Source organism: Anabaena sp. UHCC 0204 (assembly GCF_009711975.1).
Taxonomy (GTDB): domain Bacteria; phylum Cyanobacteriota; class Cyanobacteriia; order Cyanobacteriales; family Nostocaceae; genus Dolichospermum.
In genome coordinates this window covers 114,520-164,317 of the sequence record NZ_VIKW01000008.1, presented here as the reverse complement: position 1 = coordinate 164,317, position 49,798 = coordinate 114,520, and the positions used below count along the sequence as shown (strand labels likewise).

Annotated in this window: 37 protein-coding genes and 1 pseudogene (1 of these 38 cut by a window edge); 21 read left to right on the top strand and 17 right to left on the bottom strand. The window is 38.1% G+C overall.

The window, feature by feature from the left end:
* The first annotated feature begins 96 nt into the window (after positions 1 to 96).
* Positions 97 to 843, top strand: coding sequence for a creatininase family protein (locus FJR04_RS09055; protein WP_168493794.1), 747 nt, complete (start codon positions 97 to 99; stop codon positions 841 to 843).
* A gap of 155 nt (positions 844 to 998) precedes the next feature.
* The gene (locus FJR04_RS09050) at positions 999 to 2,588 is read left to right on the top strand and encodes a B12-binding domain-containing radical SAM protein (RefSeq protein ID WP_168493791.1); all 1,590 of its coding nucleotides are present in this window, start codon (positions 999 to 1,001) and stop codon (positions 2,586 to 2,588) included.
* Positions 2,589 to 2,660: 72 nt separating this feature from the next.
* On the opposite strand, the gene FJR04_RS09045 is transcribed toward FJR04_RS09050, so the two are convergent.
* The 3 genes from FJR04_RS09045 to mnmG all read right to left on the bottom strand — a co-directional run bounded on the left by FJR04_RS09045 (position 2,661) and on the right by mnmG (position 5,753).
* On the bottom strand, positions 2,661 to 3,041 hold the full coding sequence (locus FJR04_RS09045; protein ID WP_168493789.1) for a DUF423 domain-containing protein: 381 nt from the start codon (positions 3,039 to 3,041) through the stop codon (positions 2,661 to 2,663).
* A gap of 8 nt (positions 3,042 to 3,049) precedes the next feature.
* Positions 3,050 to 3,532, bottom strand: a complete 483-nt coding sequence (locus tag FJR04_RS09040) for a hypothetical protein (RefSeq protein ID WP_168493787.1) — start codon at positions 3,530 to 3,532, stop codon at positions 3,050 to 3,052.
* A gap of 283 nt (positions 3,533 to 3,815) precedes the next feature.
* Positions 3,816 to 5,753, bottom strand: a complete 1,938-nt coding sequence (mnmG, locus tag FJR04_RS09035) for a tRNA uridine-5-carboxymethylaminomethyl(34) synthesis enzyme MnmG (protein WP_168493785.1) — start codon at positions 5,751 to 5,753, stop codon at positions 3,816 to 3,818.
* Positions 5,754 to 5,927: 174 nt separating this feature from the next.
* On the opposite strand from mnmG, the gene FJR04_RS09030 reads away from it, so the two are divergent.
* Both FJR04_RS09030 and FJR04_RS09025 read left to right on the top strand, forming a co-directional pair.
* Entirely contained in the window at positions 5,928 to 6,695 is a 768-nt protein-coding gene (locus tag FJR04_RS09030; RefSeq protein ID WP_168493783.1) for an ATP-binding cassette domain-containing protein, read from the top strand.
* 25 nt (positions 6,696 to 6,720) lie between these two features.
* On the top strand, positions 6,721 to 8,247 hold the full coding sequence (locus FJR04_RS09025) for a glycine betaine ABC transporter substrate-binding protein (RefSeq protein ID WP_168493782.1): 1,527 nt from the start codon (positions 6,721 to 6,723) through the stop codon (positions 8,245 to 8,247).
* A gap of 36 nt (positions 8,248 to 8,283) precedes the next feature.
* On the opposite strand, the gene FJR04_RS09020 is transcribed toward FJR04_RS09025, so the two are convergent.
* The 9 genes from FJR04_RS09020 to ovoA all read right to left on the bottom strand — a co-directional run bounded on the left by FJR04_RS09020 (position 8,284) and on the right by ovoA (position 16,560).
* Positions 8,284 to 8,661, bottom strand: coding sequence for a HEPN domain-containing protein (locus FJR04_RS09020; protein ID WP_168493780.1), 378 nt, complete (start codon positions 8,659 to 8,661; stop codon positions 8,284 to 8,286).
* Complete coding sequence (locus FJR04_RS09015; RefSeq protein WP_168493778.1) at positions 8,658 to 8,981, bottom strand: nucleotidyltransferase domain-containing protein; 324 nt, start codon at positions 8,979 to 8,981, stop codon at positions 8,658 to 8,660. Before FJR04_RS09015 ends, FJR04_RS09020 begins: the two co-directional genes overlap by 4 nt.
* A 207-nt stretch (positions 8,982 to 9,188) precedes the next feature.
* A complete protein-coding gene (locus FJR04_RS09010; protein ID WP_174763518.1) occupies positions 9,189 to 9,365 on the bottom strand; it encodes a hypothetical protein in 177 nt (58 codons plus the stop codon).
* Between the two features lie 140 nt (positions 9,366 to 9,505).
* Positions 9,506 to 10,000, bottom strand: a complete 495-nt coding sequence (locus FJR04_RS09005; protein WP_168493776.1) for a DUF427 domain-containing protein — start codon at positions 9,998 to 10,000, stop codon at positions 9,506 to 9,508.
* 86 nt (positions 10,001 to 10,086) lie between these two features.
* Positions 10,087 to 10,968, bottom strand: coding sequence for a sterol desaturase family protein (locus FJR04_RS09000; protein WP_168493774.1), 882 nt, complete (start codon positions 10,966 to 10,968; stop codon positions 10,087 to 10,089).
* Between the two features lie 305 nt (positions 10,969 to 11,273).
* On the bottom strand, positions 11,274 to 12,857 hold the full coding sequence (locus FJR04_RS08995; RefSeq protein WP_168493772.1) for a mechanosensitive ion channel family protein: 1,584 nt from the start codon (positions 12,855 to 12,857) through the stop codon (positions 11,274 to 11,276).
* Positions 12,858 to 12,937: 80 nt separating this feature from the next.
* Positions 12,938 to 14,053, bottom strand: coding sequence for a mechanosensitive ion channel family protein (locus tag FJR04_RS08990; RefSeq protein WP_168493770.1), 1,116 nt, complete (start codon positions 14,051 to 14,053; stop codon positions 12,938 to 12,940).
* Between the two features lie 111 nt (positions 14,054 to 14,164).
* On the bottom strand, positions 14,165 to 15,142 hold the full coding sequence (egtD, locus tag FJR04_RS08985) for an L-histidine N(alpha)-methyltransferase (RefSeq protein WP_168493768.1): 978 nt from the start codon (positions 15,140 to 15,142) through the stop codon (positions 14,165 to 14,167).
* Positions 15,143 to 15,183: 41 nt separating this feature from the next.
* Positions 15,184 to 16,560, bottom strand: coding sequence for a 5-histidylcysteine sulfoxide synthase (ovoA, locus tag FJR04_RS08980; RefSeq protein ID WP_168493832.1), 1,377 nt, complete (start codon positions 16,558 to 16,560; stop codon positions 15,184 to 15,186).
* A gap of 623 nt (positions 16,561 to 17,183) precedes the next feature.
* On the opposite strand from ovoA, the gene psb28 reads away from it, so the two are divergent.
* The 9 genes from psb28 (at position 17,184) to FJR04_RS08935 (ending at position 31,105) form a co-directional block, all read left to right on the top strand.
* Positions 17,184 to 17,519 carry a photosystem II reaction center protein Psb28 gene (gene psb28 / locus FJR04_RS08975; RefSeq protein WP_168493830.1) on the top strand — a complete coding sequence of 112 codons (336 nt, stop codon included), beginning with the start codon at positions 17,184 to 17,186 and terminating at the stop codon, positions 17,517 to 17,519.
* Positions 17,520 to 17,582: 63 nt separating this feature from the next.
* Positions 17,583 to 18,098, top strand: a complete 516-nt coding sequence (locus FJR04_RS08970; protein ID WP_168493766.1) for a molybdenum cofactor biosynthesis protein B — start codon at positions 17,583 to 17,585, stop codon at positions 18,096 to 18,098.
* Positions 18,099 to 18,232: 134 nt separating this feature from the next.
* Positions 18,233 to 19,570, top strand: coding sequence for an ATP-binding protein (locus FJR04_RS08965; RefSeq protein ID WP_168493828.1), 1,338 nt, complete (start codon positions 18,233 to 18,235; stop codon positions 19,568 to 19,570).
* The gene (locus tag FJR04_RS08960) at positions 19,540 to 24,630 is read left to right on the top strand and encodes a hypothetical protein (RefSeq protein ID WP_168493764.1); all 5,091 of its coding nucleotides are present in this window, start codon (positions 19,540 to 19,542) and stop codon (positions 24,628 to 24,630) included. The genes FJR04_RS08965 and FJR04_RS08960 overlap by 31 nt, the downstream gene beginning before the upstream one ends.
* 390 nt (positions 24,631 to 25,020) lie before the next feature.
* On the top strand, positions 25,021 to 25,260 hold the full coding sequence (locus FJR04_RS08955; RefSeq protein WP_168493762.1) for a 2Fe-2S iron-sulfur cluster binding domain-containing protein: 240 nt from the start codon (positions 25,021 to 25,023) through the stop codon (positions 25,258 to 25,260).
* A 6-nt stretch (positions 25,261 to 25,266) separates the two neighbouring features.
* Positions 25,267 to 26,091, top strand: a complete 825-nt coding sequence (locus FJR04_RS08950; RefSeq protein ID WP_168493760.1) for a tryptophan-rich sensory protein — start codon at positions 25,267 to 25,269, stop codon at positions 26,089 to 26,091.
* A 608-nt stretch (positions 26,092 to 26,699) separates the two neighbouring features.
* Positions 26,700 to 29,012 carry an NACHT domain-containing NTPase gene (locus FJR04_RS08945; RefSeq protein ID WP_168493758.1) on the top strand — a complete coding sequence of 771 codons (2,313 nt, stop codon included), beginning with the start codon at positions 26,700 to 26,702 and terminating at the stop codon, positions 29,010 to 29,012.
* A 488-nt stretch (positions 29,013 to 29,500) separates the two neighbouring features.
* On the top strand, positions 29,501 to 29,965 hold the full coding sequence (locus FJR04_RS08940) for a two-component system response regulator (protein WP_168493756.1): 465 nt from the start codon (positions 29,501 to 29,503) through the stop codon (positions 29,963 to 29,965).
* A gap of 147 nt (positions 29,966 to 30,112) precedes the next feature.
* Complete coding sequence (locus FJR04_RS08935; RefSeq protein ID WP_168493754.1) at positions 30,113 to 31,105, top strand: PleD family two-component system response regulator; 993 nt, start codon at positions 30,113 to 30,115, stop codon at positions 31,103 to 31,105.
* Here the strand turns inward: FJR04_RS08935 and lnt are convergent.
* The gene (gene lnt / locus FJR04_RS08930) at positions 31,076 to 32,617 is read right to left on the bottom strand and encodes an apolipoprotein N-acyltransferase (RefSeq protein WP_168493752.1); all 1,542 of its coding nucleotides are present in this window, start codon (positions 32,615 to 32,617) and stop codon (positions 31,076 to 31,078) included. The two genes, FJR04_RS08935 and lnt, sit on opposite strands and share 30 nt — an antisense overlap.
* Before the next feature lie 105 nt (positions 32,618 to 32,722).
* Positions 32,723 to 35,401: a DNA gyrase subunit A gene (gene gyrA, locus FJR04_RS08925; protein ID WP_168493750.1), complete on the bottom strand. Its 2,679-nt coding sequence runs from the start codon at positions 35,399 to 35,401 to the stop codon at positions 32,723 to 32,725.
* Positions 35,402 to 35,834: 433 nt separating this feature from the next.
* On the opposite strand from gyrA, the pseudogene FJR04_RS08920 reads away from it, so the two are divergent.
* The 5 genes and pseudogenes from FJR04_RS08920 to FJR04_RS08900 form a co-directional block, all read left to right on the top strand.
* Positions 35,835 to 35,981, top strand: a pseudogene (locus tag FJR04_RS08920) (DUF2887 domain-containing protein); the annotation flags it as partial.
* Between the two features lie 258 nt (positions 35,982 to 36,239).
* Complete coding sequence (locus FJR04_RS08915; RefSeq protein ID WP_168493748.1) at positions 36,240 to 37,466, top strand: hypothetical protein; 1,227 nt, start codon at positions 36,240 to 36,242, stop codon at positions 37,464 to 37,466.
* A 134-nt stretch (positions 37,467 to 37,600) separates the two neighbouring features.
* Entirely contained in the window at positions 37,601 to 38,989 is a 1,389-nt protein-coding gene (locus FJR04_RS08910; RefSeq protein ID WP_217359272.1) for an HTTM domain-containing protein, read from the top strand.
* 337 nt (positions 38,990 to 39,326) lie between these two features.
* On the top strand, positions 39,327 to 39,869 hold the full coding sequence (locus FJR04_RS08905) for a late competence development ComFB family protein (protein ID WP_168493744.1): 543 nt from the start codon (positions 39,327 to 39,329) through the stop codon (positions 39,867 to 39,869).
* An 81-nt stretch (positions 39,870 to 39,950) separates the two neighbouring features.
* The gene (locus tag FJR04_RS08900; protein ID WP_254445239.1) at positions 39,951 to 41,642 is read left to right on the top strand and encodes an alpha/beta hydrolase; all 1,692 of its coding nucleotides are present in this window, start codon (positions 39,951 to 39,953) and stop codon (positions 41,640 to 41,642) included.
* Between the two features lie 189 nt (positions 41,643 to 41,831).
* Here the strand turns inward: FJR04_RS08900 and FJR04_RS08895 are convergent, their stop codons facing one another.
* Positions 41,832 to 42,911: a WD40 repeat domain-containing protein gene (locus tag FJR04_RS08895; RefSeq protein ID WP_217359270.1), complete on the bottom strand. Its 1,080-nt coding sequence runs from the start codon at positions 42,909 to 42,911 to the stop codon at positions 41,832 to 41,834.
* Positions 42,912 to 43,548: 637 nt separating this feature from the next.
* On the opposite strand from FJR04_RS08895, the gene FJR04_RS26545 reads away from it, so the two are divergent.
* Positions 43,549 to 45,375, top strand: coding sequence for a calcium-binding protein (locus FJR04_RS26545; RefSeq protein ID WP_168493742.1), 1,827 nt, complete (start codon positions 43,549 to 43,551; stop codon positions 45,373 to 45,375).
* A gap of 158 nt (positions 45,376 to 45,533) precedes the next feature.
* On the opposite strand, the gene murD is transcribed toward FJR04_RS26545, so the two are convergent.
* Both murD and glyS read right to left on the bottom strand, forming a co-directional pair.
* Complete coding sequence (murD, locus tag FJR04_RS08885; protein ID WP_168493740.1) at positions 45,534 to 46,895, bottom strand: UDP-N-acetylmuramoyl-L-alanine--D-glutamate ligase; 1,362 nt, start codon at positions 46,893 to 46,895, stop codon at positions 45,534 to 45,536.
* A gap of 80 nt (positions 46,896 to 46,975) precedes the next feature.
* Complete coding sequence (gene glyS, locus FJR04_RS08880) at positions 46,976 to 49,126, bottom strand: glycine--tRNA ligase subunit beta (RefSeq protein ID WP_168493738.1); 2,151 nt, start codon at positions 49,124 to 49,126, stop codon at positions 46,976 to 46,978.
* Between the two features lie 171 nt (positions 49,127 to 49,297).
* Between glyS and FJR04_RS08875 the strand changes: the two genes are divergently transcribed.
* Both FJR04_RS08875 and FJR04_RS08870 read left to right on the top strand, forming a co-directional pair.
* Positions 49,298 to 49,540: a ribbon-helix-helix domain-containing protein gene (locus tag FJR04_RS08875; protein WP_168493736.1), complete on the top strand. Its 243-nt coding sequence runs from the start codon at positions 49,298 to 49,300 to the stop codon at positions 49,538 to 49,540.
* Positions 49,522 to 49,798: the 5' portion of a type II toxin-antitoxin system PemK/MazF family toxin gene (locus tag FJR04_RS08870; RefSeq protein WP_371418126.1), read on the top strand. Its footprint extends 92 nt past the window's final position; 277 of the gene's 369 nt are visible here — the first part of the coding sequence; its start codon is at positions 49,522 to 49,524; its stop codon lies beyond the right edge, outside the window. The genes FJR04_RS08875 and FJR04_RS08870 overlap by 19 nt, the downstream gene beginning before the upstream one ends.

The window sequence follows — 49,798 nt, the reverse complement described above, 5'->3', positions numbered from 1 at the left end:
TATTAATGCTTCCAGCACGATCCGCGAACGCCCTTATACCAAATGCTTCGTCCCTACGAATCCTGTCTCCTGAAATCCTGAACTTCTAAAAATAAAATGCTCTTACATTTAAGCACTTGGACTGAAGTTGAAACTTATTTACAACAATCCCAAGGAATTATTGTACCAATTGGTTCAACAGAACAACATGGACCAACGGGATTAATCGGTACTGATGCAATTTGTGCAGAATCTATATCAAAGGGTGTTGGTGAAGCAACTCAAGCAATGGTAGCACCAACAATTAATGTTGGTATGGCATTACATCATACAGCTTTTCCCGGAACAATTAGTTTACGTCCTAGCACATTAATTTTAGTAGTTAAAGATTATTTAACTTGTTTAGTAAAAGCTGGTTTTACCAAGTTCTATTTTATTAATGGACATGGGGGAAATATTGCTACTCTCAAAGCTGCTTTTTCGGAAACTTATGCTCATTTAGAAGATTTACAAATTCCCAATTCCGCAAAAGTACAATGTCAAATTGCTAATTGGTTTATGGGTGGTTCAGTGTACAAACTTGCCAAAGAATTGTATGGTGATCAAGAAGGTTCTCATGCTACCCCTAGCGAAGTAGCTGTTACCCAATACATTTATCCAGAAGCAATTAAAAAAGCTCCTCTTTCTCCAGAAGTGGCTGGTGGACATAAAATTTATAGTGCTGTTGATTTTCGTTCCCGTTATCCAGATGGCCGCATGGGTTCAAATCCAGATTTAGCAACTCCAGAACATGGGAAGCAGTTTTATGATTTGTCTGTGGAGGAATTGAGTAAAGGATATTTGGATTTTGTCAAAGAGGAATAAATTTAGACTCCTGACTGGGCGCAGACCCTGCGCCCCTACTCCTAGTGGATCACTTATTATATAATTATACAGAATGGAATCTTGGCACATCCATAATGTATTTTCAGTCTTTGTTATAAACCTACAAACAAAATTCAGGGTTAGCAATTAAAATAATGAATGTTTTACTTATATATCCACTGTTTCCCAAAAGTTTTTGGTCTTTTGAAAAAACCCTAGCTTTGCTAGACAGAAAAGCCATGTTACCCCCTCTGGGCTTGGTGACAGTAGCAGCGATTTTACCTCAAGAATGGAATTTTAAGCTAGTAGATCGGAATATTCGTGATATCACGGAAGCAGAATGGGCTTGGGCTGATTTGGTAATTTTATCAGCAATGATAGTTCAAAAAGAAGATTTACTGGCACAAATTCAAGAAGCAAAACGTCGCGGTAAGCGGGTGGCTGTAGGTGGACCTTATCCCACAGCATTACCTAACGAAGTGACAGACGTGGGTGCAGATTATTTGATTTTGGATGAGGGAGAAATTACCTTACCATTATTTATAGAAGCAATTTCTCGCGGTGAGTCTTCAGGAATGTTTCGCTCTGGTGGGGAAAAGCCAGATGTCAGCACCACTCCTATTCCTCGCTTTGACTTGCTGGAATTTGATGCTTATGCGGAAATGTCGGTACAATTTTCCCGTGGCTGTCCCTTCCAGTGTGAATTCTGCGATATTATTGTTCTCTATGGTCGCAAACCCCGCACCAAAACACCAGCGCAACTCCTGGCTGAACTTGATTATCTTTACGAGTTAGGTTGGCGACGGAGTATTTTTATGGTAGATGATAACTTCATCGGCAATAAACGCAACGTTAAATTATTCTTGAAAGAACTAGAACCTTGGATGGTTGCACATCACTATCCTTTCTCCTTTGCGACAGAGGCTTCCGTTGATTTAGCCCAAGATCAAGAATTGATGGATGCAATGGTAAGGTGTAATTTCGGTTCTGTATTCTTGGGTATTGAAACCCCCGACGAAGAAAGTCTCGCTTTTACTCAAAAATTCCAAAATACACGAGATTCCCTCAGCGAAGCCGTATATAAAATTACGCGCTCAGGGTTACGAGTTATGGCAGGTTTTATTATTGGATTTGATGGTGAAAAAACAGGTGCTGGGGGAAGAATCGTTAAATTTGTTGAACAAACATCAATTCCCACTGCTTTATTTAGTATGCTGCAAGCCCTACCAGATACAGCATTGTGGCATAGATTAGCCAAGGAAAACCGACTCCGGAGTAAATCGGCGAATATCAATCAAACCACATTGATGAATTTTGTCCCCACTCGGCCTTTACCAGAAATTGCTAGTGAATATGTAGAAGCGTTTTGGGAACTTTACGAACCATCACGATTTTTAGATCGTGCTTATCGTCACTTCCGGATTTTGGGCGAAGCAACTTATCCGAAAAAGGGCAAAGGTGCGAAAAAACCCTTGAATTGGAAAGTATTGCGGGCTTTGTTGACTATTTGCTGGCGACAAGGTGCTTTACGTAGTACCCGTTGGCAATTCTGGCGTAATCTGTGGAATATGTACAAACATAATCCAGGTGGTATTAGTAGTTATTTAGCTGTTTGCGCTCAAATTGAGCATTTCTTAGAATATCGTCAGATTGTGCGGGATGAAATTGAGGCGCAAGTAGCTGAGTTTCTCAAAGCAGAAGCTGAGGTAAAGCTGGAAGAGGAAAAAGCGCAAGTTTTAGTTTAAGTGAAATAGTAGAGACGTTCCATGGAACGTCTCTATACGGGTTTCAGATTCCGGATATTTAATGTCTATGGATTAAAACTTGATCGTTGCACCAGCTATAGCTAAAGCAGCCCAACCAGCCATCAATGCTAATCCTCCGAGTGGGGCGATCGCTCCTAAAGATTTGATTCCTGTTAAGCTGATAGCATACAAGCTACCTGAAAAAATCACGACACCAATAATAAATAACCAACCACTCACTAAAAGTGTAGTTGGTGGATTTTCTAACCGAATCATGAGAATGGCAACTAACAACAGTGCGATCGCGTGGTACATTTGATAACGAGCGCCAGTATCAAATATTTCCAGGGAACGGGCGCTAATTTTTTCCCGCAAAGCATGAGCGCCAAAAGCACCACCAGCAACAGACAAACCGCCAAAAATGGCGGCTATAGTTAAAAAAATCTGTGTCATCAGACCTATTACACATCAAAATGATATGATACAGCCCCTTCTTCTGTTACTTGAAAATTCGCATTGAATTCTTTAGCTTTCTCATCTAAATATTTTTTAGCTTCTGCTGCTGGTAATTGAGATTGCATGGCAAAATTTAATAAAGTTACTCTTCCTTGATTTTGTTGTAACGTTTGATAAAATTGCGATCGCAATTGTTCGTTATTTTGTTGCTTTAATACTTGTTTATCTTTGCGATTTTGTTGGTACAAACTTAATGCTAACCAACTACCCAATATGGCGCTAGGAACACCAAAAATTATCCCCCCTACAATAGCATCTTTACTTGTCTGAGCCGGATTTGGAGATGAAAATATCTGTTCTCCCTCGACAGGATATACTTTCACCCCAGATTGTGCCGATTTATCTATGATTTCTGATACTGATATCGCCAAAAACATGAATCCGAGTGTTAGTAACCAACCAGCAGCCAATTTTTCAGCCGTCTTCATAGTTCCACTTCAGAATTAGACATTGCTTGTGATTTTAACCTCACTTGCAAAAAGCTTCCACTAATATTTGATTTTTGTATCCTTTCCGGGAGGTAAAGCCATCAAGATACGTAGTAACCTACCGTAAACTTGATTAATGGTGCGTTATGCGATCGCAATAGCTTTACGCACCTTACAAATACTTAGATTTTTTCAAAATTCACATATGCTATATGGGGTTTGCTGAATAATTGTTAAAAGCCACTCGATTAAGAGTGGTTTTTATTTTGAGTGAAGAGTTGGATTACCCTGAAATTACTGGAACTTGCGTGGAATTGGGATGAAGATTTTTGTTTTTAGCTATTTCCAAATATATCAATAAGGCATTGATATCTGCTGGGTTAACTCCGCCAATTCTCGCTGCTTGTCCAATAGTCAGGGGTTTAACTTTATTCAGCTTTTCTCTGGATTCTTTAGATAGAGTCTCAATGGCTGAATAGTCTAAATCACCAGGTAATTGGCGATTTGCTTGACGGGCAACTTGGTCAATTTGATTTTGCTGTCTTGCTAAATAACCAGCGTATTTGATGTCAATTTCTGCCCCATCTTTTTCCGCTTGCTTGAGGGTAGGGTTGCCGAGTCCGTGGCGTTCTAAGTCCACGTAATGGATACCCGAACGACGCAGTAAATCAGCCAGGGTAATAGAACCTCTAATTGCTTCTTGGGTATCGTGAGCGATCGCTTGTCCCACTGCCTCATGCTCTTTTATTCTAGTTGCCTGGAGGCGTTTTTTCTCCGCTGTAATTTGCTCTTGTTTTTGACTATACAAATCCCAGCGGCGATCGTCAATTAAACCTATTTCCCGTCCTAATGGTGTCATACGGATATCAGCATTATCAGATCGTAGTAATAACCGATACTCTGACCGACTGGTGAGCATTCGATAAGGTTCGCGTAAATCCTTCGTACACAGGTCATCAATCAACGTGCCAATATAACTTTGTTCACGAGGGAAAATAATCATTTCCTCACCCCGCACAAACCGCGCTGCATTGATTCCCGCCACTATCCCTTGAGCAGCAGCTTCTTCATAACCGGTCGTCCCGTTTACCTGTCCTGCACAAAATAAACCCGGTATTTTCTTAGTCATCAACGTAGGATAACACTGAGTTGCAGGTAAGTAATCATACTCTACTGCATAGGCAGGCCGCAACATTACACAATTTTCCAAACCAGTCAAACTTCGCAACATCAAAATTTGCAAAGTTTCCGGTAAACCAGTAGAAAAACCTTGAATATACAATTCCGGAATATCTCTTCCTTCCGGTTCAATAAAGATTTGGTGACTTTCTTTATCAGCAAAGCGGACAATTTTATCTTCAATACTCGGACAATAGCGAGGTCCTTTTGCTTCCACCCAACCACCGTACACAGGTGACAGGTGCAAATTTTCCCGAATTAAACGATGAGTTTCTGGAGTTGTCCGGGTCATGTGACAAGGCATTTGTTCCCGTTCTACCCACACTTCGGGGTCAAAACTAAACCAACGCACAGACTCATCTCCCGGTTGAATCTCCATTTTACTGTAATCCACAGAACGCTTATCAACCCGCGCTGGTGTCCCGGTTTTCAGTCTGCCGGTTTCAAATCCCAAACGGTTGAGAGTTTGTGTCAATCCTTCCGCTGCAAACTCTCCTGCGCGTCCTGCGGGCATTGATTTATTCCCCACCCAAATTTTCCCACCTAAAAATGTGCCAGTGGTGAGAATCACTGCTTTGCAATGAAAAGATACGCCAAAATAAGTTTCTAAACCAATAACTTGATCATCAGCGTCCAAAATCAAATCTGTAACCATACCTTCCCGAATTGTCAAATTCTCTTGATTTTCGACAATTCCCTTCATTACTGCCGCATATTCTCTTTTATCAGTTTGCGCCCGTAATGCCCATACTGCCGGGCCCCGTGAAGAATTGAGAATGCGTTTTTGCAGATATGTCCGGTCTGCTATCTTGCCAATTTCCCCACCTAAAGCATCTATTTCATGGGTTAATTGCGACTTGGCAGGTCCACCTACTGCGGGGTTACAGGGTTGCCACGCGATTTTATCTAAATTTAGGGTCAATAGCAAAGTTCGACAACCGAGACGGGCAGTAGCAAGTGCGGCTTCGCAACCGGAGTGACCTGCACCGACGACAATTACATCATAAGCATCTTGGAATTCAAGTGAATTGTGCATAGTCATAACCAATTAAGAATTAAAAATTAAAAGTTAAAAAAGCTAGTTACAGTCAGTATTCTAGCTTATATTGAAAGTAACTTTCAGTTTTTATTACCTTGGCTACAGTAATAGCCGGGAAAAATCATTATTTGTTCAACCTGATTCAGTGAAAAAATCCCCAATAATTCAAATATCAAAATGTCTTCAATATCAGAAATCGCCGTTGAATTTCAGGATGTCAGTTTGGAAATTAACTACCGTCCCTTATTATCTCATCTAAATCTTAGCATTTATCAAGGAGAAGCCTTAATTTTATTGGGGCGTAGTGGAAGTGGCAAAACCACAACTTTAAAATTAATTAATCATCTCCTTGTACCCACCCAAGGACAGGTTTTAGTAAGTTCCCGGCCGACGACTAACTGGGATGCTATTAAACTACGAAGACGGATTGGTTATGTCATCCAAGAAACAGGTTTGTTTCCTCATTTTACAGTTGGGGAAAATGTCGGACTTGTCCCATCTTTAGAAAAATGGTCACCACAGAAAATTGAGGCACGAATATATGAAATGTTAGACTTAGTGGGACTAGAACCTAAACAATTTGCTCAACGTTATCCCCATCAACTATCAGGAGGTCAGCGTCAAAGAGTGGGAGTTGCAAGGGCTTTAGCCGCAGATCCACCAATCTTATTAATGGATGAACCTTTTGGCGCACTTGATCCTATTACTCGTTTGGAATTACAACAACAGTTTCAACATTTGCAAAGACAATTAGGAAAAACCGTGATATTTGTCACCCATGATATTCAAGAGGCTTTCTTTTTAGCAACTAGAATTGGTTTAATGTATGCAGGTAATTTAGTATTTTTAGGAACGAGAAGAGAATTTATCCAATCTCAACATCCAGAAGCGAAAGCTTTTTTGGCTTGTTTAAATACTGCCAATAGTTGGGAAAACCTTAATTAAAATTAGAGAAACAAATACAGAAATTATGTTTTTATTTCAATATGCTTCAGAAATTATTCTTCGCAGTGGAGAACATTTAGTATTAGTCATAATAGCTATGACTGTAGCTATTTCCATTGGTCTTCCTGTGGGAATTTTCATCACTCGTCAACCAAAATTAGCTTCTCCTATTCTTGGTTTAGCAAACGCCATTCAAACTATCCCTAGTTTAGCCATCTTTGGTTTTTTAATTTCTGTTCCTTTTCTGGGAGGAATTGGTAAAACTCCCGCTATATTTGCTTTGACCCTTTACGCATTATTACCCATTATTCGTAATACTTTTATTGGCATTAATAGCATTAATCCCGCCATTAAAGAAGCTGGTGTAGGGATGGGAATGACAGATCAACAATTATTATTACAAGTAGAAATTCCTCTAGCTTTACCAGTTATTTTAGCAGGTGTGAGAGTTGCAACTGTGATATCTGTAGGAATTGCCACAATTGCTGCTGCTATTGGTGGTGGTGGTTTAGGAGTATTTATTTTTCGCGGTATTTCTACAGTTAATAATGAATTGATTTTAGCAGGTGCTGTCCCCGCTGCTTTTATTGCTTTGAGTGCAGATTTTGGTTTAGGATTATTAGAAAAAAATCTAACTAAACAAACAGAAAATAAAGGTAAGTTTAATCAACAAATAGGTATCATTCTAGGAATAATCGGTTTAATTATAGCCGGATTAATAGCATTTAACTATCAACAAAAACCAGCAACAATTATTATCGGTTCAAAAAATTTCACAGAACAAGTTATTTTAGGAGAAATTCTCGCTCAACAAATAGAAACTCACACAAAATTAAAAGTAGATCGTCGTTTTAATTTAGGTGGAACATTTATTGCTCATGAAGCAGTGAAAGTGGGTAAAATAGCAGGTTATGTAGAATATACAGGTACAGCATTTACAGCAGTTTTAAAAGAAAAAGTAATTACAGATCCTCAACTTGTTTATGAAAAAGTTAAAAAAGAATATCAAGATCAATATAAATTAACAGTTATGCCATCTTTAGGGTTTGAAAATACCTTTGCTATGATTATTCGTGGTGAAGATGCAACAAAATTGCAAATCAAAACTTTATCGGAAGCTGCTAAATATACTCCTCAAATGCAAGCAGGTTTTGGTTATGAATTTTTAGAACGTGCAGACGGTTTTCCAGGTTTATCTAAAACTTATGGCTTAAATTTTGCCAACATTAAACAAATGGAATTAGGATTAATGTATCAAGCTTTAAAGGAAAAACAAGTAGATTTTATCGCTGCAAACTCTACAGATGGCTTAATTCCAGTTTTAAACTTAGTTATTTTAGAAGATGATAAAAAATACTTTCCACCATATCAAGCTGTACCTATTTTTAATCAAGAAATTCTGCAAAAATATCCAGAACTTACAGATACCATTAATCAATTAGCTGGTAAAATTTCTACAACTGAAATACAAAAGATGAATTATCAAGTAGATAATCAATCTCAACCTGTTTCAGAAGTAGTGAGGGAGTGGTTAAAATCTCAAAAGTTATAATTTTCAGATGTTTGATTCTCAAAAATATAAACCTTTTTATAAAGTTTTTTCGGCAATTTCAATAAATTTTTTGCTTTGTTCAATCAAAATTCTCACATCTTCCTCACTCAACTGAAGGGTATCATCAATACTATAATCTCCTTGTGTCCTTTTATCTTGAGCATCAATCAAATAACGGTGAAACTCCAGGGGAACAATTCCTTTTTTAGCAACTTCTCTACCAAAACATGAAATCACAGCAGAATGACTTGAAAAAGTTAACTCTTGCTGCCACAAAAAGGCTTCAGCAATATAAAACATGGTATAGTAAGCTCTGGAAGCAGCAAAGTTATATAATTTATTTTCTGCTAGAATCTCGGAAGCTAGTAAGCTTTCTTTAGCTTTTTTTATAAATTTTTTCTCCTGAGATGTCATAGAAAAATGCCTTCTTTTTTGACATTATAATTAAAGGGAGTATTTTCATTTTCAAACTTTGCTGAAGAAATAAAGTGACGAGAAATAACAACATCGTTGTTTAGACAAATATTGGAGATTATCTGACTGGTTTTATCAATTTCATGATAGGGGTTAATCTCTGATTTCAGAACAACGAGAATATCAATATCAGAAAATTCTTTAGCGTCTTCCCTCGCTTGAGAACCATATAGAATAATTGCTTCCAGTTGGTTTTGATAAAGTTCTTGTAACGCTTGTTTAACTTCTTGTAATATGAGATCAAGCTGTGATTTTTTCATTGCTTAAATCATTCCTTTGGTTTCAGATGATTGGGTTTCGGTCTATAAATACTATTTTATCGCAACCCGTAATATAGCGATTCTTATCTAAGCGAGGTACACCGAAGAAAGAATTAACCGCAGATAGAAGATGATAAACGCAGATAAACGCAGATAAATTTGTACTTCAGCGGAAATGTAATAACCAGGAAGTCGGGTAGTTAGTTTTTACAACTGTTCCTTAATTTTATCAAATATCCAATTAGGTATAGCGTGTTCTGTTGCGTAAACGTAATTATATCTATCCTCTATTTTATCCCAATCAATTCTTGTATATGATAAAATTTCCTCCGTAAACATATCTAAAGCTTTACCTGTTAAACATTTCTCCAAACATCTTTTCATAAATAACCTACTTTCCTCAATTTCTATTTTTCGGAAAGTAGGAATTAAATCTATATCATCAAATAAATTGTATAGATTATTTCTAGATGATGTTCATGAATTGTCAAACTATCAATTTTGACAACTGAAATTTTCATTATTTACCATCCCCAAGTACCTGGTTCACCTTTAAAGGGTCCAACAATATCAGAAGTAATCCATCCCCCATAAAAACCACCAGATTGAGCTTTAACTAACTCATCATTCACATAACAAGCATCCATTAAACCAGGATAAAAACTATAGTATTCTTGGATGGATTGAAAATTAGGAGTAGGTTGAATATATCGCCAAGCAGCATTATTTACATATTTATCCCCCACAGAAACATCATAATATTCAGATATACCTTTCCATTCACACATAGTTTTTCTAGGTGTAGCTATTAAATATTCTAATTTAATATCTTCAGCAGGAATATAATAACCAGGAGGATGACTAGTTTCTAAAACTCTTTTTGCTTTATTAGTTTCTGCTAAAACGATATCATTGTAAATGATTTTTAGATGTTTGTCGGTATCTTCCAAAATCGCTGGACGGGGATAGTCCCAAACAGATTCTTGACCGGGTTGTGGGGGAATGGGATTTGGTCTCATTGTGAGTAAGTTCCTTTTCTGAAGTGGAAATTAGAATTTCCAATAAATTCTTATTAATCTAATTCTACAGTATATCTTTTACTTCGTTATATTTTAGATTCGTAATCATGATTATCAAAAGAATTATATTTATCTATACTACTAAATAATTTCATAGTTTTATACTCAATCAAACTTACAGGAAACATAATTCCCGGCTTCTTATTAATAGGATTTAGTGTATTAAATACTCTATCCCAAAAGCCATGAATGCCATAATTTCCATTGAAACCAGTGTGATGAAGGTCATGAAAATCTGAGGGAATAAAAAATATTGATAAAGAACTATGTCCTTCTAAATTATAAATATTACCTATCAAAGTCCATGCACAAAGTTGAGTTATATCATATCCAAAAATAAGGATAGGTAAAACATCTGTGATGGTAACAATAATATATTCCAGAAGGCTTTTATGTCCAGCTACAAAACTTGATGTATCTTGAAATTCATGATGTTTAAGATGAATTTTGAGAAATGATTTTGTATGAAATAATCTATGGGCTACATAAAAGCAGAAATCAGCCGCAACTATTCTCATCAAAAACCATCCAAAATTTAGAATTAAATTATTATCTCTATGAACTTCTGGAGCTAAATATAGTATGATTAATGCTGCTATTAAACTTTTAATTTCTCCTGTAATTATACCTTTTAAAGTAAAAGCAGGAAATGATTGCTTTTTGACTTTCTTAACTCTTGCAGTTAATTTTTTAGTTAAACTATCTTTACTTTTGATGAATTTTTCAATGAAAAACCCAATCACATAAAATGAGATAGAACCAATCAGCCAGTATAGTAATACCTGGGTGATAAAATTAAGTTCTATATTATTGAACAGAAAATAAAATACTTGCTGAACAATTGTACAACTAATAGCAATCTTAAAATAAAATTCTAACTCTAAACAGCAATTAAAGAACTTTTGCATTTTTATAACCCATGAAAATCATCTCAGTCAATGTCTAGAGATAAGATATAGCGTTTCTCGGTTGAGTGAGGTACAAGAACCCCACCCCCAACCCCCTCCCCGCAAGCGATGAGGGGGCTATGATATACCTCATGTGATTAGGAAACGCTATAATTCAAGATGTAAAGAAGTATCTTGATATTATTGTTATAGAGAATATCATTGTTGGTGAATTTAAGAGGCATCCTAAAAACAAAACTTAACTAATTGCCTAATTTGCCCACATTTGTGAAGAATGAGGATTCAATCACTCAGAGTATATCAAATTAATCTTCCTTACTTTCATTACCAGCAGGAAGGAGAATACCTTCCACCAATAGAGTATCCATAAACATTTTCCGCAGAATTCGCTGGATCTGAATATGTTTTCCTGGTTTTACCTTTGTCAAAGTTCGCAGCAACAAATTAGATTCACCCATACTTTCTACCCCATCTACTAGGGTGGGTTCAAGGACATCTGGATCATTTGTTTTTAACTGCTGTCCTATTTCTTCAATCACTTGATATATATGAGTTAAATTAGAATTGTAAGGTACATAAACTTCTACTACTGCAAATATGTACTGTTTGGAGTAATTGGTAATTGAGCCAATATCCCCATTACGAATAATTTGCAATTGACCATTGGGATGTCTAATACGGGTAGTTCTCAGTTCGATGGCTTCAACAGTACCTTCTACTGTTTTCTCTTCAGCTTTCCCAGCTTCAATATAGTCACCTACCAAATAGTAATTTTCAAAAAGAATAAAAAAGCCACAAACTATATCATTAATTAATGTTTGTGCGCCTAACCCCACAGCGATACCAACAATCCCAGCACCAGCTAGAATAGGAGTAGGATTAATATCAAGAATATAGAGAATGGAAATTGCAACACTGAAGTAAATTAAATATTGTAATAAACTACGAAACAAAGGAATCATAGTTAAGCGTCTACTTTTTTGGGTGTCAGTCAAATCCTGATCTTTGAAAAGCACCTCTTCTAGTAATAAGTAAATCACCTCAAACATCACACGACTTATGAAAATGATAGCGATGATTTTGATAATTTTTAAACCAAAAGTAGCCAGCTTGGCTATTAACTGCACCTGCTGAATTACTAATGTGACAGTGCAGACGTAAATCACAAATTCTAAACACCGTTTCAAAAAAGGAATCAGGTGTTGGAGACGATCATAAAATCTTAATAGATTATCAGGACTGGAGTATCTAACGCTCAGAACATCTAGAGTGTCAACAATGGCCGCAACTGCTTTGAGAATGAGTAATCCCACACTAATGATCAAATAAATCCGCAGTGCGATATATAGATATTCAGAAACTACTGCGGGTAATTTGAGAAATTGTGTACAAGCAATCAGAACCCATAACCAAATTCCACCTCTGATTCTTTGATTGAGTGCGGTAAAAAAAGCGTCAATACTTTCATCATCGGCGGTATTTTGATCTAAGTTCTTAGCGCGGTTACTAGCTATTTTTAACCAAGATTTGATAACTTTGAGAGCGAATATTGCTGCAATTACAACAACACTACTTTCAGCAATACCAATTCCTAATCTCATCCAAAATCCTGATGGAATCTTGCGAATCAGGGCTATTGTATATTGTTGGATGTCTTCACCTCGATAGATCAGATAACCATTAGCACCGACAATCAAAATGCTTAACACTAAGCAAGTAAGCAACAATAAACCAGTAATATTGCGGCGCAGAATTTTGATTTTTACATCGTCACCCTTCAATATTGATAATCTAACCAACAGCTTGAATAACTTACCTACAAGCCATCTTAATAGTAGAAAAACAATTATTAAAATGCCGACTTCAGCCAAAATAATTAATAGGTTCATAGTTAGGTGATTTTCGCATTTTCATGATACCCAAATACCCAAATCCTCAAAGAATTCGGGTATATCTATTCTGAACTTTTTTAATTGTTGCTGTTTTGCATCGGTTTATATTTTTCTGGTTCTGTTCTCAACTCTACATACAGAGAATCAATACCCTCTTGTTCTAAAAGTTCCAAGATGGCTAAATTTAAGTTTTTCTCAGCATCAAAGTAGAGATTATCATCATTAACAAATGCCATAAGTTCAATAACTCTGGCATTCTTTTCAATATTTTTGAAACGTACTGTACACTTAGGAGAAAAGCCAGGAATAGATGTTGGTATTTGTTGAATAGCATCACAAATTCTCCCGGTTTGCTTTGCGGAAATACCATCAATTTTGAGAATTAAATTCAGTCCCCACTTTAATTCTTCCCCTGGATTTTGTGACCAATTTTCGACAATTCCAGAAATCATGCGAGAATTGGGCATTTTTATAATTGAACCCCACTTAGCTATATGCAGTGTTGTGGTTCTAAATCCAATACTGAGAATCTGGACAAAACCATCTACTCCTGATATTCCCACCCAATCACCTTCTCGATACAGATTATCAGAGTAGATAATAATTGTACAAAACCAATCATAAACAATGTCTTTGAAGAGTAACCCTAACGTGATACCAGCACCACCAAGTAAACCCACAAGTGCTGCTGCTGATTGTCCTAAAAATATTTCACTGATTTTAATTGTTAATACAATAATTGCTATTGATTGAAAAATTTTCGGCATCAAAGGTCTGAGCAATTCATCAAGCTCAGTTTCTGTTTGTAGTACAACGTTAGCAATTAGTTGACCTAAGATTGAAGAACTGCGATAAACAACATAGGCAACGATAAAGAGAACTATTAAGTTTAAAATTCTACTAATTGTCTCACTTAATTGAGAACCTAATTCCTCTGTAAGAATTTCCTTAATCAGCCAAAATCCACCAATGAGAATTAGCCAATTTAAAGCTGGCTTAATAATAGCAATTAATTCATCATCAAGGGTAGTTTCTGTTTTCTTAGTAAAATTTTCAATGGTTTTAATGATCACTGCCAGAACAAATCTTCTTAATGTCTGTGTCAGCGTCAGAATGACAACTACAGCAGCAATTTTCGCAATGGGAAAATTAGAATAGTCAATACTTTTGAGCGCGTTCCAGATAGCTTCCATATTTACCCTGATAGATATTTGAGTTTGTTGATTTTATAACATGAGAAAATTATCAGCATTCAGAAATTTACAAATATTTTTAATTGTGGTTTCTGAATACTGACACAAAACTCATTTAAGTTGACAAAGAATCAATCCAAACCACCCTTTTTCATCTGTCCAAGTTTTCACAGTTTTTAATCCTTTACTTTGCAATTGTTTTTCCATAGTTGCTAAATCGAACTTACGGGAAATTTCTGTGAGAATACTTTCTCCCTCTTCAAAAGAAACCTTTAAATCCAATGCTTCTAAAGATACTAAATGATTTTTTTGACAATGGAGATACATTTCAATTTGATTATCTACCTGATTATAAATGGCTTGATGTTTAAACAAATTGATATCAAAATCACCTTGAAAACGCCAATTCAAATGAGAAAGCATATTCAAATTAAAAGCAGCAGTCACACCTTGACTATCGTTATAAGCTGCTTCTAAAATATCCTTGGGTTTTTGTAAATCTACACCTAGTAAAAAGTAATCTCCAGTTTGTAAAGTGCGAGAAACTTGATTTAAGAAAATATCACATTCTTCTGGGTTAAAATTCCCTAAAGAACTTCCCAAGAAAAACAACATTCTTGATTGTAAATAATTTGATTCTAGATGCACTAATGCTTGTTCATAAGTTCCTAATAACCCATGAATATCAATGTCAGGATATTTTTCTTGTAACTGTAAAACGCTGGTTTTGAGAATACCTCCACTGACATCAATAGGAAGATATCTACAAGAATCAGCTATTTTTTGATAAGCATCTAATAAAGCTTGAGTTTTAGTAGAACTCCCACTACCTAATTCTATTAATTCACAACAATTTGTGATTGTCGCAATTTCATCAGCATATTGTTGTAAAATCCAGGCTTCTGTGCGTGTGGGATAATATTCTGGTAACTCACAAATTTTTTCAAAAAGTTGAGAACCATGATCATCATAAAAATATTTGGGAGATAAAGTCTTGGGGTTTTTACTTAACCCCTTAATCACATCTTCCCCGTCGTCTCTCAATTCTTGATAATGATGATCTAAAACTGTTAAAGGTTGAGCAATCATTTCTAAATCCTCTCTGTGAATTTGCGTGATCAAAAAGATATTTAATCAAAACTTTCAGCAATTCTAAAACCAACGTGCTGATAAAAATAGGGACGAAACCAATTACGATAACAAGGTAACGCCATTGTACCATTTGTAGCCCAAGAACCACCGAGCATCATTTGATGTTTACCATCGAAAAAAGGTGCAGATTGGTCTTCATAAAGATGATGAGTTTGAAATCCTGGTAAGGGGTAAAATGTATCTCCTAACCATTCCCAAACATTACCACGCAAGTCAAAAATACCAGATTTATGATTTGCTGAAAACATCCCTACGGGAGAAGGTGAAATAAATTGTAAGTTGAGATTATAGTTATTGTCTAAATTATTTTGTTCAGAAAATTCTTCTGATATCTTTAGGGCTTGATTCCATTCAGCTTCTGTTATTAAACGCAGGTTTTTATTTTGTTGTTTACCTTTCCAAGCACAGTAAGCTGTTGCTTCATAATAGTTGACTTCTACAGGCCAATCTAAAGGTAAATCCATCTCATCAAATGTGGCTCGATAGCGATATTTTCCGTTATTTTCGAGTATCCAAAATTTTGGATGTTGGACATTATATAGTTGTTTCCAGTTCCAAGATTCAACATTCCAATAATCTGCATTTTCATAACCACTAGCTTTCACAAATTCTAAAAATTCGCCATTGGTGATTAAATGCTGACTTGCTAAAAAAGGTTTTACTTCAACTTCTAAACTACCATATTCACTATCCCAACCAAAAGTAAAATCATTTTCTTTTTTACCTAATTTAACTACACCACCGGGAATTTCTCTCATTTGATTATCAGGAACTTTCCCATTTGTAGGGGCATAATTCCAGTCTTGGGGACGCTTTAATTTATCAACAGGTAGTTGACGCAGTAGCATAGATGAGGTTTCAAAATGGATGCGACTGTGTTCTATTCCCATTAATAAAGCCCAAAGGGGATATTCTTGATTAATAGGCAGATTTAAGGGAGTATTTTCAAGAACTTTAGTAATTTCGGCTTTGGCTTTTTCTCGGTATTCCCAAACTTGAGAAATATCAGGCCAGATGATATCTTTTGTAGCAGTTTCTAGTTCTGCTGGTGTTTCTGGATCAACGCCAATTTCAAAGAGGATTTCATATTGGGGATTAATGCGATTTGCGAGTAAACCAACATGAATTAATTTGTTGATGTAAAAAACTGCGGAATGACCAAGATAAAAAATTAATTTATTTCTTAAAGGGTCAGGATTTAAGTAAAATGTGTCTTCATTAATTAAACTTTGGAACAGTGTTTCTTCTAAATTCCAAGAATTTTCAAAATAGTTAAGTAGAATTTGCTGATGACAATGATTAAGTCTAGGAATATCAGAAGATGGGATTTGATGATATTTGCTAATTGTTTTCATGGGGTTATCTAGAGTTCTACCAGCAAAGCGATTATTCAAGTTTTAATCTATATATTTTTAAATACCCTACATTGGTAATGGTTTTTCATATTTAACCAAAATTTAACTATTTTGGCATTTTAGCTAAAGAAAAGTTAAGATATAATTATTTATCTAACAATTACTTTCATTTTTCCCTGATCACAGAGTATTAAGTAGTCGGACAAAATTAAATTCACTCGTTGAGAGAGGGAACAGGGAACAGGGAACAGGGAACAGGGAACAGGGAACAGGGAACAGGGAACGGGGAACAGGGAACGGGGAACAGGGAAATTGGCACTTACACCCTTGACAACGGAAATACCGTGAGTGCAAGAACAGGGAACAGGGAACAGAAAAGAAAAGAAAAGAAAAGAAAGAATATTAAGATGTATTGAGTTTGTATGGCTTACGCCATGCTGTAATACTAAGGGATTATATTGATAAATATATTTATTAGCAGTATTAATACCGTAGCTTATAAACGGTGTTTGTATCAAAATTTTGAACTAGATTTAATTACCCTCACTAAAATGCCTGCGAGGAAATTGCTCTATGATGAGAGAATATTACAGAATGATCACAAAAATTTAAGTTTACTCATCATGGCGAAAATTCAGTTTGCTAGAGGTATTGACGAAACAGTAGTTCCAGATGTTCGATTGACGAGAGCGAAAAAAGGTGAAAGTGGTACAGCAACATTTGTTTTCACCAATCCGCAGATTTTGGCACAAGATGGAAAAGATGAAGTTACCGGAATGTACTTGATTGACGAAGAAGGGGAAATTGTTATTCGTGAAGTTCAAGGTAAATTTGTCAACGGTAAGCCAGAATCCTTAGAAGCAGTCTATGTGATGAAGTCGAATGATGAATGGGAACGCTTTATGCGGTTTATGAATCGCTACGCTGAGGATAATGGACTAGGATTGAGCAAATCTTAATTAATTAGCAGTCAGTGGTCATTGGTCATTGGTCATTGGTCATTGGCTCAAACGCAAAAACCTATGGAATTTCAACCACATCCAAATAAGCAGAAAATTTCTGTAAGTTGCGCGGTGATTACTGTTAGTGATACCCGTTCCCCTGACACAGATAAAAGTGGTCAATTAATTAAAGAGCTACTTTTAGCGGCTGATCATACAGTGGCATTGTATCAGATTATTAAAGATGAACCTAGAGAAATTCAAACCCAAATGGAAGTTTTGGGGAATGATGCTGAGATTCAGGCTGTAATTTTGAATGGGGGAACGGGAATTGCGCCCAGAGATACTACTTATGATGCTTTAGAAAAGTTATTAGAGAAGATTTTACCGGGATTTGGGGAATTATTTCGGTTTTTAAGTTATCAAGAAATTGGTTCACGAGCGATCGCCTCTCGTGCTGTAGCAGGTGTGTATCAAAATAAAATCATTTTTTCGCTTCCCGGTTCTAGTAACGCTGTGCGACTAGGTATGGAAAAGCTGATATTACCGGAGTTGGTACACTTAGTCAAACAGGTAAATTTCCCGAAAGAAGTCTGAAATATAGGTTTTTGAAGAAAAAAAAGAAAATTAGCCATTTTTCTATACCTAGTTATTGCGGATAAGTCTAATTCTGCACTGTAAAGAGAATATGACAGATTATGTCACTACCATTACAGCGTGAATTGATTTTTATGCTTCTTAACCTAGAAAGATTTTATCAAGCCTGTAATCCTTCCCGTCCGTTGATGATTGAAAATGTAGACGACCGGATGTATTATATTGATTTTGCTTCAGTTCGTGGTGGTAAAATCATTGAAGCTTTGCTGCGGACTATTACCAGAATTTCCCCGAATACACCAACTTGTCAATTATTTACAGGTCATTTAGGTTGTGGAAAATCCACAGAACTGTTACGGCTTAAAGCAGAATTAGAAGCCCAAAATTTTCATGTTGTCTATTTCGAGTCCACCCATGTTTTAGAAATGGTGGATATAGATATTACAGATATTTTATTAGCGATCGCTGGTCTAGTCAGTGAAAATTTGGAAGCGATGAAACTTCGTGTCCAACCTACTTACTTCACTAAATTATTTAGTGAGGTAGTAGATTTTTTGCAAACACCCATAGAATTGGGGTTAGAAGCCGAATTATCAGTAGGTATTGCCAAAATTACGGCTCAAACCAAAGAAAGTCCACAGTTACGCAGACGATTAAGAGACTATTTAGAACCACGAACAGAAAATATCCTCCAATCAATTAATAAAGAACTTTTAGATCGCGCCAATGTAGAACTCAAAGCTAGGGGTAAAAAAGGATTAGTAGTAATAGTAGATAACTTAGATAGAGTTGCTATTCGTCCCTTACCTTCTGGGCGATCGCTCCCCGAATACTTATTCATTGATCGCGGGGAACAACTACGCAAACTTAATTGCCATATAGTTTACACAATTCCCTTAGCCTTAACATTTTCTAATGATAGCGCCGAACTCCAACATCGTTTAGGTGGTGGAGTCGCACCCAAAGTATTACCAATGATTCCCGTCCGTCAACGGACTGGAGAAATTAACATAGAAGGACTCGGATTAATGCGACAAATGGTATTAGCAAGAGCATTTCCTGACATCTCATCAACAGATCGTCTCAACTTAATTACCCAACTATTTGATAATTCCGAAACCTTAGATCGTTTATGTCTCATTAGTGGTGGTCATGTCCGCGACTTATTAGGACTACTATTTGATTGTTTACGAGAACAAGATCCACCCTTTGATCGGAAATGCGTAGAACTAGTGATCCAACGACAAAGAGACTATCGTGCTAACGCCATTGATCTGGATGAGAGTGAATTAATCTTTCATGTGATCCAAGACCAGCGAGTTAAAGGCAACGTAGAGTACGATATTTTATTACGCAGTTTATTCGTATTTGAATATCGCGATCACCAAGGAGTTTGGTTTGCACTGAACCCCGTTTTAGCAGAAACAGAGAAATTTAAATTATGGTTAAAAGACAGCAAGCAGGTGACATAATCGCTGCAAATCAACAGTCTTTGCGTAGTTTAGAAAGAGCAATCACCTTTTCTAAAAATCAATTTTCAGTTATCTTACTGTGCTGTAACTACGAATTTTTGCGTCAGGTAATACTGGAACAACTAACAGCTATGGGCTGGGGAAATGAGAGTATCCAAAGTATTACCTTAGCCAAAAATACTACAAGTTTATATACCACAATTCAATCACAACTCATCATTAATCAACCCACTGGATTAATGATCATGGGGTTTGAGTCAGTTCATGGCATAGATGATCTCCTTCGTTCCATGAATCAAGTCCGCGATGAATTTCGCAAATGTTATCAAATCCCCATGATTTTGTGGGTAAATGATGAAGTCTTACAAAAAATCCTGCGGTTATCTCCAGATTTTGCTAGTTGGGCTGCTACACCAATTAGATTTGAAATGACTTCTATGGGGTTGCTAGAATTTTTGCAACAAGAAACCAATGATTTATTTACTAGAGTTTTACAAAGCAAGCATACTCAAAATAATTATGTCAACATAGAACAAATATGGATCAGTAGCGAACAACTCCATTATGCAATTAAAGAATTACATAATCGGGGGATGAGAATAGAAGCAGAATTAAATGCTAGTTTAAAGTTTATTTTTGGCATAGATGATTATGTCAGCGATCGCATTAATTCAGCTTTAAATAACTTTCAAGAAAGTTTGCAATTTTGGAATCACCAAGAAAAACTCATTGGTATAGAATTTTCGGATCAATCTGAAAATTATCTTTTAAAACAGGCGATTTTACAACTTTACATTGGATTATGTTGTTGTCGTCTCGCCGAACAAAACCAAAGAACCAGTCAAAGATATTGGCAATCAGCTAAAACATATATTCAGCAGTCTTTACAAACATTTGAAGTTGCGGAAAGGACAGATTTAGTCTCAGACTTCATTAGTCAGTTATCAGAAGTTCTATATAACTTAAAAGCTTGGAAAGAATTACAAGTTGTCTCTCAAAAATCTCTAGAATTACATCAAGTATATGGCAGTAAAATTCAATTAGCTTGTGATTATGGTTTTTTAGCACAGGTAGCTGTTTATAATGCACGCTGGATGCAGGCGAGTATCCTAGCACATATATCACTATTACAACTAGAAGAAGCACAAAATCAGCAGCAATTATATCATTATTTATTTCCTCTAATATTAGAACAAATTTATTTATTAACCGTAGCTAAAGCATTAAATAATCTCAATCAAGCAACAGTAGCAGAAGAATATATCAATACAGCATCTCAACAACTATCATTAGCTTTAGAAAGTAGTGAACATCAATATGATGCCCATCGTTATATTCGCTTATTACAAATTCTGAGATCCTTATACTTTCAAGCTGGCTTTTATCTTCAAGCCTATATTATTAGACAAAAACTCCGTTCAGTAGAACAACAATATGGTTTTTGTGCCTTCATTGGTGCAGGGCGTTTACAACCCCAAAGACAAGCCACCAACTCTACTTTAACCTCTACATTCGGCAATAATAGTATAGCTTTAGAAATTGCCGCTTCCGGGAGAGAACACGATGTTAATAACTTAATTGGCAGAATTAGCCGTGCTGACCAAAAGTTGATAGTTATTCATGGACAATCAGGTGTCGGTAAAAGTTCTATTGTCACTGCTGGCTTAGTTCCCGCACTGCAAAACCGTGCTATAGGTGATCAAATTGCCGTACCAGTTGTCCTACAAGTATATACAGATTGGTTGGGAGAATTAGGGAAGTCTTTCACAAAAGCCATGTTGCAATTGCGGAAAACAGTAGCTATTGAAACAGAATCTCTCTCTGATATTTCTACACCCGCAACTATTGATATTATTCTTCAACAACTCCGAGAAAATGCCGATAATCATTTAATTACAGTTTTAATTTTTGACCAGTTTGAAGAATTTTTCTTTGGTTATACAGACGGTCATGAAAAACAAGAATTTGATAAATTTATCAGTGACTGTTTAAGTATATCTTTTGTGAAAGTTATTCTGACTCTGCGCGAAGATTATTTACATAGATTACTAGACTTTAAACATCTTTCCTCAATTGAAGCCATTAATAATAATATTCTTGACAAAAATATTCGTTATCAACTTAATAACTTTTCTCCCCAAAATGCTAGAAAAATTATTCAAAAATTAACTGAACGTTCTCATGGACTACACCAGGAATCACAACTCAAATTAGAACCGATTTTAATTGATGCCCTCGTTGCTGATTTGTCTTCAGAACTTGGTGAAGTTCGTCCCATAGAATTACAATTAGCAGGCGCACAATTACAAGATAAATATATTACTACTCTTGCCCAATATCAACCATATAGACCAAATAAGTTAATTCAAACATATATCAAAGAATTAATTAAAGAATGTGGGCAAGAAAATGAACGGGCGGCTCTCCTCGTGTTATACTTATTAACAGACGATAGTAATAAAAGACCTTTTAAAACGCGGGCAGAGTTAACTTCAGAACTATCAGAATTAGAAGATCCTAGTAAGTTAGATTTAATTTTAGATATTTTGGTTCGTTCAGGTTTAGTTGTTTTATTTCCTAATATTCCTGAACGATATCAATTAATTCATGATTATTTAGTAGACTTAATTCGTTACCTACAACAACAGGAATCTGGATTACAAACCCAAATTAATAAATTACGAGATAAAGTCAGAAATAGTTATCAAGAAATAGAACGTCTCAAAAATGAATTAAGAAAAACTCAGAACGATGTTACCTTAGTCCATACTCACCAAGAAGGAGATGATTTACTGACAGAACTCAAAGAATTACGCAAGCGCGAAGAAAAAAGTCAAATAGAAATTGAACATTTGCGAACAGAACTCAAAGAAAAAGAGTTAACTTCTAAACTAGCTGATAGTCAAGAAAAACAACGTTTAAGTGCAGCCAGATTAAATATTGCTCTAAAATTAGCTTTAACAGCTTGTATTGTTGCTATTTTTGGTTTAACTATTTCTGTGATTACAGCCACAGATAGTGAAATGAAAACTCTCAGCGCATCTAGTGAAGCTTTATTTGCTTCTCAAAAAGGTATTGATGCTTTAAAAGAAAGTTTAAAAGCAGGAAAGAAATTAGAAAAAACTCTATGGATAAATACTTCTACTAAGGAAAAAGTCCTAACAGCACTCTATCAAGCGGTATATGGAGTTAAAGAACGTAACCGTTTGGAGGGTCATTTATCTGCTGTAAAAATGGTGATATTTAGTGCAGATAAATCTTTGATAGCTTCAGCTAGTGCAGATACAACAATTAATCTTTGGAGTCCTGATGGTATTTTAATTAACACTTTATCAGGCCATGACGATGTGGTAAATAGTGTGAGTTTCAGTCCTGATAGTCAAATCCTAGTTTCTGCTAGTCAAGACAAAACAATCAAACTTTGGAATCGAGAAGGTCAATTATTAAAAACTTTACTAGATCATACATCTATTGTAAATAGTGTTAGTTTTCATCCTAGTGGTCAAATTATTGCATCTGCAAGTACAGATCAAACCATAAAATTGTGGAGTCGAGAAGGTCAATTATTAAAAACTTTACCAGGTCATGAAGATGCTGTTTTAGCTGTAGCTTGGTCTAGTGATGGTGAAATTCTTGCTTCTAGCAGTGCTGATAAAACAATCAAACTTTGGAGTCGAGAAGGTCAATTATTAAAGACTTTACCAGCCCATGAAGATGCTGTTTTAGCTGTAGCTTGGTCTGGTGATAGTCAGATTCTTGTTTCTGGAAGTTTAGATAAAAAAATCAAATTATGGAGTCGGGAAGGGACATTACTCAAAACTCTTTCTGGCCACAGCGGTGGTGTGATCAGCGTCAATTTTAGCCCTGATGGTAATACCATCGGATCTGCTAGTATGGACGAAACTGTAAAACTTTGGAGTCTTGATGGTAATTTACTAGGAACTCTGCAAGGACATAATAGTTGGGTAAATAGCGTTAATTTCAGCCCTGACGGTCTCACTTTAGCTTCCGCTGGGAGGGATAAAACTATTATCCTCTGGCGTTGGGATCGCTTAATTTTACGTAATCCCCAAGTTAATAATGATTGGGTAACAAGTATTAGTTTTAGTGCTGATAATAGTGCGATCGCTGGTGCAAGTCGAGATAAAACAATCCAAATCTGGAATCAAAATGGTGAATTACTCAGAATACTCACAGGTCATAATGATCAAGTTTGGGGTGTAGCCTGGTCTCCTATCCACCCAGAAGCTGATAGAAACGAGAGTATTTTAGCTTCTGCTAGTAAGGATAAAACAGTAAAATTATGGGATCGCAATGGTAAATTACTAAAAACTTTACAGGGTCATACTGATGCTGTTCTAGCTGTATCATGGTCTCCTGATGGTAATATTTTAGCTTCTGCTAGTAAGGATAAAACAATTAAATTATGGAATCGCCATGGTAAATTACTAAAAACTTTACATGGTCATACTGATGCTGTTAATTGGGTAAGTTTTAGTCCTAATGGTAAATTATTAGCGTCAGTTAGTGATGACAAACTGGTGAAACTATGGACAAGTGATGGCAATCTAGTTAAAGATATCATTGGTCATACTCGGAGAGTCAACGGTGTAGCCTGGTCGCCTAATGGTGATGTTTTAGCTTCAGTTAGTCTGGATAGTACAGTGAAAATTTGGAATCAAAATGGCCAATTGAAAAAAACACTAATGGGATATGGTGATGGTTTTATTAGTGTTAACTTTAGTCCTGATGGTAAAATGCTGGCGGTAAGCAGTGATAATAAAATCAGGTTGTGGGATCAAGAAGGTACTTTACTAATGGCTTTAAAAGGTGATGAAGAGGAATTAACTAGTGTCAGTTTTAGTCCTGATGGTAAAATGTTAGGGGCTGGTAGTGGTAAAGGGAATATCATTTTGCGGAATTTGTCAGATATTACATTAGAAAATTTACTGAAAAATAATTGCACTATATTAAAGGATTATTTGCTACACAATTTAAACATTAATAGAAAAGATGCCTACCGTGAGCAAAATTATCACACTTTATGTAAAAAAGATTAGGGAAGATGAGGAACGTTTCTACAGGGTTTGTTTTATGCAGCTTTATATAAACAGGACTTACGCACAAGTCACGAAAGAACCAGGGGAAACGCATCTTATCAATAAGGGCGATTCAATCTCAATAATGACCAAAATATTCGCATTAACGACCACTTATTGACAATATTTTAGTCCATCACTATGATCCTGAAAAAATCAATCAAACGATAAATAGGGATTTCTTGGTTTATACATTAAAACGGTATTTTGTCAATAAGATTTAGATGCGTTTCCCCTGACGAAAGAACGAACCACGAAGGAACGAAGAAAAGAGGGTTTCAGAGATATTTTGCGTAAGTCCTAATAAAGTTGGGATGACATAATTCGTAATTAACAAATTAAAACTGAAAAATGACTATGCAAATTAATTTTTTACCTGATGATATTACTGTTAATGCTGAAGTAGGAGAACCGCTGTTAGATGTAGCAGAAAGGGCTGGGGTATCCATTCCTACTGGTTGTTTAATGGGAACTTGCCACGCTTGTACGGTAGAATTAGATGATGGGGAAATTGTTCGGGCTTGTATTACCGCAGTTCCACCGGGAAAAGAGAAATTAACTATCCATCTTTTTAGTGATCCAACTTGGTAATGATCTATGCAACAATCAACCTCTCACAACAACCAAGATTTTATTCGACAAATAGCTACTTTAGTGGCTATTGTTGGTGCTTTTGTGGTGAATATTGTCTCCAATATTTTTCCACTAAATGGACTGAGTATAGGGGCAATTTCTAACACTTTATTTCAAGATGTCTTAGTTATCCCCGCTAATTATGCTTTTGCTGTGTGGGGACTGATTTATTTAGGATTATTTGCTTTAGCAATTTATCAAGTTCTACCTAATCAAAAACAGGATGAAGATTTACGAAAAGTAGGATATTTGTTAGTTATTGCTTCTGTTTTTCAAAGTATTTGGGTATATTTATTTTTATCGAGACTTTTTACCCTTTCTGTCGTGGCCATGTTAGGTATTTTAGTACCGTTGATGGTTACTTATCATCTTTTAGGAATTGGAAAAAAGCGTGTATCTCGAACTAAAAAGTTATGCTTACATTATCCTATTAGTATTTATCTGAGTTGGATTAGTGTCGCAACTGTGGTGAATGTCGCTTCGGCGCTGTATTTTTATGGTTGGAATGGTGGGGGAATTAATAATCAGGTATGGACGATTATTTTGCTGGTGATAGCCACTGCAATTGCGGCTGTGATTGTGTTTAGGTACAAGGATATTGCTTATGCTGGTGTGACAGTTTGGGCATTAATAGCGATAGCGAAGCGCTCCGCAGGAATCGCTGTTAAACATAGTAATATTGATGTATTGCGGAATTTTGCGATATTTTTGGCGGTTATGCTGGTTTTTGTGGCCATCATTAAAGGTATGAATTTACCTCACGCAGAGACGCAGAGGCACAGAGAGTAAGAGTTTTATTACTACGTTCTTGTGTTTGTTTATTCTTCCAGAACCCCTTGATATATCAGTTAATTCAGTGATTTTCATGATTTTATATATTTTGTGAATTGATAAGGATCTCTGACTTTTTATGTAAGTTTGATAGATAAAAATTAGCCAGTTTCTGGAACAATAACTTTTGAATTCATTCAAAAGTTATATTGAGGTGACATAGCATTTCTTAGTCTAACAAGGTACAAAATTATCTGCGTTCATCTGCGTTTATCCTCTTCCATCTGCGGTTAATTCTTTTTTCTTGCACCTCACTAAAATGGGAATTGCTATATCTATTAATACAAGTAGAATAACTGGGTAAGTAATTATTCATCAGTGAATTTTCCATTGGTACTTCTATAGCATTACAGATCAATGTTGGAGTTAAAGTATTAACAAAAGATTGAGATGTATAATATGAATGTATAATGTTTGATTTTGTCACAAAACTTAAAAAAAGAGGGAATATTCTGATATTTTGTATAAGATTAATAGGGTAGGCTTTTAAGAGGACAAAAAAATTTAATAGTGCAACCTGTTATTAAAAATTAGATTTAAAACTTAGAGGCGCAGATTTTTATCCTATGGCGAAGCGATCGCTCCAGGCATCATCTACGGGAATTCAACAGGCTAAAATAGCATTTGCGCGCAAGGGGTGGACGCAGGAAAATTTGTCTGTTGAAGTCAACTTAAAAACTCGACAACCGATTTGGCGGTTTTTTAGTGGACAACCAATTGAGCGACTAACATTTATTGAAATTTGTTCGATATTAGAACTAGATTGGCGAGAGATTGCTGTCGAACCCCCAGCAGAATTTATAGACAGAGAAGAATCCACCCAGTCTTCTCTGCCGGATATTGATAAATTAGTGGAACAAGTGCGATCGCAACGTTTTGACAAAATTCAAGACCAATGCGGCATTTTGCAGTTATTGGATATTAGTCGTCCTGTGGCGATTAATGACATATACATAGATTTAAATATTCTGGAAGAAATTGCCAGTCAACAGTATTTAGAAATCACTGAACTGCAAAACCTTGATCCCAAAGAATTTGACCGTTTTGGCTTAGGTGAAACTAACCAAAGACAGATATCTGGGATAGAAGCAGTGGAAACATACTCTAAGCTGAGGGTACTAGGCAAACCAGGAGTAGGTAAAACCACTTTTTTGCAACATCTCGCTATTCAGTGCAACCAAGGTGCATTTGCCGCCAATCAAGTGCCAATCTTCATCACACTCAGAAATTTTGCGGAAGAATCTAAAATCTCCGATGAATTCAGCCTCTTAAATTATATCCATCGGGAGTTTATGACATCTGGGATTGCCGATCTCGCAGTTCTAGAAACCGTACTCAATGCGGGTAGAGTTTTACTATTACTTGATGGTATGGATGAAGTTCTTAACCAACAAAGTAATGCTGTCTTAAGCGAAATTCGCAGATTTTCAGAGAAGTATCACAAAAATCATTTGGTAGCCACCTGTCGAACAGCAGCACAAAGACTCAGACTGAGGGGTTTTACTGATGTGGAAATTGCCCCGTTTACCTCAGAACAAATCCGAGCCTTCGCGCGAAAATGGTTTGTAGCCTTTACCAAAACCAACAGTGAAGATGGTCAAATTCAGTCCGTTGACTTTATTCACAAACTAGACTTAGCTGAAAATTGGCAATTTCGCCAACTTGTTGTCACACCCCTATTTCTACATCTTGCCTGTTGGGTATTTCACGGTCAAGAAAAATTTCCAACTAAGCGCACTGACTTTTATAAACAAGGTCTAGACCTGCTCTTAGGTAAATGGGATGAAGCTAGAGGTGTAGAAAGAGATGACGTTTATCGGGGATTTTTATTACCACAAAAGCTTAAATTACTGAGTCAAATTGCCGCAGCGACATTTGAGAAAGGTCAATACTTTTTTGAGCAACGTATCATTGAGCAATACATTGGTGACTATATTCAGAACCTAACCAAACTGCCAATGGATGCAGATGAACTGCAAATAGAAAGCGAAGCCGCGCTCAAGGCAATCGAATCTCAACACGGACTACTAGCAGAACGGGCGCGGGGAATTTTTTCCTTCTCCTATCTGGCGTTTCAAGAATACTTCACAGCCAGAAAAATCGTTGCCAGCTATAACCTCCAAGCATTAGAACAGGCGCTAGAAGGACTGGTAAGTCATATTACGGACCCGCACTGGCGAGAAATCTTTTTATTAACAGCTACCATGCTTCGGAGTGCAGACTCTTTGGTGCAGTTGATGAAGCAACAGATTGATGCTCTGGTTGCCCAAGACCCTTATTTACAAGAGTTTTTGACCTGGGCCAGCCAAAAATCGCGCACTATTCCCACCCAACCAAAAGATGCCGCAGTGCGGGCATTTTACCTGGCTTTGAGTCGGACTCCGCGCATAGCTCCTCATTTTGCTTTAGCCAGTAGCCTTGATCAAGGGATGTTTCTTGATGCGGCTTTAGATAACCTGCTGGTGGGCTGTGCAATTGATAAGAGCCAAGACTTTGCCCATTTCCATGTTTGTGCAGATGCACTCTCGAACATTCTGGGAATTGTTCTGGATCTTGGACTCTATAAATCTTTGCAACAACTCTCTGAGCAATTGCCCAATTCTAACCAAAATCAAGAACGGTTTCAGTTATGGTTTAAAACCAGCTATTCGGCCTGGGCTGAACAGTTAAGGTTAACGGTAACAAACTACCGCGATATTAACCACCAGTGGCAGTTTAGTGCTGACCAACAGCAAGTGTTACAACGCTACTATGATGCCAATCAATTATTACTTGATTGTCTGCATAGTAATTGTGAGGTAACGGCTGGTATCAGACAGGAAATTGAAGCTACCTTATTGTTACCGCAGAAGGAACTTGAAGACCGAGAATGGCAATAAGTAGGTGAAGCGTTAAAAATTGTCGTTACTTCGACTTCGCTCAGTAACCTATGGCAAGGCAAAAGGCAAGAGTAAAGAAGTTTTGGGCGATTTTACTTTTCTTCACATACCTTTAAATTTTTCTGTTCACCTACTTAAAATTGTTCCTAAAATTATCTTGAATAAGTTTTGTGTTGTTATTCATCAATTCATTCATAAAATCAAACAGCACCAAATCATACTACAGGAGTAGGTAGTTTTATTTGGAAAATGGAGAACTCCTATGTAGGGCTGGATGAATTAAACACAAAAACAAGACCAGAAATGGCTTACGCTACGCTATCAGCAAACCCTATTAGACATCTGGTGAAAAAGGATGTAGAGCCGAAAATCCCTACCCATAGAACGTCTCTATAAGGGTTATGGAAAACGCATATTTAATTTTCACTCCTATGTCTATTTAATTCTTGAAAATAGCTTATTCAATACACTTGATTGTAGGATTTATTATGGATACTAGAATTTCCTCTCCTTTTAAGGTTTCAATTCTCGAAAATGTACAGATACTCGTTGTAGATAACGATGTCGACAGCGGATTGTTGTATAGTATTTTTTTAACCGGTTTTGGTGCAAATGTTATGGTATCTAGCTCTATTAAGGGAGCTTTAGAAATCCTGCATTGGTTTGTTCCTAATATTATCATTTGTGAAATTAGATTTTTAGGTGAAAGTGTGAGCAAATTGTTCAATAAATTAAGTCTGATGGCAACAAATAATATGAATGATATTCCCATTATTGTTACGTCCACTTGCAACACAAGTTTAATTAAGGAAATTACCGATATAGAGGTTGAAAGATATTTACTGAAACCATTTGATATCGATCACTTGATGATCATGGTGGTTAACTTATTATGGACTAGTAAAGAAAATGCTCAAATAGTAGAGAAAGATGTCTTATTGGTACAAATATAAAGACTAGGAAAAATAGACCTTGACCAAAACAGAACGGAAGTAGGGGTAATTCAGGAATTACCCCTACACAGAAATCAGGTTTTGAGTTCAATTCTGCGTAAGTCTTCAGCTTATGTAAAAACCATTTTAATGATATCAGTTATGAAAATGAACGCTACTGAAAGAGACCAACCTTTAATTCTCATTGTTGACAATGCAGCATTTTATCGGAAAGAACTGCGACTTGTACTAGAACAAGAAGGATATCAAGTAGCCGAAGCCCAAAATGGCATAGAGGCAATAAATATTTTTCACACCCTACATCCTGATTTAGTAATAATTGATGCCCTGATATCAGAGCTAGATGGGTTCGATTGTTGCCGAAACTTTTTGTCTGTTGAATCTAAAAAGTACATTCCAGTTTTTATGATTACAGTTATTGATAGTCAACATTCAATTGACCGCGCATTTGAAGTAGGTGTCACAGACTATTTGATCAAACCCATTCATTGGCCAATTTTGCAAAAACGGGTAAGATATTCGATTGAGCAATCTCGGTTACAGCAAAAACTTATTGCTGATAATCAACAATTAAAACTATTAGTTAATCTTGATGACTTAACTCAAGTGGCTAATCGGCGACGGTTTGAAGAGTATTTGTCCCTGGAATGGCAATGCCAAATTCGAGAACAACAGCCTATTTCTTTCATTCTCTGCGATGTTGATTGTTTCAAATCCTATAATGATACTTATGGTCATGTTTCAGGCGATCGCTGTCTTTATGAAATTGCTCAAACTATCAAAGATGTTGTGCAACGTCCTGCTGATTTAGTGGTTCGTTATGGTGGGGACGAATTTGCCGTAATTTTGCCGGATACAAACCTAGAAGGGGCTGCTTACCTAGCTGAGAAAATTTGCTTGGCTGTACGCGCATTGGCAATTCCTCATCACAATTCACAAGTTAGTTCTCATGTCACCTTAACTGCTGGATTATCAACAGTAATTCCTCAACCTAATTCTAGTTTTCACGAAATAATTGCGGCGGCGGATGTATTGCTATATAAAGCAAAGGTAGCTGGACGCGATCGCAGCTTACCAGGAGTAAATGAGCGATCGTCAGAGCCAAAATTATCACAGCACGAACCAAGCCACAGCAGATAAAACCAATAATAAAGGCATCAACCAATCTCCCCAACGCACATATAAAGTCTGAGTTTGACGAGGATAAATAGTTTCAGCATGGCTTTGATAGGTATCATAAGCCGATTTCCAGATAGTTTGCCCATGAGGATTAATAAATGCCGAATAGCCTGTATTTGTTGCCCTTACAGCCCACCTATCAGTTTCAATTGCCCGCATGATATCCTGGGCATGATGTTGATCTGCCATTGCCGCAGTATAATGGGCATCATTGGAAGAACTGAGAATAAATTTCCCACCCCTAGAAGCTTGATAACGGAAGTTTTCTGCAAAAGCTGATTCATAACAAATACCCACAATCACCCTACCAAAAGGGGTATCAAAAGTTTGATTAGCTGCACCATGAACTTGGTGTGATTCTAATGGTGATAAACGTTGAATAATTCCACCTAAAATATTTTCAAAAGGAATATATTCTCCTAAAGGAACAAGTTTAGATTTATCGTAACGAGTGGTAACTTCCCCATTTCCTAGAACCGTAAATAAACTATTTGTATAACTACTTCCCTGTTCCCCAAAAGCACCTATCCAAGCGATTACACCCTTTTCTCGAATAGCAGCTAATAAAGCAGTTTGGGATAAATTACTAGAAAAAATAGGAATAGCCGCTTCCGGTGTCAAAACAGCTTGCACACCTTGATTAGTTAAATTTAAATATCCTTCCGTATAACCTGTAATCGCCCGCCGCAAACCTTCAGGACGAACCTTAATTTTATTAGGAATATTCCCTTGAATAACGCCAATTTTCAAAGCCGTACTTGGGGTTAAATTTAGGGGTGCAGTGTAGAGAATAAAGCCGACAAAATGAGAAATAATTAATAACGAAACAGCCAAATAAATAGTATTTCTTTCTTCCTTTGCGCCTTTGCGCCTTTGCGTGAGATATTCTGCAATTAACCCATTAAAAGCCACAATCACCGCCGTGACAGCATTCGGTCCAGAAAGTTGCCCTAAATGTAAAATTACAATATTATGCGGTGATTGAGTGTAAGCAAGAGAACTCCACCAAAGCGGACTGACACTCCAGAGGCTTTCTAAACCACACCAAAGGGCTGTACCAATTAGAACACGCAACCAAGGGTTTCCCTTATCTAGACGCACCATTAAAGCCGCCCAAACAGAGACTAAGATTCCCCCCCAAAGGCTAATAAATGCCCAACAAAGGAGAGTAATAGTTAAACTGGGCAACCACGGAACACCCAACCAATCCATTGGATGAATCCCTCTAATCCATGACAAAGCAAATCCGTGATAACCGATACCCCAAATTAGGGCAAGGAGCAGGGGTCTAGGGGAAGGATCTATTTTAGATGTATAGTTAATAACTAATATCCACAAAGGGGCTAGTGAGAACCAGGCTAAGAACCATGCACCAATAGGGGCGACGGTTGCCCCCATTAATATCCCACTGATGAATGATAAGGTGTAATAGGTGATGGGGTTGGAAATCTTATGCTGTCCGAGTTTGATCATTTTGTTTAATTTTAGACGTTGCTGAATAAGAGTATGTCTCACGCAGAGGCGCAGAGTCTCAGAGAGTTTCATGCTTCAATTCAGAAACGTCTAATTTTGAATGGTCTATTCTGCTTCTTCTAGTTCTCCATTATCTCCTGTGTCGGGGGGAACAATTGCAACTCCGGTAATGGCATCATCTTCGTCTAGACGTTGAACTCTGACTCCGGTGGCTGATCTGGATTGGATAGAAATGGCATTTACCGCTTGACGAATAATGATACCGCGATTGGTGGCCATCATGATTTCTTCGTCGCTGTTGACAATTCGCAAGGTGGCTAATTTGTCTTTGGTTTTGCGGTTTTTGAATTTGGTAGCCATTAAACCTTGTCCGGCACGGTTTTGGAGTCGGAATTGAGAAACAGGAACACGCTTACCATAACCGCCCATGGTAATGACTAATACCCAGGGTCCAATACTGTTGGTATTGGTGACTTCTGCGATTTCTTCGCTATTTTCAATTTCTTCGCTATTTTCTACATTTTCGATTTCAGCGATTTCGGCGGTTTCTACAATTTCTTCATTATTTTCGATTTCGGCGATTTCAACGGTATTTTCGCCTTCTTCTATTTCCGCTTCTATGACAGAATCCAAGGTATCAAGAACAGCGGCTGGTAGAATATCCATGCCGATAAGTTCGTCTTTATTCTTGAGTTTCATGGATTTTACACCACGAGTGGCTCTACCAAGGGGACGCAGTTGATCATGAGTACAGCGGAAGTGAATGGCCATGCCTTGACGTGAACCAATAATTATGCTGTCTTCGACTCTAGCTCGTCTCACCCAGCGCAGTTGGTCGCCTTCTTCTAAGGATATGGCAATTAATCCGTTGGCGCGAATGTGGCTAAATGCTTCGAGGACGGTTTTTTTGATGTTACCGCCTTTGGTGAGCATGACGAGGTATTCTTCGCTGCTAAATTCGCTTACGGGGACAATGGAGGTAATTTTTTCTTCTTTGGGAATGGGTAACATTTGCACAATCGGTGTGCCGCGACTGGTGCGAGAACTGACGGGAATTTGATATGCTCTCAGGCAGTAGACGACACCGCGATCGCTAAAAAATAAGATACTATCATGGTCGCAGCAAGTTAGGAAATGCTCAATGGTATCATCATCTTTGACTTTCGCCCCGGCTTTACCTCTAGTAGCCCGGCTTTGGGATTCAAAGGTGTTAACGGGCATCCGTTTGATGTAACCTTGTTCGGTGACAAGAATAATTGCTTTTTCGTTAGCAATTAAGTCAATGTCATCTATATCTCCTTCCCCATGGGTAATTACTGTCCGTCGGGGTGTGGCAAAGCTAGTTTTGATTTGGGCGATTTCGGTTTGAATGATTTCTAGCACCCGTTCCCGTTTAGCTAAAATATCCAGTAAGTCGGCAATTTTAACTTGTAAATCTTCGTGTTCTAGGCGAATTTTATCAGCTTCTAAGGCTGTCAACCGCCGCAGTTGCATTTGCAAAATTGCGTCTGCTTGTACTTCCGAAAGTCCATAAGTGTTAATTAACTCACCTTTGGCTGTGGGTGCGTCTGGTGCATGACGAATTAAAACAATAATTGCATCTAACCGTGATAGGGCAATTAATAATCCTTGCAGGAGGTGATCTCGTTCCTCTGCTTTGCGGAGTTCGTAGCGCGTCCGGCGTTCAATGGAGAGAATGCGGAAATCTAGGAAGACGCTGAGGAAGCGTTTGAGGTTGAGGGTGAGGGGTTCACTGTTGACTAAAGCCAACATATTTGCCCCAAAGTTAGCCTGTAAAGGGGTTTGTTTATAAAGGTTATTTAAAACGACGCGGGGATAGGCATCACGTTTTAATTCTATGACGATTCTCATCCCGTCGCGATCGCTTTCGTCCCGGATATCTGCAATACCATCAATGCGTTTATCATTTACCAATTCGGCAATTTTCTCAATTAATGCCGCTTTGTTGGTTTGATAAGGCAATTCGGTGATGATGATGGCTTCCCGTTCTGGACGGTTGCGTTGGGCGATGGTTTCAATGTTGGCAACACCACGCATGGTAATCGAACCGCGTCCAGTGGTATAAGCTTCTTTAATGCCACTGACTCCCAAAATCTGCGCCCCAGTCGGGAAGTCGGGACCGTGAATATACTGCATTAACTGAATATCAGTTATTTCGGGATTGTGAATTAGTGCTACTAACCCATCAATCAATTCTCCCAAGTTATGGGGGGGAATATTTGTAGCCATACCCACAGCAATTCCCGAAGAACCATTTAGCAATAGTTGGGGAATACGGGAAGGTAAAACCGTGGGTTCTTGTTGAGAACCATCGAAGTTATCAGCAAAATCTACGGTTTCAGCTTCAATATCTTGGAGGAGGGCAATACTGGTTAAGGCGTGCAAGCGACATTCCGTGTACCGCATTGCCGCTGGAGGATCGTTGTCTACTGAACCAAAGTTACCATGTCCACTGATGAGAGGCGATCGCATGGAAAAATCCTGCGCCATCCGCACCAAAGCATCATACACTGCCGTGTCACCATGGGGGTGATATTTACCCAAGACTTCCCCCACCACACGGGCGCATTTTCTAAAGGGGCGATCATGTAGTAAACCCAGTTCGTGCATAGCATAGAGGATGCGACGATGCACAGGTTTAAGACCATCCCTAGCATCTGGCAACGCCCGACCTACAATTACGCTCATGGCGTATTCTAGATAAGACCGCGACATTTCACCTCGCAAATCTGTCGGGATAATCCTCTCCTGTGAGGTTGTCATAAACTCCAAAACTCCAAAAAAATGTAGATTTTAGCCTTCAACTTGACAAAATACAAAATTATGTCAAATTAACTTTGAATAGTTGTCATATTTTGCTATAATTCTAACATATTGTCACCCAATTAGCACAAATACTATCCAATCTCCAAAAATAGTAAATTAGAAACTGAAAAGAAAAATTAAATCCGGAGTTATTAACTAATATTAAATATATATAATAATCCGGTTTGATTCCTAAATTTATTCGTAGAGGTAGGGAACAGAAAAGAAGAAATATAAGGTATAGTGGGTTTATATAGCTACGCCACGCCAGCTATATAAAATTAAATATGAGTCCTATAGAACTTATGCTAAACAATCAACCGGAAGAAAAATTTAATGATCAAAAAATCAATGTAGTTTATAAAAAAATCGCTTAAAACAAATTTTAAAAATGAAAACAGACAGCATATTTTACCGATTATTTCCAGAAATACCCAGTATATTTTTTAAACTTATTGGAAACTCTCCCCAACTAGCCGAACTTCATCAATTTGCATCAGTTGAAGTCAAACAAACAGCCTTTAGATTAGTTGGAGTTTTGTCCTAAGCAGGAGCAGGGAGAGGAGACTGGGTGCAAGCCCTGCGCCCCTACTAACTTCTGACTGGGCGCTGGCGCTGCACCCCTACTATAAATTTTCTAACTAATGTTATCTACAATTTGCATAACAGAGTACAATTTAATACCATTAGCTAGATCAAACTTCTACTCTGGCAAGAAAGATCAAAAGTTAGTTGATTTCCACAGCAGTAGCCGTGTTGTTTTCCCATTATTTTCAGCTACAACAGAAGAAAGCTTATGTTACCAAAATCCAGCACTGATTTACTTATTTCAGAAGCATCTGATAGCGCCAACGCAGCGTTAGCTATAGATATCGTTAGTAATGAGCCTTGGTCAATAGAAACCTATGCTGAAGGCTTAATGGATGAACTTTTTAGTGATATTGACAACATTTTAGATGGTCGAAGTCAGCGGAATTACTATAGTTCCAAGAACGAATATGTCCCTGTGCAAACCATGAAATTTACAATGCCTGATGTGGTTTTGCCTTCTACACTCAATCATTCATTACAGTCCGCTGCACCCATTAAAAACGTACAAACTACAACACTAGTAGTTAATCCCCCCTCTGTCAGGGCAATTACTACTCAAGATCAACCACAAACGGGTGGTATAAGTAAACTAATATTCATGGGATTAGGCTTAACTGCGGCTACCTTGGGTATGCTCTATTTAACGGAGTCTGGTTTATTAACTACGTTAACAACCCAATTAACTTCCCCTAATTTGCCAAATACCCAGATTCCATCACCTGTGTCTGTGAAAACAGATCCTCAGTTAGATTTAGTCAATTATATGTTGGAGGCCTTGGCAGTTATAGAACAACAAGGAGCAACCAATTACAAAACAACTGTTAAAGCCGGATTTCCTCCTGTTAATCTTAACCAAACAACTGGCTTACCATTACCAAATACTCAACCAACTGAGACTTTACCTTTACCTGTAGCAGCTAACAGTCGCTTAAATCCTCCCAATGTGGTTGAGCGGATATATATTCCAGTTTATCAGTCTCCAGTACCCCGTTATCAAGTACCAACTGTTCCCGCAGTTCCCATACCACCGTCTTCAGCTTCAGGGGTGAATAATCTTCCTAATAAGACTGCCCAACCAGCAACTAAACCAACAACGAATACTACACAGGTTAACCTCAACCCAGTTACAGTCAATCCTCAACCGTTGAAAGTCGCACCACCAAAATTACCGACTATTGCCCCACCAGCGCAAGAAGCTGTTAATACACCACCACAGGTTTACTCACCGACTTATTCTGCACAGTTGGAAGGATTATTGGAGTTGGGTAATAAATCTGTAGCTTTGTTTAAAGTTGATGGTATCAGTCGCCGGATTAATTTAGGTGAAAATATTGGTGCTACAGGTTGGACATTAGTAGAAGTTAGTAATGGTGAAGCTATTATTCGTCGTAACGGTGAGGTGCGATCTATTTATACAGGACAAAAACTTTAATTTGGGGTTGCTGATGGGGCATGGAGAAATAATATACTGGGCGAGAAGCAGCTATAATTTTCATGAAAAAAATCTCATGATTATTTACTGCCGTTATGCGCTTATTTATACAGAAAAAGCTGGCGCAGGTTGGCTTGTCTGATCACACCCGCAGCATTTCTGATGGGCTTGTTGCTTTCCATAATTGGTTATTTCTACCCATAGATATTGCTTCCCTGGTTTACTTTCGGATTGGGTTCGGTGCAATCATGCTTTGGGAAGTTTGGCGCTACTTTAATAATGGCTGGATTAAACGCTACTGGATTGATCCACCCTTTAATTTTACCTATTACGGCTTTGACTGGGTAAAACCTTTACCTGAAAACGGTATGTATGTGCTGTTTGTCGTGTTAGGAATATTAGCATTTTTTATCACAATTGGATTTAAATACCGAGTTAGTGCGGCTCTATTTTTTGTGGGCTTTACGTACACTTTTCTGCTAGAGCAAGCGCGATATCTTAACCATTTTTATCTGGTATGTCTGCTGAGTTTTCTGCTCATTTTTTTACCGGCTAACCGAGCCTTTTCGATTGATGCTCGACAGCGCCCAGAAATTTACTCTGATACTATTCCGGCCTGGCCGATTTGGCTGCTTCGCGTTCAGATTGGCATTGTTTATTTTTATGCAGCGATCGCCAAAATAAATCCTGATTGGTTACTGCACGCCCAACCGATGACAATGTGGTTATCATCCCGAACCGATTTTCCGATCATCGGGCAGTATTTCACGGAATCATGGATGGTGTATCTTCTTAGCTACGGTGGTTTTCTCTTAGATTTACTGGTTTTTCCTTGTCTGCTGTGGCGACGGACGCGGTTAATTGCTTTTGTGTTTGCTGTCATTTTTCATTTAATGAATTTCCGGTTGTTTTCTATAGGTATTTTTCCTTGGCTGATGATTGCGTCTACAGCTATCTTCTTCAACCCTGACTTTCCTCGACGCTTAATGAAAGGTTGGTGGACTGTGAAACACTGTCATCCAAATCCACTCATCAAACCAAAATATTTACGCTGGTGGCGAGCTAATACCTGCGCTTTATTAAGCATATATCTGATACTACAAATTCTCATTCCCTTCCGTCACTTTCTTTATCCAGGAAACGTCAATTGGACTTATGAAGGGCATCGCTTTTCGTGGCACATGAAACTATTGAGTAAGCGGGGAGATATACAGTTTTTTGTCACTGATCCTATTGAAAATCAAACCTGGGAGTTTGATCCAGACAATTATCTGGCTCGCTGGCAGGTTCGCACTATGGTGGGACGACCAGATATGATTTTACAATTCAGCCATCATCTTGCAGATGAACTACGCGCCGCCGGATATGCACAAATTGAGGTGAGAGTACGATCAGAGTTATCGCTAAATGGGCGTAATCCCCAATTATTCATTGATCCAGGGGTTGATCTTGTCACTCAACGGCGTTCTTTAAAACCTTCATCATGGATTTTGCCATTAACTGAAACACTTCCAATCAAGTGATTGCGATTATTGTATTTGTGTTAAAAAATACTTGATTGATAGCAAGATGTAGAGATGTTTCCTTCATACGTCTCTACTTTTTTGTATAGCTTTTATCGCACATTTTGGATTTTATCCAAATAGATACCGTTATATCAAGGCAGGATAAAATAATTGGATATAAATTTAAAGCTTGTAATAAGATTATAGTGTTTAGGTAAAACCCACATTTACATGAGGACTATATATTAGTTAAACTAAGTATCTATATTCATTAAGATCATTAATCTAGTTAAGAGGATTTTTGATCAAAATTTTCACAAAAAGTAACTTCAAATACATAAAAAAAATTGTAATTATGTCAACACTACGCCCTTCATTATATTCCCAAACTCCATCTAAACCCAATAAAATGAGAAATTCTCATAATGTTATGGAATTATTAGTAGTAGAGGAAGTGGAAAAGCAAATCCAATTATTACCCATTAAAGCTGCCAGATATATCAAAACACCAGATGTAGTGGCCTATGCTTTAAATCGCCTGCCTTCTTTGTATGCAACTAGTAGAAAAGGTTGGCAAAGACAGTTACATCGCGCTAAAACAGAGTTTAATCAACAAATTAATAAAGCAGTACAGCAAGGGATTATCGCTGTGCAGAGAGATCCTTTGCGGATTAGTGATCTGATTTATTCTACAGAAGAGAATGGAGAAATTAATCAGATTGCAAATGCGGCATTAGAAAAATTAAAAGTTGTGCTGGGACGGGAAGATTTATCATGGGAAAATTTACCTAATATTGTGGAGCATACATTAACATCCAAAAAAGCGACATCCACAGGTACAAATAATTATAATCGTTCACGCCACAGCACAGATCACTGGGAAACTTATCGTTATTAATTTAAATTGCCAGTTAAGCTAGGGATTATACTTAGAGATGGGTTAACAGCCTAAAAATAAGGTAAAATCTCCTAATTTGAGATGCAATACAAGATGTTGACAGGGAAAAACAGGAAGAGCCTCCAGGTATTTGCAGGTGTATTTTGTGCGATCGCTACAATAGCCGAAGGTATCGTTCTCAAGCCGTTTTTTGGCGTTAATAGCTCTGTACAAGCCGCAGATACAGTTGTAATTCGCTACGGACCTTTAGCAGAATCCGTATCACTGGATGAGTTAAAAGAGTCGGTGCAAACTGGCAAATTACCAGCTAGTTTAGGAATTTACACCAAAAGAATGACCGAAGAGCAACGTCGCTTCTTTCTGGAAGGCTTAAAAGCCAAAGTACCCATAAATGTGGTGACGTTAGATAAATTAATCAATACCCAAATTGGGACAACAATTCTCGGTGATATCTCCACCGCTATTACCCGTCGAGATCAAGCTGGAATACAAGCTATGAGAGCGGGATTAATTTTAGGTGCTACTTCTCCACAGGGTTTATCTGCACTGAGTTTTATTGCGGCCTATCCCAGTCAACGCCTAGAAATTGATTTACCCCAAACTATCAATGTCCTCAAGGGTTTGAACAGTGCTTTTTTCCGCACCCAGCAGTTTATGTTGGCGATTTCTCCTCAACTTAACCCCAGGGATATCAAGGTTACTTATTCTCTAGATCCCACACAACCAGGAAGCGCACAGGTACAAACAATTACCTTAGAGTTAAATGATCAAAAGCGTCAACGACAAATTCCTCTAGATATTTATTGGTCAACTGCTATCAGTACAAACAAACCTGTAATTGTCTTTTCTCACGGTTTGGGTTCAGTGGGAACTGACTTGCGTTACTTAGCAAAACATCTGGCTTCCCATGGTTATGTAGTTGCAGCTTTAGAACATCCAGGGAGTAACGAAACCAGTAGCAACAAAGCTTTTAACGGTAAAAAGCGGCTGGTTGAACCCCAAGAATTTTTAGACCGTCCGCGTGATATCAGTTTTATACTTGATGAATTAGAAAAACTTAATCAAACAGCTAATAATCCCTTACAGGGTAAACTAGCAACTAATAACGTCATGATTGTGGGTCATTCCTTTGGTGGAGGAACGGCTTTAGCATTAGCTGGAGGTGAATTACAAATTGACAGCCTCAAACAAAAGTGTCAGCAGAACTTAGCTCAGGCCAGCTTGGGAGCAGCACTACAATGTGTAGCTCAAGAATTACCTGAAACAACCTATCAACTGCGAGATGAGAGAATTAAACAAGCGATCGCTCTCAATCCTGTATCATCTTTAATGTTTGGTGAAACTGGTTTAGCAAAGGTGCAAATCCCCACATTAATTTTAGCTAGTTCGGCTGATAAAACTACTCCCGCATTAACCGAGCAAGTAATTGGCTTTACCAAAATTCGTTCCCCCAAATGGTTAGTAGGTGTCATTGGTGCTTCTCATTTGAGTGTCAAAGATCCTGATTTTACCGTAGATCAAAGTAACATCCCCAATACACCGATATTGAGTAGAGAAGTAACCGGAGAACAAGCCAAAGATGTGCGGAATTTTCTCAATGGTATCACCTTAGCAATGGCCGCACAATTAACCCCCGAAGCTAGTCAATATGCGCCTTTTCTGACTTCTGACTATGCTCAAATTGCGTCAACTCGGCTATTTCCATTTCGGATAGTCCGGGAACTTCCCCCAGAAATTATGGAAATGATGCAAAGTATGACAGGGAATAGGTGACAGGTGACAGGGAATAGGTAGAAAAATAAAAAGGCTTGGAGGGTAAACCAAGCCCCAACTTCACTCAGGGTAAAATATATAATCAATCCTATAGATTATTGATATTTTAAGAATCCTTCCCAAGAGAGAATGTTCAAACTTTGCGCCGGAAGCGGGAAACAAATTCATGCTTTTATTTACCAACACTAACTAAGGTTTTATTTCCCAAACTTTAATAGATTTATCACCACTACCGCTATATAAAGTCTTACCATCACGACTTAACGCCAGTCCATAAACTCCCCCACCATGTCCCTTGAGTTCCATAACAGGATTCCCTGTTTTGATATCGCGTAATACTATAACTGCTTGATTTGGACCACTAGCAATAAATGTCTTGCTGTCAGGAGTAATTACTAAGGCATCAATGCTTGTACCCAAGGAAACATTATGAACTAGCTTGCCTGTTTTCAAGTCCCATGCTTTAAAACTTTTACCATCTGTGGTTCTGACTCCACCTGATGCGTAACTGTCATCATATCCACCACTGAGGAGCATTTTACCATCGTTGCTCACAGCTAAGGTAATGGGGGCTGATGCTTTTTCAGAACCACTTACTTGATATTCTTTTGGGGGAAGTGGTGGTGTAAAACTGCGGATTTGTCTACCTTTGGCCAAATTCCAAACACGAATCTTGCCGCCACTTTCACCACCGCTAAATAGGGTTTTCCCGTCAGAACTCATAGCCAGTGCAGAGGCTTCCACTTTGAGTATTTTTTGAATTTTTTTGGTTTTGAGGTTTCTAAACTTAATATTTTTATCACGACTACCAGTAATTAAGGTTTTACCATCGGGAGTTAATAATATTGCATTGACTCCATTTTTTTCGGTAATAGTCTGAGTTTCTTTGCCAGTTTGAATATTCCAAAATTTGATCGTGTTATCAAAACTGGTACTAATTACAGTTTGATCATCTGGTGTAATAATGATTCTTCTAATAGTAGAACGATGTCCAGTTAAGGTTTGAAGTAATTTGCCTGTGGTGGGATTCCACAGTTTAATAGTTTGATCATCACTACCACTAGCGAGAATTTTACCACTGGGAGAAAGGGTTAATGCTCGAACAGGTTCAGTATGTCCTGATAAGGTTAATTTAAACTGTTTTGCTGGTTGAGTGTTTGTGGGAGGATTAACGGCTGTATTGGCTATGACTGGCAGTGTAATAGTCAATGGTGTAGATAGAAGAAAACTGAGTAATGTTAAGGTTTTCCAGGGGATAGGCAATTTCATAGTGATAATGTGGAAACGTATTTTTAGTATACTTCTATAAGAAACTATGGATTCACTTTCTAAGGCAGAAACTAAATCTTTGGGTTGCAGATTAGATTCTTCTAGTAAAGCTTTTCAAGTTTTAGAAAAAGTTTGGCAAATACCTATTTAGATTAACAAAAGATTCAGAAAAGATTAATAGAAAGTTAATAAATAAATGACTTTTTAGGTATATCTATTGATGTTAAGGGTGCAAATACAATAAGAACCCTATCTATCTAAGGGGTTTTTTTATAAAAGTAACCTTTTACCAAAGTTTAACCTTTAGTATTCTCTCGGATATTAAATATTCGTGGTATTATTTTTTAGGATGGAATAATCAAATATATCCAATCTAAGTCGAATGTGAGAATTTTACTATCACATTTTTTCTGATAATTGCACCTTAAAAACTTTAATTTCGTTAGCGTTACCGCAACGCAAATTGATTTAAGGTAAATCTTTTTTTGGGCTGATTAAAAATTTAATTTTATGGAAAATATAGCCTCTATTTGAGGTTCATGTTTTCTATGGATTAGGTGATATCGCCCTATAGCTAATCAGTGCCTGATTTCTCGAACCACAACAATTCATTTATTCCTTTAGGAGGATATTGACAATGGCAGTTGCTAGATTAAGGGGGATACTAACTTACAATGATTCTACCTCCCGTACGATTGACAATCGTAATCATCACAGTACCGACAGAGTACGAACTGGATCGACTCCAAGAGGAGGACCCAGGTATACCACCTATTACAATTACTACGGCGAGATTCAGGCAGGTAGCGGTAATGACATAATTTATGGTGCTGACTACAATATAAGCACTGAAAAAATTTACGGTCGCGGAGGAAATGATCGCATCGTCGGTGCAAAAGGAAATGATCTCCTCGATGGTGGTGAAGGCAATGATACCCTCGAAGGTGGTGAAGGCAATGATACCCTCTACGGTCAAAACGGCAATGACATCCTTTCGGGGGGAGCTGGCGCTGATATTATCTATGGCGGTTCTGGTAGTGATGTCCTCTTTACGGGCAACTTAAGAACTAGTGGTAGCGATGACCTATACGGTGGATCACAATCCGATATCTTCGTTCTCGGAGAGGCTGCCCAGGCCATTACCACTTCGACTGGTGGTTTCGATGCGGCTACATTCTTTGGTGGTTTCGCTGCGAATGCTTCTGCCGTACTTTTCTCAACATACGCCCCAACTTACAAGATTACCAAGGATGTCGCTTCCCTTGCCATTAATGGGATTAAATCGCTTTTTGGTATAACTAGTACGAGCGTCACCGTCACACCTCCCCCTACAGCTACTTATGCTATGGTCAAAGACTTCAACCCCATTGAAGACATTATGATCATTCCACTTCAGCAGTCAGGTAGACCAAATGTATTCATTGGTGATGGGAATAACCTTGGCGACTTGCGTTTCAATTATGTAGATAGTCAAAGCAGTCTTTTTGCAGTGGCGAACCTAGATTACACTGGATATTTCTCTAATACGCTGGGTTGGGACGCTCTTGACACATTTTACACGAACCATCTTGCCAAGAGTGCGCTGATCATCGACAGTAATGGAATCTCAATAGGAGAAAATTCAGTATCAGGACTACCCAGCGATATTACATCGTCTCTGTCAGGGTTAGGCACTAACAGGTTCTTAGTTGTGGGTGCTTTAGGTCCCCAAAATATCACCGGAACACAAAATGGTGATAATCTCTACGGATCGAAGTATAACGACACCATTTATGGTTATGCGAATGGACAGGCTGGGGTAAATAACCCTAGTGGGACTGATACGGGTACAGACAACATCTATGGCTTCGGCGGCAACGATACCATCTACGGTGGGTCCGGCAACGACTACCTCTACGGTGGTGACGGCATTGACTACCTCTACGGTGGAAATAACGACGACAGGCTCTACGGTGATAATGGCAGCGACAGACTATACGGTGATTCCGGGAACGACTACCTCTACGGTGGGAACGACACCGACTTCCTCTACGGTGGTGTCGGCATTGACAGGCTATACGGTGATGCCGGGAACGACTACCTCTACGGTCAGAACGACACCGACTACCTCTACGGTCGTGACGGCAATGACTACCTCTACGGTGGTGCCGGTAATGACTACCTCTACGGTGATGCCGGCAACGACAAGCTCTACGGTAGTGGTGGCAACGACAACCTTTACGGTGGTACTGGCGCAGATAAATTCGTTCTCGAGACGGGTATAACGGGTAGGATTGTTATTAAGGACTTCAAAACTTCAGAAAGTGATAGGTTAGTAGCGGGTTCCAATACTACAAGTTTCAATACTTCTAACCCCTTCAGGAATGTTAATGGCAGTGCCGAGTACACCTTTTCGGGTGGTGCAACCTTTGTCATCGAAGGAATCGCAGCCAGCAGCCTTAATGGTCTCTTTGTTGCCTCTTAGGTGACTAACAGCTAGGCGTATCTACTTCTTCTTCTGGCGTTGCTGAGTTGGCGTATGATTTTTGGGGGTAGAGACGTTCCATGGAACGTCTCTACAAGAGTTTTGAATGTATGCAAAATCATTTTCATCCCTAAAATCAGCAACGCCTGAATAGCAACTTACATTAGATATTTTTGACACAATTGCCGAAAGTCTTCACCCCGCATTTCAAAGTTAGGATATTGGTCAAAACTAGCGCAAGCTGGAGATAATAAGACTACTGAAGCTTGATATTTTTTAGCTAATTCCGCAGACATGGATACAGCCTTTTCCATTGTTTCGACTATGTGATAATTGCTATATCCCACCTCTTGCAGCCGTTTCGCAAATGCTGGTGCTGCATTACCTATGAGTAAGACGGCGGCGGCTTTGGCTTGAATCTGTGCTAACCAGGCGGTATCATCTCCGGCTTTAGCTTCTCCACCAGCAATTAAAATGGCGGGGCTTTGCACAGATGCTAAACCCACTTCGGCTGCGTCGTAATTGGTGGCTTTGCTATCATTAATAAAGTCAATGTCTTGCCAATTGCAGATATGTTCTAAGCGGTGGGGAACGCCGGGGAATTCACGGACAGCTTGAGAAATGGCGGTAATATTTATATCTGCTAATCTAGCTGCGGCGACAGACATGAGGAGATTTTGCTGGTTATGTTCCCCTACCATGCGTAATGCAGATACCTCAACAATGGGTTGGGGTGTGGCGCTGATTTTTTCCATTACCCAGCCATTTTCTATGTAAAAGCCTTTTTCACCAATTAGGAATTTTTCACCTTTAACGCTTGTCCAATAGGCGTTTGGCCAATGATTTAATCCTAACTTGCTCAAATAAACATCATCACCGTTAAATATTTGAATTTGGGAATTATGTAATAATTTGGCTTTGATATTATAGTAATTTTCTAATGTTTTGTGTCGGGCTAAATGATCTGGTGTGAAGGTTGTCCAAATCCCAATTCGAGGAGCTAAAGTAATAGAAGATTCAATTTGATAACTACTAAGTTCACCAATTATCCAATCTAGTTTTTTCGTAGATAAAGCCACTTCACAAGCAGCATAACCAATATTACCACAGGCAGGAGCGTTCATTCCTGCTGTTTGGAAAATAGCCGCAGTTAAAGCGGTGGTGGTAGTTTTACCATTTGTACCAGTGATTGCTACCCAAGGAATATCTTGCAACTGTCGCCAAGCTAGTTCCATTTCGCCAATAGTTTCTATACCTAGTTCTCGCGCTTTGGCTAAAATAGGAATATCCCAAGGAACTCCGGGACTGACAACTATTAACTTGGATATATCAGAATCGGTGAATTCTGGTGTGTATCCTAATTTGACGGTAATGTGTTCACTGGCGAGTTGTTGTTGTTGTTCGAGGAGGGTTGGGGAGGTGCTACTATCGCAAAGTTCAACCTCCCAGCCTTCCTGTTTCAACAATCTTGCCGCGGCAACACCGGACTTTCCGAATCCAATAATTAACGCTTCTGGCATAGACTGTGTAGCATCCCTGGTTAAGCTTCACTATAGTAGCGTTAATTGGCAGAAATTACACCACTTTTTGTTGCTTTATGCTACAAATTTTTGACTATTGCGCCAAAGTCAGCCAGAACACGGGCGTGATTTCGCAGTAATCCCAGCAAATTTAAGCGATTTTGCTTAATATCGGGATTTGCGTCCATGACTAAAACGCTGTCTTCACCATCAAAAAATGTACTGACGGTAGGAGCGATTTTCGCTAGTGCGGTTACTAACAGTTGATAATCCCGGTTTTTCTGTGCTGCTTGAGTTTGGGGGACTAACTCAACTAAGGCGTTGTAAAATGCAGATTCGGATTTCTTCTGGAACAGTTCGGGATTAATTAAAGACTGTGGTTCTAGTGTTTGTAAGTCTAAATTTCCCTGTGCTGCTAATCGGGTGGAACGGTTGACGGTTTCGTAGATTTTATCTAATGTACCATCTTTGCGGATTTGTTGTAAATAGAGAGAGCGATCGCGGACATCTAATAAATCCGTTAATGCACGTTCTGTGTATTCGGGATCATTTTCTCCCAAAACCGCATTTACTAAATCATAATCTATCTGTTTTTCATCTTGTAATAAGGTGCGAATCCGTTGCAGGAAAAATTCTTGCAATGTTTTAATTAAGGATTTGGCATCTTTATTAAAAGTTGTGGCGAAATCTGTGGCGATTTGCTCTAAAAGGGTTGATAAATTAATTTGCAAATTCGCCAACCAGGTAATATTAACAATCGCATTTGCCGCGCGACGCAATGCAAAAGGATCTGATGAACCTGTGGGAATTAAGCCTAAGCCAAAGATACTCACTAATGTATCTAATCTATCAGCTAAACCGACAACTTGACCTGTGAGAGTTTGGGGGAAAATATCATCAGCATTTCTGGGTAAATAATGCTCAAAGATGGCTTTTGCAACTTCTGGATTTTCGCCATTTGCTAAGGCGTATTTTTCGCCCATAATTCCCTGTAGTTCTGGGAATTCATAAACCATTTGCGTGACTAAATCGGCTTTACAAAGTAATGCTGCTCTTTGTATATTGTGGGTTTGGGCGGGATTTAATTGTAATTGGGTAGTAATTTTTTCCGCATTTTTAACTATTCTTTCGACTTTGGCACGAACAGAACCTAAATCTTCTTGGAATGTGACTTTTTCTAATTGGGGTAAATAGCTTTCTAATGCTTTAGCTAAATCAGCTTCATAAAAGAAACGCCCATCAGCTAAACGCGCTCGAATTACTCTGGCATTACCAATGGCGATAATATCAGCTTTGGCTGGATCTCCGTTACTAATTGTGATAAAGTTGGGTAATAATTCTTGGCAATCAGCATTTTTGAAGACGGGGAAATAACGCTGATGACTTACCATGACTTCGGTAATTACTTCTTTTGGTAAGTTGAGAAATTCTTCTTCAAATTGTCCGATAACTGCTGTGGGATATTCAACTAAATTGACAACTTCTGCTAGTAAGTCTGGGTAAATTGGGGTATATCCACCTAATTTTTCGGCGGCTGCTTTAACTTGATTTGTGATGATTTCGGCTCGGTTTTCTGGAGGTACATTCACATAACCAGAAGCCAATGTTTTCACATATTCTGTAGCGTGGGAAATGCTGACTGGTTCGGGGTGTAAGACTCTATGGCTTCGAGAAATGCGATCGCTTTTGACAACTTTTGCCCCATTCTCTAATTGTAGTGGTAAAATTTCCCCATCTAATAATGTGACTAAAGTGCGAATTGGCCGGGAAAATCGTCCGTCACCATGTCCCCACCGCATTAACCGCTTGCCTTCTAAGTTCCAAACCCATTGGGGTACAAGTTCGGTTAAAATATCGGCTATGGGACGACCAGGAATTTGTTTGTTAACAAAGACGAAATCCCCTTTGTCTGTGGGACGAATTTCTAAAGCGGAAATATCTACACCTTGCTTAGTCGCAAAACCAATGGCAGCTTTAGTGGGTTGTCCATCTTTAAAAGCTGCTTGTGCGGGTGGTCCTTTGATTTCTTCTTCCCTGTCTGCTTGTTGGGAAGGTAAACCGGTAATGAGAACTGCTAACCGTCGCGGTGTTCCATAGACTTCGACAACAGCATTGGGGAGATTGTGAGTTTCTAGGCTTTGGGGAATGCGCGATCGCCATTGTACAATAGCATCACTCAAAAAACCGGCGGGTAATTCTTCTGTACCGACCTCTAATAAAAATGCTGGCATAAGATACTGTTTTTAACTTGATGGGGCTTAATATTAGTCAATTCCAGCATTGTACCCTGACATCAGGTGGAGAGATGCGATGTCCAACTGTTGTGGCTGAATTTTCTGGTTCAAGTATACACACTAGAAATGTGTATAATGGAATTGGTGTCCAAGCTAAAGCCATAAATTATGCACCGTCGCATTAACATTACTTTACCAGAAGAGACAATTCAACTAATTGATCAAGTGATTCAAAAAGGTGATAGGAGTCGCTTAATTAACGAAGCCATACAATATTATATGGCTGAAAAAGCCTTAGTTAATCTGAGACAACAATTGCAAGCGGGAGCTATTCAAAGAGCAGAACGTGATTTAGGATTAGTGGAAGAATGGTTTAATTTGGAAGAAGAATTGTGTCAGACAAACGAATAATTTACCCCCAACGTGGTGAAATCTATTTAGTGAATTTTGAGCCTACTATTGGTTCGGAAATTAAAAAGACACGACCAGCTTTAATCTTGCAAAATGATATTGCTAATCAGCATAGTTCCATAACTATTGTAGCCGCTATTACTTCACAGTTTACAGCACCTTTGTATCCTACAGAAGTGCTGATTAAATCATCCGTATCTGGGTTACAGTTTGATTCCGTGATTCTTCTCAATCAAATTCGTTCAATTGATAAACAAA

Coding starts and splice junctions, on each gene's coding strand:
- FJR04_RS09055 (WP_168493794.1), top strand. CDS start 97: ATGCTCTTACATTTAAGCACTTGGACTGAAGTTGAAACTTATTTACAA.
- FJR04_RS09050 (WP_168493791.1), top strand. CDS start 999: ATGAATGTTTTACTTATATATCCACTGTTTCCCAAAAGTTTTTGGTCT.
- FJR04_RS09045 (WP_168493789.1), bottom strand. CDS start 3,041: ATGACACAGATTTTTTTAACTATAGCCGCCATTTTTGGCGGTTTGTCT.
- FJR04_RS09040 (WP_168493787.1), bottom strand. CDS start 3,532: ATGAAGACGGCTGAAAAATTGGCTGCTGGTTGGTTACTAACACTCGGA.
- mnmG (WP_168493785.1), bottom strand. CDS start 5,753: ATGACTATGCACAATTCACTTGAATTCCAAGATGCTTATGATGTAATT.
- FJR04_RS09030 (WP_168493783.1), top strand. CDS start 5,928: ATGTCTTCAATATCAGAAATCGCCGTTGAATTTCAGGATGTCAGTTTG.
- FJR04_RS09025 (WP_168493782.1), top strand. CDS start 6,721: ATGTTTTTATTTCAATATGCTTCAGAAATTATTCTTCGCAGTGGAGAA.
- FJR04_RS09020 (WP_168493780.1), bottom strand. CDS start 8,661: ATGACATCTCAGGAGAAAAAATTTATAAAAAAAGCTAAAGAAAGCTTA.
- FJR04_RS09015 (WP_168493778.1), bottom strand. CDS start 8,981: ATGAAAAAATCACAGCTTGATCTCATATTACAAGAAGTTAAACAAGCG.
- FJR04_RS09010 (WP_174763518.1), bottom strand. CDS start 9,365: ATGAAAAGATGTTTGGAGAAATGTTTAACAGGTAAAGCTTTAGATATG.
- FJR04_RS09005 (WP_168493776.1), bottom strand. CDS start 10,000: ATGAGACCAAATCCCATTCCCCCACAACCCGGTCAAGAATCTGTTTGG.
- FJR04_RS09000 (WP_168493774.1), bottom strand. CDS start 10,968: ATGCAAAAGTTCTTTAATTGCTGTTTAGAGTTAGAATTTTATTTTAAG.
- FJR04_RS08995 (WP_168493772.1), bottom strand. CDS start 12,857: ATGAACCTATTAATTATTTTGGCTGAAGTCGGCATTTTAATAATTGTT.
- FJR04_RS08990 (WP_168493770.1), bottom strand. CDS start 14,053: ATGGAAGCTATCTGGAACGCGCTCAAAAGTATTGACTATTCTAATTTT.
- egtD (WP_168493768.1), bottom strand. CDS start 15,142: ATGATTGCTCAACCTTTAACAGTTTTAGATCATCATTATCAAGAATTG.
- ovoA (WP_168493832.1), bottom strand. CDS start 16,560: ATGAAAACAATTAGCAAATATCATCAAATCCCATCTTCTGATATTCCT.
- psb28 (WP_168493830.1), top strand. CDS start 17,184: ATGGCGAAAATTCAGTTTGCTAGAGGTATTGACGAAACAGTAGTTCCA.
- FJR04_RS08970 (WP_168493766.1), top strand. CDS start 17,583: ATGGAATTTCAACCACATCCAAATAAGCAGAAAATTTCTGTAAGTTGC.
- FJR04_RS08965 (WP_168493828.1), top strand. CDS start 18,233: ATGCTTCTTAACCTAGAAAGATTTTATCAAGCCTGTAATCCTTCCCGT.
- FJR04_RS08960 (WP_168493764.1), top strand. CDS start 19,540: ATGGTTAAAAGACAGCAAGCAGGTGACATAATCGCTGCAAATCAACAG.
- FJR04_RS08955 (WP_168493762.1), top strand. CDS start 25,021: ATGACTATGCAAATTAATTTTTTACCTGATGATATTACTGTTAATGCT.
- FJR04_RS08950 (WP_168493760.1), top strand. CDS start 25,267: ATGCAACAATCAACCTCTCACAACAACCAAGATTTTATTCGACAAATA.
- FJR04_RS08945 (WP_168493758.1), top strand. CDS start 26,700: ATGGCGAAGCGATCGCTCCAGGCATCATCTACGGGAATTCAACAGGCT.
- FJR04_RS08940 (WP_168493756.1), top strand. CDS start 29,501: ATGGATACTAGAATTTCCTCTCCTTTTAAGGTTTCAATTCTCGAAAAT.
- FJR04_RS08935 (WP_168493754.1), top strand. CDS start 30,113: ATGAACGCTACTGAAAGAGACCAACCTTTAATTCTCATTGTTGACAAT.
- lnt (WP_168493752.1), bottom strand. CDS start 32,617: ATGATCAAACTCGGACAGCATAAGATTTCCAACCCCATCACCTATTAC.
- gyrA (WP_168493750.1), bottom strand. CDS start 35,401: ATGACAACCTCACAGGAGAGGATTATCCCGACAGATTTGCGAGGTGAA.
- FJR04_RS08915 (WP_168493748.1), top strand. CDS start 36,240: ATGTTACCAAAATCCAGCACTGATTTACTTATTTCAGAAGCATCTGAT.
- FJR04_RS08905 (WP_168493744.1), top strand. CDS start 39,327: ATGTCAACACTACGCCCTTCATTATATTCCCAAACTCCATCTAAACCC.
- FJR04_RS08900 (WP_254445239.1), top strand. CDS start 39,951: ATGCAATACAAGATGTTGACAGGGAAAAACAGGAAGAGCCTCCAGGTA.
- FJR04_RS08895 (WP_217359270.1), bottom strand. CDS start 42,911: ATGAAATTGCCTATCCCCTGGAAAACCTTAACATTACTCAGTTTTCTT.
- FJR04_RS26545 (WP_168493742.1), top strand. CDS start 43,549: ATGGCAGTTGCTAGATTAAGGGGGATACTAACTTACAATGATTCTACC.
- murD (WP_168493740.1), bottom strand. CDS start 46,895: ATGCCAGAAGCGTTAATTATTGGATTCGGAAAGTCCGGTGTTGCCGCG.
- glyS (WP_168493738.1), bottom strand. CDS start 49,126: ATGCCAGCATTTTTATTAGAGGTCGGTACAGAAGAATTACCCGCCGGT.
- FJR04_RS08875 (WP_168493736.1), top strand. CDS start 49,298: ATGCACCGTCGCATTAACATTACTTTACCAGAAGAGACAATTCAACTA.